General features: G+C 71.7%; 49 protein-coding genes and 2 pseudogenes (1 of these 51 running past the window's edge). 28 read left to right on the forward strand and 23 right to left on the reverse strand.

Annotated elements, in window-relative coordinates:
- Positions 1-95: 95 nt before the first annotated feature.
- A complete protein-coding gene (locus ACH4MY_RS35390; RefSeq protein WP_398008558.1) occupies positions 96-518 on the reverse strand; it encodes a MarR family winged helix-turn-helix transcriptional regulator in 423 nt (140 codons plus the stop codon).
- A 189-nt stretch (positions 519-707) separates the two neighbouring features.
- On the opposite strand from ACH4MY_RS35390, the gene eno reads away from it, so the two are divergent.
- Positions 708-2009: a phosphopyruvate hydratase gene (gene eno / locus ACH4MY_RS35395; protein WP_398008560.1), complete on the forward strand. Its 1302-nt coding sequence runs from the start codon at positions 708-710 to the stop codon at positions 2007-2009.
- Positions 2010-2093: 84 nt separating this feature from the next.
- Here eno and ACH4MY_RS35400 read toward each other — a convergent pair whose 3' ends face one another.
- The 3 genes from ACH4MY_RS35400 to ACH4MY_RS35410 form a co-directional block, all read right to left on the reverse strand.
- Complete coding sequence (locus ACH4MY_RS35400) at positions 2094-2657, reverse strand: dihydrofolate reductase family protein (protein ID WP_398008562.1); 564 nt, start codon at positions 2655-2657, stop codon at positions 2094-2096.
- Between the two features lie 155 nt (positions 2658-2812).
- Positions 2813-3499 (reverse strand): transcriptional regulator, encoded by a 687-nt coding sequence (locus ACH4MY_RS35405; protein WP_398008563.1) that lies wholly within the window; start codon positions 3497-3499, stop codon positions 2813-2815.
- A 102-nt stretch (positions 3500-3601) separates the two neighbouring features.
- Positions 3602-5773 carry a SpoIIE family protein phosphatase gene (locus ACH4MY_RS35410; RefSeq protein ID WP_398008565.1) on the reverse strand — a complete coding sequence of 724 codons (2172 nt, stop codon included), beginning with the start codon at positions 5771-5773 and terminating at the stop codon, positions 3602-3604.
- A gap of 485 nt (positions 5774-6258) precedes the next feature.
- Between ACH4MY_RS35410 and ACH4MY_RS35415 the strand changes: the two genes are divergently transcribed.
- From ACH4MY_RS35415 to ACH4MY_RS35425, 3 genes are all read left to right on the forward strand, one after another.
- Complete coding sequence (locus ACH4MY_RS35415) at positions 6259-6936, forward strand: hypothetical protein (protein WP_398008566.1); 678 nt, start codon at positions 6259-6261, stop codon at positions 6934-6936.
- 167 nt (positions 6937-7103) lie between these two features.
- Entirely contained in the window at positions 7104-7589 is a 486-nt protein-coding gene (locus tag ACH4MY_RS35420) for a VOC family protein (RefSeq protein ID WP_398008568.1), read from the forward strand.
- 61 nt (positions 7590-7650) lie between these two features.
- Positions 7651-8049, forward strand: a complete 399-nt coding sequence (locus ACH4MY_RS35425; protein ID WP_398008570.1) for a molybdopterin-binding protein — start codon at positions 7651-7653, stop codon at positions 8047-8049.
- Positions 8050-8058: 9 nt separating this feature from the next.
- Here the strand turns inward: ACH4MY_RS35425 and ACH4MY_RS35430 are convergent, their stop codons facing one another.
- Positions 8059-9588: a PucR family transcriptional regulator gene (locus ACH4MY_RS35430; protein WP_398008571.1), complete on the reverse strand. Its 1530-nt coding sequence runs from the start codon at positions 9586-9588 to the stop codon at positions 8059-8061.
- Positions 9589-9810: 222 nt separating this feature from the next.
- Here ACH4MY_RS35430 and ACH4MY_RS35435 point away from each other — a divergent pair, with 222 nt between their 5' ends.
- From ACH4MY_RS35435 to ACH4MY_RS35450, 4 genes are all read left to right on the forward strand, one after another.
- Positions 9811-10206, forward strand: a complete 396-nt coding sequence (locus ACH4MY_RS35435; protein ID WP_398008573.1) for a molybdopterin-binding protein — start codon at positions 9811-9813, stop codon at positions 10204-10206.
- A gap of 91 nt (positions 10207-10297) precedes the next feature.
- Positions 10298-11113 (forward strand): molybdate ABC transporter substrate-binding protein, encoded by an 816-nt coding sequence (gene modA / locus ACH4MY_RS35440; protein ID WP_398008575.1) that lies wholly within the window; start codon positions 10298-10300, stop codon positions 11111-11113.
- 74 nt (positions 11114-11187) lie between these two features.
- Positions 11188-13209: an ABC transporter permease gene (locus tag ACH4MY_RS35445; RefSeq protein WP_398008576.1), complete on the forward strand. Its 2022-nt coding sequence runs from the start codon at positions 11188-11190 to the stop codon at positions 13207-13209.
- A gap of 346 nt (positions 13210-13555) precedes the next feature.
- The gene (locus tag ACH4MY_RS35450; protein WP_398008578.1) at positions 13556-14707 is read left to right on the forward strand and encodes a hypothetical protein; all 1152 of its coding nucleotides are present in this window, start codon (positions 13556-13558) and stop codon (positions 14705-14707) included.
- Here the strand turns inward: ACH4MY_RS35450 and ACH4MY_RS35455 are convergent.
- The 6 genes from ACH4MY_RS35455 to ACH4MY_RS35480 form a co-directional block, all read right to left on the reverse strand.
- Complete coding sequence (locus ACH4MY_RS35455; protein WP_398008580.1) at positions 14682-16127, reverse strand: cytochrome P450; 1446 nt, start codon at positions 16125-16127, stop codon at positions 14682-14684. The genes ACH4MY_RS35450 and ACH4MY_RS35455 overlap by 26 nt on opposite strands.
- Positions 16124-16747 carry a GTP-binding protein gene (locus ACH4MY_RS35460; protein WP_398008582.1) on the reverse strand — a complete coding sequence of 208 codons (624 nt, stop codon included), beginning with the start codon at positions 16745-16747 and terminating at the stop codon, positions 16124-16126. Before ACH4MY_RS35460 ends, ACH4MY_RS35455 begins: the two co-directional genes overlap by 4 nt.
- Positions 16728-17084 carry a DUF742 domain-containing protein gene (locus ACH4MY_RS35465; RefSeq protein WP_189831111.1) on the reverse strand — a complete coding sequence of 119 codons (357 nt, stop codon included), beginning with the start codon at positions 17082-17084 and terminating at the stop codon, positions 16728-16730. The genes ACH4MY_RS35460 and ACH4MY_RS35465 overlap by 20 nt, the downstream gene beginning before the upstream one ends.
- Complete coding sequence (locus tag ACH4MY_RS35470) at positions 17081-17488, reverse strand: roadblock/LC7 domain-containing protein (protein ID WP_229901808.1); 408 nt, start codon at positions 17486-17488, stop codon at positions 17081-17083. The genes ACH4MY_RS35465 and ACH4MY_RS35470 overlap by 4 nt, the downstream gene beginning before the upstream one ends.
- A gap of 1 nt (position 17489) precedes the next feature.
- Positions 17490-18884 (reverse strand): sensor histidine kinase, encoded by a 1395-nt coding sequence (locus tag ACH4MY_RS35475; protein ID WP_398008585.1) that lies wholly within the window; start codon positions 18882-18884, stop codon positions 17490-17492.
- A 451-nt stretch (positions 18885-19335) separates the two neighbouring features.
- A complete protein-coding gene (locus ACH4MY_RS35480) occupies positions 19336-19713 on the reverse strand; it encodes a MerR family transcriptional regulator (protein ID WP_398008587.1) in 378 nt (125 codons plus the stop codon).
- Between the two features lie 250 nt (positions 19714-19963).
- Between ACH4MY_RS35480 and ACH4MY_RS35485 the strand changes: the two genes are divergently transcribed.
- The gene (locus tag ACH4MY_RS35485) at positions 19964-20935 is read left to right on the forward strand and encodes an oxidoreductase (RefSeq protein WP_398008589.1); all 972 of its coding nucleotides are present in this window, start codon (positions 19964-19966) and stop codon (positions 20933-20935) included.
- 90 nt (positions 20936-21025) lie between these two features.
- Here ACH4MY_RS35485 and ACH4MY_RS35490 read toward each other — a convergent pair whose 3' ends face one another.
- Positions 21026-22033: a HEAT repeat domain-containing protein gene (locus ACH4MY_RS35490; protein WP_398008591.1), complete on the reverse strand. Its 1008-nt coding sequence runs from the start codon at positions 22031-22033 to the stop codon at positions 21026-21028.
- A gap of 3 nt (positions 22034-22036) precedes the next feature.
- On the reverse strand, positions 22037-22708 hold the full coding sequence (locus tag ACH4MY_RS35495; protein ID WP_398008593.1) for a HEAT repeat domain-containing protein: 672 nt from the start codon (positions 22706-22708) through the stop codon (positions 22037-22039).
- A gap of 759 nt (positions 22709-23467) precedes the next feature.
- Between ACH4MY_RS35495 and ACH4MY_RS35500 the strand changes: the two genes are divergently transcribed.
- The 5 genes and pseudogenes from ACH4MY_RS35500 (at position 23468) to ACH4MY_RS35520 (ending at position 26655) form a co-directional block, all read left to right on the forward strand.
- Entirely contained in the window at positions 23468-23920 is a 453-nt protein-coding gene (locus tag ACH4MY_RS35500) for a hypothetical protein (RefSeq protein ID WP_398008595.1), read from the forward strand.
- Between the two features lie 225 nt (positions 23921-24145).
- Complete coding sequence (locus ACH4MY_RS35505; protein ID WP_398008723.1) at positions 24146-24346, forward strand: peptidoglycan-binding protein; 201 nt, start codon at positions 24146-24148, stop codon at positions 24344-24346.
- 73 nt (positions 24347-24419) lie between these two features.
- A pseudogene (locus ACH4MY_RS35510) lies at positions 24420-24950 on the forward strand (choice-of-anchor A family protein); the annotation flags it as partial.
- Positions 24910-25869: a choice-of-anchor A family protein gene (locus tag ACH4MY_RS35515; protein ID WP_398008597.1), complete on the forward strand. Its 960-nt coding sequence runs from the start codon at positions 24910-24912 to the stop codon at positions 25867-25869. The pseudogene ACH4MY_RS35510 and the gene ACH4MY_RS35515, both read left to right, overlap by 41 nt.
- A gap of 237 nt (positions 25870-26106) precedes the next feature.
- On the forward strand, positions 26107-26655 hold the full coding sequence (locus ACH4MY_RS35520; protein WP_398008599.1) for a GNAT family N-acetyltransferase: 549 nt from the start codon (positions 26107-26109) through the stop codon (positions 26653-26655).
- A gap of 66 nt (positions 26656-26721) precedes the next feature.
- On the opposite strand, the pseudogene ACH4MY_RS35525 reads toward ACH4MY_RS35520, so the two are convergent.
- A pseudogene (locus ACH4MY_RS35525) lies at positions 26722-27086 on the reverse strand (HAD family hydrolase).
- A gap of 184 nt (positions 27087-27270) precedes the next feature.
- Here ACH4MY_RS35525 and ACH4MY_RS35530 point away from each other — a divergent pair.
- From ACH4MY_RS35530 to ACH4MY_RS35575, 10 genes are all read left to right on the forward strand, one after another.
- Positions 27271-28230: an SMP-30/gluconolactonase/LRE family protein gene (locus tag ACH4MY_RS35530; RefSeq protein ID WP_398008601.1), complete on the forward strand. Its 960-nt coding sequence runs from the start codon at positions 27271-27273 to the stop codon at positions 28228-28230.
- 277 nt (positions 28231-28507) lie between these two features.
- The gene (locus ACH4MY_RS35535; protein WP_398008603.1) at positions 28508-29875 is read left to right on the forward strand and encodes a ricin-type beta-trefoil lectin domain protein; all 1368 of its coding nucleotides are present in this window, start codon (positions 28508-28510) and stop codon (positions 29873-29875) included.
- A gap of 52 nt (positions 29876-29927) precedes the next feature.
- On the forward strand, positions 29928-32228 hold the full coding sequence (locus ACH4MY_RS35540; RefSeq protein ID WP_398008605.1) for an RICIN domain-containing protein: 2301 nt from the start codon (positions 29928-29930) through the stop codon (positions 32226-32228).
- Positions 32225-33493: a ThuA domain-containing protein gene (locus tag ACH4MY_RS35545; RefSeq protein WP_398008607.1), complete on the forward strand. Its 1269-nt coding sequence runs from the start codon at positions 32225-32227 to the stop codon at positions 33491-33493. Before ACH4MY_RS35540 ends, ACH4MY_RS35545 begins: the two co-directional genes overlap by 4 nt.
- A gap of 138 nt (positions 33494-33631) precedes the next feature.
- On the forward strand, positions 33632-35221 hold the full coding sequence (locus ACH4MY_RS35550) for an MFS transporter (protein ID WP_398008609.1): 1590 nt from the start codon (positions 33632-33634) through the stop codon (positions 35219-35221).
- Positions 35222-35266: 45 nt separating this feature from the next.
- On the forward strand, positions 35267-37639 hold the full coding sequence (locus ACH4MY_RS35555) for an alpha-N-acetylglucosaminidase (RefSeq protein ID WP_398008611.1): 2373 nt from the start codon (positions 35267-35269) through the stop codon (positions 37637-37639).
- Positions 37640-37954: 315 nt separating this feature from the next.
- Entirely contained in the window at positions 37955-38581 is a 627-nt protein-coding gene (locus ACH4MY_RS35560) for a TOPRIM nucleotidyl transferase/hydrolase domain-containing protein (protein WP_398008613.1), read from the forward strand.
- A 204-nt stretch (positions 38582-38785) separates the two neighbouring features.
- Positions 38786-40147: an AMP-binding protein gene (locus ACH4MY_RS35565; protein ID WP_398008615.1), complete on the forward strand. Its 1362-nt coding sequence runs from the start codon at positions 38786-38788 to the stop codon at positions 40145-40147.
- A gap of 129 nt (positions 40148-40276) precedes the next feature.
- Complete coding sequence (locus ACH4MY_RS35570) at positions 40277-40993, forward strand: helix-turn-helix transcriptional regulator (protein WP_398008617.1); 717 nt, start codon at positions 40277-40279, stop codon at positions 40991-40993.
- A gap of 32 nt (positions 40994-41025) precedes the next feature.
- Entirely contained in the window at positions 41026-41535 is a 510-nt protein-coding gene (locus ACH4MY_RS35575; protein ID WP_398008619.1) for a DUF3291 domain-containing protein, read from the forward strand.
- Positions 41536-41806: 271 nt separating this feature from the next.
- Here the strand turns inward: ACH4MY_RS35575 and ACH4MY_RS35580 are convergent, their stop codons facing one another.
- The 6 genes from ACH4MY_RS35580 to ACH4MY_RS35605 all read right to left on the reverse strand — a co-directional run bounded on the left by ACH4MY_RS35580 (position 41807) and on the right by ACH4MY_RS35605 (position 50619).
- A complete protein-coding gene (locus ACH4MY_RS35580) occupies positions 41807-42973 on the reverse strand; it encodes an alanine--tRNA ligase-related protein (RefSeq protein WP_398008621.1) in 1167 nt (388 codons plus the stop codon).
- 394 nt (positions 42974-43367) lie between these two features.
- On the reverse strand, positions 43368-44342 hold the full coding sequence (locus ACH4MY_RS35585; RefSeq protein ID WP_398008622.1) for an NAD(P)-dependent alcohol dehydrogenase: 975 nt from the start codon (positions 44340-44342) through the stop codon (positions 43368-43370).
- A 159-nt stretch (positions 44343-44501) separates the two neighbouring features.
- Positions 44502-44894 (reverse strand): VOC family protein, encoded by a 393-nt coding sequence (locus ACH4MY_RS35590; RefSeq protein WP_398008624.1) that lies wholly within the window; start codon positions 44892-44894, stop codon positions 44502-44504.
- Positions 44891-45193, reverse strand: a complete 303-nt coding sequence (locus ACH4MY_RS35595; protein WP_398008626.1) for an ArsR/SmtB family transcription factor — start codon at positions 45191-45193, stop codon at positions 44891-44893. The genes ACH4MY_RS35590 and ACH4MY_RS35595 overlap by 4 nt, the downstream gene beginning before the upstream one ends.
- A gap of 21 nt (positions 45194-45214) precedes the next feature.
- Complete coding sequence (locus ACH4MY_RS35600) at positions 45215-48403, reverse strand: phosphocholine-specific phospholipase C (protein ID WP_398008628.1); 3189 nt, start codon at positions 48401-48403, stop codon at positions 45215-45217.
- A gap of 221 nt (positions 48404-48624) precedes the next feature.
- Complete coding sequence (locus tag ACH4MY_RS35605) at positions 48625-50619, reverse strand: choice-of-anchor A family protein (protein WP_398008629.1); 1995 nt, start codon at positions 50617-50619, stop codon at positions 48625-48627.
- An 800-nt stretch (positions 50620-51419) separates the two neighbouring features.
- Between ACH4MY_RS35605 and ACH4MY_RS35610 the strand changes: the two genes are divergently transcribed.
- Positions 51420-53204, forward strand: a complete 1785-nt coding sequence (locus ACH4MY_RS35610; protein ID WP_398008631.1) for a bifunctional metallophosphatase/5'-nucleotidase — start codon at positions 51420-51422, stop codon at positions 53202-53204.
- 17 nt (positions 53205-53221) lie between these two features.
- Here the strand turns inward: ACH4MY_RS35610 and ACH4MY_RS35615 are convergent, their stop codons facing one another.
- Entirely contained in the window at positions 53222-53839 is a 618-nt protein-coding gene (locus ACH4MY_RS35615; RefSeq protein WP_398008633.1) for a flavodoxin family protein, read from the reverse strand.
- 65 nt (positions 53840-53904) lie between these two features.
- Here ACH4MY_RS35615 and ACH4MY_RS35620 point away from each other — a divergent pair, with 65 nt between their 5' ends.
- Positions 53905-54249, forward strand: a complete 345-nt coding sequence (locus tag ACH4MY_RS35620; protein WP_398008634.1) for a MerR family transcriptional regulator — start codon at positions 53905-53907, stop codon at positions 54247-54249.
- Between the two features lie 87 nt (positions 54250-54336).
- Here the strand turns inward: ACH4MY_RS35620 and ACH4MY_RS35625 are convergent, their stop codons facing one another.
- Entirely contained in the window at positions 54337-54696 is a 360-nt protein-coding gene (locus tag ACH4MY_RS35625; protein ID WP_398008636.1) for a MerR family transcriptional regulator, read from the reverse strand.
- 59 nt (positions 54697-54755) lie between these two features.
- Between ACH4MY_RS35625 and ACH4MY_RS35630 the strand changes: the two genes are divergently transcribed.
- On the forward strand, positions 54756-55085 hold the full coding sequence (locus tag ACH4MY_RS35630) for a putative quinol monooxygenase (protein WP_398008638.1): 330 nt from the start codon (positions 54756-54758) through the stop codon (positions 55083-55085).
- Positions 55086-55198: 113 nt separating this feature from the next.
- Positions 55199-56581, forward strand: a complete 1383-nt coding sequence (locus ACH4MY_RS35635; protein ID WP_398008640.1) for a glycoside hydrolase family 26 protein — start codon at positions 55199-55201, stop codon at positions 56579-56581.
- 16 nt (positions 56582-56597) lie between these two features.
- On the opposite strand, the gene ACH4MY_RS35640 is transcribed toward ACH4MY_RS35635, so the two are convergent.
- Positions 56598-56711 carry the end of a hypothetical protein gene (locus tag ACH4MY_RS35640; RefSeq protein ID WP_398008642.1) on the reverse strand. It continues 426 nt past the right edge of the window, so 114 of the gene's 540 nt are visible here — the last part of the coding sequence; its start codon lies beyond the right edge, outside the window; its stop codon occupies positions 56598-56600.

Consider the following 56711-nt stretch of genomic DNA (forward strand, 5'->3'; position numbering starts at 1 on the left):
AACAAGGACCTCGACAATCCTCATTCTTGCTGGTCAGAGGCACTTTTCGCTTACCTGACCACCCGTCGGACAGCCCGCTTCATGAAAGCGCGAGGCTAGCGCGAGGCGAGCCGCTCCATGAGGGCGGCGCTGCGCGCCAGCACCTCGCGCTCCTCGCCGGTGAGCTCGAGCTCGATGGCCTGGGCGAGCCAGCCCACCCTTCGCCCGCGTTCCGCCTCGAGGGCGACCCGCCCCGCGGGGGAGAGTTCCACCAGGGACTTGCGGCCGTCCGTGGGATGCGCCCGGCGGACGACGAGCCCCTGTTCCATGAGCAGCCCTACGGCACGGGCCATGGACTGGGGGCGCACGCGCTGGTCCACCGCCAGATCGCTGGTGGTCATGGCGCCGTTGCGATCGAGGGTGCCGAGCACGGAGACCTGGCCGAGCGGGATCTGGTCCTCGTGCTTCACGCGCCGCGTGAGCTTGCCCATCGCGGTACGCAGTTCGGTGGCGACGGCGGCGGGTTCCGGGGTGGGCATAGGGCACTTTAACCGGTGACTTTCAGCGAAGCTGCGCAGCTCACCTGCACAGCCGAACTGTGCAGCACAACTGCACAGCTGAACTGAACAGCTGAACTGCACAGCATCGCTGTAGAGTCAGCGCTGTCGCGGCACGCGTCAGCGTTGTCGCAGCAGAGCCGCGGCATGCGTCAACGCAAAGGACCTCCCATGGTTTCCACGGCAGTCGAGTCCACCGTCATCCGGTCCGTCACCGCCCGCAGGGTCATCGACAGCCGGGGCAACCCCACCGTCGAGGCCGATGTCCTCCTCGCCGACGGAGCCCTCGGCCGCGCCGCCGTCCCCTCCGGCGCCTCCACCGGCGCGCGGGAAGCCGTGGAGCTGCGCGACGGGGACCCCGGTCGCTGGCACGGCAGGGGCGTCGACCGCGCGGTCGCCCACGTCAACGGCGACATCGCGGCGGCGGTCGTCGGGCGCGACGCCGCCGACCAGGCCGGACTCGACGCCGCGCTCGTCGCGCTCGACGGCACGGCCGACAAGTCCCGGCTCGGCGCCAACGCCGTCCTCGGCGTCTCCCTCGCCGCGGCGAAGGCCGCCGCGGCGGCCCACCGCCAGCCGCTCTACCGCTACCTCGGGGGCGCGGACGCCCGCCTTCTCCCGCTGCCGATGATGAACATCGTCAACGGCGGCGCCCACGCCGACAACCCGCTGGACTTCCAGGAGTTCATGATCGCTCCGATCGGTGCGGCGAGCTTCGCGGAAGCCGTCCGCATGGGCTCCGAGATCTTCCACACGCTCCGCCGCGACCTGCTCGCCGCCGGGCACGCCACCGGCGTCGGCGACGAGGGCGGCTTCGCGCCCGCCCTCCGTACCGCCGAGGAGGCGCTCGACTTCGTCATGGCGGCCGTCGAGCGGACCGGTTACCGGCCCGGCACGGACATCGGCCTGGTCATGGACCCGGCCTCGTCGGAGTTCTTCCGCGACGGTACGTATGTGTACGCGGGTGAGGGAGTGCGCCGTACACCCACCGAGCACGCCGACTACCTGGCCAAGCTGATCGACTCCTACCCCGTCGTCTCCATCGAGGACCCGATGGCCCAGGACGACCTGGACGGCTGGCGGGAGCTGACCGCCCGCGTCGGCGACCGCTGCCAGCTCACCGGCGACGATGTGTTCTGCACCGACGAGAACCTGCTGCGCGAGGGCATCCGCACCGGTGTCGGCAACTCGGTCCTGGTCAAGGTCAATCAGATCGGCACCCTGACCGAGGCCCTCGCCACGGTCGCCACCGCGCACCGCGCGGGCTGGACCGCCGTCATGTCGCACCGCTCCGGCGAGACCGAGGACACCACCATCGCGGACCTGGCCGTGGCGACGGGCTGCGGTCAGATCAAGACCGGTTCCCTGTCCCGGTCCGACCGAACGGCGAAGTACAACCAGCTCATCAGGATCGAGGAGGAGCTGGGCGCGTCCGCACGGTACGCGGGCGGCGCGGCGCTGAACCGTTCCTGACGAACCCCCCGCGCGCGACGGCGCATTGCCCAGGGGTGTCCTGTCGACCGGGCCGGAACCACGGCCTGATCGACAGGACGTCGCCTAGCGCGTCACGCGGTAACGGAGGTAGACGAACTTCGAGTTGAAGGTGCGGGTCTCGACGAGGTCGAGATCCACCCGCTGCTCGCGTCGGGGAAAGAACGGAATGCCACCGCCGACAAGCACCGGGTAGACCATGGCCTGGTACTCGTCGATCAGACCCGCCGCGGCCGCCTCGGCCGCGAGCGTCGCACCGCCGATCGCGATGTCGCCCTCCCCCGGCTCGGCCCGCAACCGCTCGATCTCCTCCGCCACACCGCCGGTGGCCAGCCGGGCATGGCCCTGCACCGTCGACAGCGTGGTGGAGAACACCACCTTGGGGAGCGGGTTCCAGAGCGACACCCACTCACGCGTCGAGTCGTCGAGCGACGGATCCTGGTCGACGGTCTCCCAGTACAGCATCGTCTCGTACAGCCGGCGTCCCAACAGGTGGACGCCGACCTGCCGGATCTCGTCGATCCAGAAGCGGAAGACCTCCTCGTCGGGGGCCGTCCAGTCGAATTCGCCGTCCGGCCCGACGATGTAGCCGTCGAGTGAGACGTTCATCGAATAGGTCACTCTGCGCATCGGACGTCCTCCTCGGTCGCGGGTTCGACCCTACGACCGCCGGATGCCACGGGGCTCCCCGCCGCTCACAGGATCCCCCGAATGACCCTGCCCGGCTCGTGGACGGCGACCGGCCGACCACGGGCCGGACACATGATCCGCCGGGCAGGACCGGCCTACCGGACCCGCGGCTCGGGTTCCTCGCCCCGGGCGATGCCCAGGGTGGCGAGCAGGTCCTCGTGGAGCTCCATCCAGACCGTGTGGCAGGAGTCCTCCCTGACCCGGTCGACCCACGACAGTTCGCCGCGCCGGACCCGCGCGAGCGCACCGGTGAAGCGGGCGCCGTAACCGTCGAAGCGGAGGAGGCGCGCTCCCAGCTCCTCCGACAGGGACTCGACGACCTGGCCCAGTGCGGTGAGTTCGTCGAGCACCCGGCCGTCCCACGCGGCGTCCCCGTGGTCGTTGACGGCGAGCCGCCCCGAACCGTCCGGCCGCAGCTGCCAGTCGGTGCAGGCCCGGAGGCAACGGGCGTTGTCGGTGAGGAAGGTCTCGTACCGCTCGCGTACGAAGGGTCCGAGCCCCGCTCCGGCGAGTTCGCCGGCGAGCCGCCGCTCCCCCTCGGCCCGGCCGGAGTCGGTGAGTGCCCACCCCCGCGTCCCCGCGAACGCCCGCCGGATCACCCAGCCTCTCGCCTCGTGGTCGAGCAGTGCTTCCGTCACGGCCTCGGGGTCGAGCCCGTAGTGCGCCGCGGCCGCCTCGTCGTCGGCCATGCCCTTGAGCCGCACGGCGTGCAGGGCGAGAAGTTCGGGGTCCGAGACGACGGGACCGGCCGGGAAGTCCTGGAGATCGGTTGGGTTCGCCACGCGTCAGAGCATAGGTCGGGCTTCGGTCCTCGGACCGGCCGCGTACCCCGCGCCGGGTCCTCGGACCCGCCGCGTACCCCGCGCCGCCCTGGGGGAGCGGCCTCAAGGCTTGGGCAGGGAGCGGCGCACGAGGAGGAGGGCGACGTCGTCCGCGCGGTGGGCGCCGTGCTTGACGTGCAGGGTCAGCTCGTCCGCGATCCGTTCCAGTTCCCCGGCCCGGGACACCGAGAGCCGCTCCGCCAGGTCCGCCATGGACGTGCCGATGTCGAGTCCGGGGGCCTCGACGAGGCCGTCGGTGTACAGCGCGAGCACCGAGCCGGGTTCCCAGGGCAGCTCCACGGTGTCGTACGTGACGTCCGGCGCGATCCCGAGGAGGAGCCCGGGCGGGACCTCCAGGACCTCGGCGCTGCCGTCGGCATGGCGCAGGAGCGGCGGCGGATGACCCGCGGTGGCCAGCCGGAGGCGGCTGTGGGCGAGGTCGAACTCGGCGATCAGACAGCTGGTGAAGCGGTCCGCGTCGAGGTCGTCGAGCAGCCGGTTGGTGCGCGCGAGGATGTCCCCGGGCGAGGCGGCGGCCGTCGCGTGGGCGTGGACGGCGGTCCTCACCTGCCCCATCAGCGCGGCGGCGGTCGTGTTGTGCCCCTGGACGTCGCCGATGACGGCGACGACGGTGGTGGGGGTGGCGCGGATGAGGTCGTAGAAGTCCCCGCCGATGTCCATGCCGTGACCGGCCGGCAGGTAGCGGGCGGCGACGTCGATCCCCGGCATGGGCGTCAGCCCGTGCGGCAGCAGGGCCGTCTGGAGGCTCCGCGCGAGGGAGTGCTCGGCGTCGTAGAGCCGGGCCCTGGCGAGGGCCTGGGCGATCAGTCCGGCCAGGGAGGTGAGCAGCGCCCGTTCGGTCGAAGGGAACGGACGGGGCCGTCTGTACGAGAGGATGAGCGACCCGACGGGACGGCCGGAGGCGATCAGGGGCAGGAACGCCCAGGCGTTGCGGCCCTCGTAGCGCGGCGCGTGCGGGTGGGCCTCACGGAGGTCCTCGTACGTGGGGAAGAAGGCGGGGACGCCGGTGGTGAGCACCTGGGCGTCGGTGACCGGCTCCGTGAGCTGTTTGCCGTCGAAGCGCTCGATGAACTCCTCGCTGTAGCCGCGGTGGCCGATGATGCGCAGCCGGCCCTCGTCGACGCTCATGAGGACGAGTCCCTGCGGTCCGAAGGCGGGCACGATCTGATCGGCGACGAGTTCGACGACGTCGTGCACGCCGGCCGCCTCCGTGAGGGACGCCGCCAGATGCATGAGCTGGTAGATCGCGCCCGCGCCCACGGGCTCGATGGGACTCGGGGGCGCGGAATGGCCTGCGAGGGCGGAACCGTCGCCGGGCACGGCACCCTCCTCGCTCGCGGCGCTCGCCCCCATCGGCGAGATGAGGACGCTGATGCCGGTGGCGTCCGGGTGGAGCTCGAAGAGCAGCGACGGCTCCGGCCCTCGCTCGACGACGAACGATGTCGGCCGGCGGGTGACGACCGCGGCGCGGTACCGGTCCTCGAAGGCGGGGTCGTTGAGCCAGAGCAGTGCTTCCCACGGCCGTCTGCCGAGGAGAGCGGCCACGCCGGCGTTCACCAGCTCGGCGGCGGCGGTGTTGATGAAGGTGAGGCGCCCGTCGAGGTCCAGGGCGCAGCACCCCACGGGCAGGCGTTCCGTGAGGTCGAGGGCGGCCGCGGCGAGGGCCGGGTCGGCCTCGGAGGGGCGCTTCGGGTGCACGACGAGCGGCTCGGTCGGGTGGGGCGGTGGGGGATCCTGGTCGGCGGCCCGCCGCAGCAGCCCTGCCGACAGGAGGCAGTGGGCGTCCAGCGACTCCCGTTCGCGCGCGTCGAGCCGCGGTGGGTGCGAGACCGGGAAGAGCAGGACGACACCGCCCCAGACGGTCGTGGCGTCGGCGATGGGGGCGGCCGCCAGCAGGAAGTCGTACGGCAGGACCATCCCGATCTTCGGGTAGAGGTGGGCGATCTCCTCGCGGCCGCCGAGCCATACGGACTTCCGCTCCCTGATGGCGTCGGCCACCGGGATCGGGGCGTCGACCGGGATCCGGACCCACGGGGAGACGATCCCCCGCGTCAGACCCGAGATGAGCACGAGCCGCAGCATCCGGTCCCCGGGCACGAGCAGATAGACGAGTCCCGCCGAGGCCGCGGTGTCACGCATGAGGCCGGTGAGGACGGCGGCCATCCGGCCGTCGGCGAAGACGTCCTCGGTCTCCGTGCCAGGTGGCCCGCCCATGGGGCTCACCGGCCTTCCGCGACGGGGACACGGCGCGGACGGGGGCGCGGGGCGAAGGACCGGGCGCGGCACGAGTGCGGGCACGAGACGAAGCGGCAGGCGCGGCGCGATTGCCGGCGCGAGGCGAAGCGGCAGGCGCGGCACGGGTCCGGGCGCGGAGTGCGGCGGACGGCGCGGCACGGGCCACGCCGTGAGCCCGGGCGTGCGTCGGGGCGCGGGGCGGCGAGCCGTCCGCGGCACGGGTCCGGGCGCCGGGCGGGGTACGGCGCGTGGGCCCACGTGCCGGGGCCCGGCGGCCCGGTACGAGGTCGGCGGCGCCACACGTCACGCATATTCGGACGATACGTCGGCCGCCCCGCGACCGCGCGGGCAAGCCCGGCGGGGCCGCGGGACACCGGCTCCCGTGGACCGTCCTGCCCTGGGCTATCGTGCGGCGTCGCCCACGGCGTCGGCCGCGAGAGCCCGTCGAAACCAGGAGAAAGTGCATGTCAGATCACATACACAGCACCACGGACGCCACCGGCGCGGGCCACCCGCCCGCTGCGGCCCGCCGGTCCCCCCGACCGCTCACGGGCGTGTACCGCACGGCCGCCCTGGTGCTGTACGTCTGGGCGGCGGCGGCTGCCGTCGCCGGGGTCTCCTTCCTCCTCCCGGGTGCGGATTGGGTGGCCATCTCCGTCGGAGTCCTGCTGTGCCTGCTCTTCGGGATACTGCTGCACCTCCTGCACCGGGGTGTGTGGCTGCTGCTGCTCGCCGCCGTACCGGCGCTCTTCGTCCTGGTCGGCGCGGTCCAGTACGCCCCGGAACTGGCCCTGGAGCGGTACGGGGTCCACGAGCGCGTCGTGGTCGCCGCCGACAGCGCCGCCGCCACCGGCGGCAAGAACCACGAGCTGACCCTGCGCGGCTCCGACGGCCGGGAGCTGGCGGAGAAGCTGGTGTACCGGGGCAGCGGAGCCCCGGAGGTCGGCGAGCGTCTCGACGTCGTCCGTGACACCCGCGGCGAGGTGCCCATGGAGCAGGCGGACCAGGTCGACGCGGCGGGCCGACGGGGCCAGCTGATCGGCGGCCTCGCCGTCTTGACCGTGCTGGTGCTGCTCGGCGGCTGGCGGGGCCATGTCTCCCGCCGCCGTGAACCGGCGCGCAACGGCGGCGCCCGCCCCTGAGCGGGTACCGGCCCGCCCGCCGGATCGTCGCGACGGCGGGCTGCCGCTCTTCGGGGCATCCCGGCGCCGGCGGCCGCGCGGCTGCGGCAGATGAAACGGGGGCCGGGATATCAGTGGGCGCAGGCGGCGGTCGACGGCGGCCGTCCTTGCCCGGAAGGCGGAAGACCATGACCGTACAGCCCGTTCCCGAGGGGTACCCGCGCGTCACGCCGTACCTCTGTGTCGACGGGGCCGCGGCCGGGATCGACTTCTACGTGTCGGTGCTCGGCGCGGAGGAGCGCATGAGGATGCCGGCTCCCGGCGGCGGGATCGGCCACGCCGAGCTCGCCCTCGGGAACTCGATCATCATGCTCGCGGACGAGTTCCCGGAGCTGGGCTTCCGGTCCCCCGGGGCGATCGGCGGCACGCCCATCACCCTGCATGTGTACGTGGCGGACGTCGACGCCGTCTTCGCCAAGGCCCTCGCTCAGGGGGCGAAGGAGCTGTCGCCGGTCAAGGACGAGTTCTACGGCGACCGTACGGGTCAGTTCGAGGACCCCTTCGGGTACCGGTGGAGCGTCGCCTCGCACGTCGAGGACGTGTCGGAGGGGGAGATGGCGAAGCGGGCCGAGGAGGCGATGCGGTCCATGAACACGGAGGCGGAGAGCGCCTGATCCGCCCGTCCGGCCTGTGGGGCGCCGCCATGGGTGCCCGTCACTGGCCTAGAGTGCGGCTGTGCCGTCGTACAGCATTGGGCAGGCCGCACGGCTGCTCGGAGTCAGTTCGGAGACCGTTCGCCGGTGGGCGGACGGCGGTCGGCTGCGCATGGACCGGGACGGCTCGGGCAACCGCGTGATCGACGGGGTCGGTCTCGCGCGCTTCGCGCAGGAGCGGGGAGCCGGTCTGCTCGCGGTGCCGGAGGACGACGTGCCGACCTCGGTCCGCAACTCGTTCGTGGGGATCGTGACGGCGGTACGGGTCGACGACGTGGTGGCGCAGGTGGAGGTCCAGGCGGGCCCGCACCGCCTCGTGTCGCTCGTGACCCGGGAGGCGGTGGAGGACCTGGGGCTCGATGTCGGGGTCACCGTCACCGCCCGGGTGAAGTCGACCAACGTCCACATCGACCTCGGCTGACCGCGGCCGTCAGCGGCACAGCAGCGCGGCCCGCAGGTCCAGCCGGTGGTCGAGCCGGGACAGGTCCCGGTCGGTGAGGGTCTCGATGCGCTGGACGCGGTAGTGGACCGTGTTCACGTGCAGGTGGAGCGCCTCGGCGGTCCTCGCCCAGGAGCAGTTCTGCGCCAGGAAGACCTCCAGCGTCTCCAGGAGCACGGCGTGCGAGCCGCGGCCGTCCCGCAGGAGCGCGCCGAGGACCGTGTCGCGGTAGACGGTGCGGACGTCGGACGGGATGCCCGCCAGGAGGGTCTCCAGTCCGACGAGGTCGTCCAGGCCCGTCACGAGCGCCGCCGCCGGAGCCGTCCTGCGGGCAGCGGCGAGTGCGTAGCGCGCCTGGGTGAGGGCGGTGCCGAGCTCGGCGGGGGTGCCGACCGGTCCCCCGACTCCGGCGTGCAGGGCGGTCTCCGGCCGGCAGGCGTGCAGCAGCGGCCACACCTCGCCGAGCCGCGCCCGTACGCCGGTCTCCGCGCCGTCCTCGTGCGCCAGTACCGCCATCGCCTCGCCGCCCGGGCGCTCGGCGACGGCGAACGCGACGGACGGCAGATGGCTCAGGGCCTCCGTGAGGGCGGCCACGCCGTCGGTCCGTTCGCCGGCCGGCTCCAGTGAGGCGACGACCACGGTGTAGGGCCCTGTCCCGGGCAGTCCGCCCGAACCCAGCGCGCTCTCCAGGCCGTTGACCTCGCCGTACGCCGCGCCGACCCGCTCCATGAGCGCCTCGTACGCCTGCCTGCGCTCCTTCCTGCGCCGGTCCCGGCGGCGGCGGTGCCGGCCGACGAGTTCGGCTATCTCGTGCAGCACCCGGGGCGGCACCTCGCTCTCGCCGGGAAGGTGCAGATGCCAGGCGTCGAAGGCGGTGTCGTCGGCGTCGACCCGCACGGTCGTGCCGTGCGGACCGCGGAGCATCTCCGCCGCGCGCCGCGCGGGGAGTTCGGCGGCGGTGGCGGTGCGGGCGATCGTACGGCCGCTCCCGGTCAGCAAGTGGCAGGCGGGCGTGCCGAGATGAGCGAAGGCGCGGTCGAGCAGCTCCTCGGCGGACGCTCCGCCCTCCAGCGCCCGGTCGATGTCGACGCGTACGTTCTCCGGGAGGGCGTAGTGGTCCGTGGGGCGCCGGCTGAGCTCGCCCCACTGGCGCACGTACACGGCCTCGGTGATCGCCCGGAAGCTCGTGTGGGCCGGCACGGCGAGCAGGGCGATGCGATGGTTCCGGCAGGCGTCCGCCAGTTCCGCCGGCACCTCGCCGTGGGTCTCCTCACCCGCCAGGAGGGCCACGGCACCGGCGTCCCGCAGCGCCAAGACGAAACGGTCGGTCTTGGCGGGATCGCCGTCCCGGCTCCACCAGACCAGCCCGCTCAGCACGACCTCTCCCTGCTGAAGGAACCGGGCGGGGTCCTCCAGGTCGGTCGCCGTCACACCGCCGATCTCCTGCCCGAGCAGCGCGTCGTCGCCCCAGACGAGGGAGAGATCGAGACGGTCCAGGCGGAGAAGATGATCGACCTGCATGCGGTACTCCTAGCGGCTCACGGGGCGGTCCCGCATCTCATATTCCCGAGGCGAATACGAGTCGGACCATCGTAGATGCCAGGGGATATCCGCAGTATGCCTCCTGTCCGATCAGCGGAGTCAGACCTCTCTCGTCTCTTCCTCCAACACCCCTCTCATTCGCCATGGAGACTCACACGGGTTTGTTGCAGATAGGAGCCGAGTCCGCCTACGGTGTCGCACATGCAGCCCTACACCATCGGCCAGGCCGCACGTCTGCTGGGCGTCAGCCCCGACACCGCGCGGCGCTGGGCGGACGCGGGCAGGATCGCGACCCACCGCGACGAGAGCGGCCGACGTCTGATCGACGGCAAGTCGCTCGCCTCGTTCTCCGCCGAGATCGCCCAGGGCGGCAGCGGTGACGACGACGCGTCGTACACCTCGGCCCGGAACGCGTTCCCCGGCATCGTCACCGCGATCAAGCTCGGTGACATCGCCGCCCAGGTCACGATCCAGGCCGGGCCGCACCGCCTCGTCTCGCTCCTCACCCGCGAGGCCGTGGAGGAACTGGGTCTTGAAGTCGGCATGCAGGCCACCGCCCGCGTGAAGTCGACCAGCGTGCACATCGACCGCACCTGACCCCTCACGCAGCACCGGGTGGCCCCGGCCGTCGGCGCGGCCGCCACCCCGCCACGCATCCCCCTTTCGCCCCCAAGGAGTTCAGACCCTCATGTCCCTCGCTCTCACGCCCGCCAGACGCCGTACCGCCGCCGCAGCCCTGACCGCGGCCCTGCTCGTCCCGCTCGCCGCCTGCGGCAGCGACGACACCGAGAAGGAGACCGCCGGGTCCACGGCCTCCGGCTCCGCGACCGGCGCGCCCGCCGCCCGGCTGACGGTGCTCGCGGCCGCGTCGCTGACCGACGTCTTCAAGACGGCCGGGGCCGCGTACGAGAAGTCCCACCCCGGCACGAAGATCACCTTCTCCTTCGCCGGTTCCCAGGAGCTCGTGGCGCAGGTCGCCCAGGGCTCCCCCGCCGACGCCCTGATCACCGCCGACACCAAGAGCATGGCCAAGGTGAAGGCCGACACGGGCACTCCGACGATCATCGCCAAGAACCGGCTCGTCATCGCCACCGGCGAGGGCAACCCGTTCAAGGTCGACGAGCTCAAGGACCTCGCGGACACCAAGCTCAAGGTCGTCCTCGCCGCCCCGGAGGTCCCGGCCGGCAAGTACAGCAAGAAGGTCCTCGACGCCCAGAAGATCACGGTGAGGGCGGTCTCCCAGGAGCCCAACGTCCGCGCCGTCCTCAGCAAGGTCGAGCTGGGCGAGGCCGATGCCGGGCTCGTCTACAAGACGGACGCCGAGAGCGCCAAGGACAAGGTCGACGCCGTCGAGATCCCCGACGCGCAGAACGCCATCGCCGAGTACCCGGCCGCGACGGTCAAGGACTCCAAGAACGCCGAGGCCGCGGCCGCGTTCGTCGCCTGGCTGTCCTCGCCCGAGGCGCAGAAGATCCTCCAGGACGCGGGCTTCCAGAAGCCGTAGCCTCATCAGATCGAGGGGCTGCCCGTCACGGGGGAACGGGCGGCCCCTTCTTCACTACGTCCACAGGATCTTCGATGAAACGATCAGGCGCCCGTACGCGGGGAGACCTCACGACCGGGACCCGCGCACCCCGGGTCCGTACGCCCGGAGCCCGTCCGCCCGTCGCCCTGGCGGTTCCCGCGCTCCTGGCCGTGGCGTTTCTGACCCTTCCTCTGATCGGCATCCTGGTACGGACGGAGTGGGGCGAACTCGCGGACCACCTGACCTCCCCCGGAACGGTCGAGGCGCTGCGGCTCTCCCTCCTCGTCTCCTTCTGGGCGCTCGGCCTCTCGCTGCTCCTCGGCGTGCCGCTCGCCTGGCTCCTCGCCCGGGTCTCCTTCCCCGGCAAGGCGATCGTCCGCTCCCTCGTCCTGCTCCCGATGGTGCTGCCGCCCACCGTGGGCGGTGTCGCCCTGCTCCTGGCCTTCGGCCGGCGCGGCCTGCTGGGCCCCTGGCTGGAGGGCACCTTCGGCATCACCCTCCCGTTCCACACCTCCGGGGCCGTCGTCGCGGCCACCTTCGTCGCCATGCCCTTCCTCGTCATCAGTCTGGAGGGCGCGCTCGGAGGACTGCGGCCGCGGTACGAGGAGACGGCGGCCTCCCTCGGCGCCTCGCCGGTACGGGTCTTCTTCACCGTCACGCTGCCGATGGTCGCGCCCGGTCTGATCGCCGGCGCGGCCCTCACCTGGGCGCGGGCGCTGGGCGAGTTCGGCGCCACCATCACCTTCGCCGGCAACCTCCCCGGCACCACCCAGACCCTCCCCCTCCAGGTCTATCTGCTGCTCCAGGACGAGCCCGAGGCCGCCACCTCGGTCTCCCTGCTGCTGCTCGCCATCGCCATGGCCGTACTGATCGCCCTGCGCGGCCGGTGGACGGGGACGCCCTCGGACCGCCGTACCCGAACCCCCGCCCCGGACACCGGCCCCGAGGATCCGGCACCGCTCCGGCGGACCGCTCCCGCGGCGGCCGGCGAGGCGAGGGCCGGGCAGGCGGCTGAGCAGACGGCCGGGCAGGAGGCCGAACGCTGGGCGCTGCACGCCGAGGTCACCGGCTTCACCCGGCTCACCCTCGACGCGGAACCGGGCACCACCATCGCCGTCGTCGGCCCCAACGGCGCCGGGAAGACGACCCTGCTTCGCGCCCTCCTCGGCCTCACACCGCGCGCCCACGCCGCCCTCCGGCTCGGTGACACCGACGTCACGGCCCTCCCGCCGCACCGCCGCCATGTCGCCTGGGTCCCGCAGGACGGCGCGCTCTTCCCGCACATGAGCGCCCTCGCGAACACCGCCTACGGCCTCCGGGTCCAAGGCGTCCGCCGGTCCGAGGCCCGCCGCGCGGCGCAGCAGTGGCTCGACCGGCTCGGCGTCGGCCACCTCGGCCACCGCCGCCCCGCCCAGCTCTCCGGCGGCCAGGCCCAACGGGTCGCCCTCGCCCGGGCCCTGGCCGCGCGGCCCCGGCTCCTCGTCCTCGACGAGCCGCTCGCCGCCCTCGACCAGACCACCCGCTCCCATGTCCGCCACACCCTGCGCACCCACCTCTCCGGCTTCGCCGGCGTCTGCCTGATCGTCACCCACGACCCGGTCGAGGCCGTCTCCCTCGCCGACCGTGTGCTCGTCCTCGACGAAGGACACGCCCTCCAGGACGCCTCGCCCGCCGAGGTCACCCGGCACCCCCGCTCCCCCTGGGTCGCCCGGATGCTCGGCCGCAACGCCTGGTCCGGCACCGCCACCGCCGACGGCCTGGCACTCACCCGGGGCGGCCGCCTCATCACGGCCGACCCCCTGCCGCCCGGCACCGAGGCCCTCGCGGTCATCGCGCCCGAGGCCGTCTCGCTCCACCGCGAGAAGCCCGGCGGCAGCCCCCGTAACGTCTGGTCCGGGACCGTACGGGAGATCAGCGCGAGCGGCAGCAGGCTGCGGGTCCTGGTCTCCTCGGAGCAGGTGCCCGATCTCGTCGCCGAGGTCACCCCGCAGGCGGCGGCCGAACTCGGCCTGGCCGACGGCGTACCGGTCTGGACGAGCGTGAAGGCCACCGAGGCGACGGTCGTGCCCCTGTAGTCGGTCCCTTCGCCGAATCGGTTCGACGGAGGGGTTCGCCAGACGGGTCCGCCGGGCGGGTACGACGGACGAGTTCGCCGGACGATTTCGGCCACGGATTCGCCGCACGGACGCGGCGGACTTACGGAATCTGCCGCAGAGGGACCGTTCCCTTCCGCATGAAGCGGATCTGATGGATGGTCAGAAACGATTGAGGGATTGCCAATCGTCCGGGGCGGGCAGGTTTGGAGGGTCGCGGGGCGGGCATCGTGTCCGGCCTCATGGGAGTGGCGACTTTCACCACGTGCGGGAGCGCATCGCCCACCGAGTCACTTAACCGGCCGAAGAGAGAAGGAGGTTGGTCCCCATGACCGTGCGTGCCGTCGAACTGCCCCAGCTGTGGATGCCCCATCCGCCTCGGGTGAATCCGTATCTGTCGACTCTGCGCCAGGAGAGCGAGACCTGGGCGCGCGAGATGGGCATGCTGGGCGGCGACCAAGGACCGTCGGCCCCACGCCCGATCTGGACCCGGTCCCAGTTCCATGCCATGACCGTCGACCAGCTGACCGCCTGGGCCCTGCCGGACGCGTCCCTCGCCGATCTGCGGCTCAACCACCGGTTCAACATCTGGGCGCTGGCCTGGGACGACTACTTCGCCGCCGCGTTCAAGCAGACCGGCGACCTCCCCGCCGCGCTGGCCTTCACCGCCCGGCTGCACACCTTCCTGCGGCCCGAACCCGGCGCCCGGCTGCCGGAGCCGGTGAACGCCGTCGAGCGGGGGATCGCCGATCTCCAGCAGCATCTCTTCCCTCCACGACTGGCCCACTGGCGGCACGAGTTCCACCGGGCCCTGGCGCGCTACATCGACGCCGGCGTCGAGGAACTGGCCAACAGCCTCGCCGGCCGCATCCCCCACCTGATCGACTACGCCCCGTTCCGGCGGGAGAGCTTCGCCGCCCACACCGCCCCGTACTCCGTCGAGCTGGCCACCGGCGCGCGAATACCCGCGCGGATCCGGCACAGCCGGACCGTCCGCGCGCTCCTCGACGCCTTCATGGACTTCATGGGGCTGGCCAACGACATCGCCTCCTACGAACGGGAGGTCCACGAGGAACACGACGTCAACAACCTCGTCGTCGTCCTCGGCACGTCCCTGGGCATCACCTTCCACGACGCCGTACCGGCCGCCCTGAACCTGGTGAACACCCGGATGCGCGACTTCGAGCACCTCCGGCAGAGCGAACTGCCCCAGCTCGCACGGCGATCCGGTCTCGACCACGAGGAGCGGGCCGAACTGGAGCGGTGGCTGCAGGGAGCCTGCGGCTTCCTGTCCGGCCTTCACGCCTGGTACACCGGAGCACCCCGCTACGCCGCCGTGGACGTCTCGGTCCCGGAGCAGCGCCGACGACCAGGCGCCGAGGGGGGTGCCGACAGACCCTCGTCGGCACCCCCCTCGGCCGTGGCGCTCGGCGCCGACGCCCTGCCCTGGCGCCCTACCGCCTCCGCAGGAGGCGGCTGACGCGCTTCCACCACGAGGCCGGGGGTTCGGGCCGGCGCTGCGGCTCGGCGGCGTTCCCCGGCCACAGGGGCGCCGACGGCAGCCCGCCGCTGGGAGCGGGCGGGGCCGGCAGCGGGGCCGGGGCGTCCTGGGCCTGCGGCGAGCGGGAGGCGAAGCTCACGGGCAGCGCCGTCAGATGCCGGGCCCAGGTGGAGGAACGCCAGCTGAGCCGGTCCTCCGGCACCGCCAGGGCGATGTCGGGAAGGCGGGTGAGCAGGATGTCGATGCCGGTGTCGGCGATGATGCGGCCGATGTCCTGCCCGGGACATTCATGGGTACCGGCGCTGAAGGACAGGTGCGCCCGGTTGTGGTGCACGGGGGTCGAGGGGTCCGGACGGACCGCCTGGTCGACGTTTCCGGCGGCCAGGCCGAGGAGGAGCATGTCCCCCGCCCTGATCCTCTGTCCACCGAGGGTGGTGTCGTCGTTGGCCCAGCGCCCCGGGCACACCATCAGCGGCGGCTCGTCCCAGAGGACCTGCTCAACGGCCTCGGGCAGGGTCATCTGGCCGCCGGCCAGCGACCCGCGGAACCGGGGGTCGGTGACCACCATGCGCAGGACGTTGGACATCAGGTTGGCGGTCGTCTCGTAGCCCGCGAGCAGGATGAGGCGCAGGTGGTGCTTCACCTCCTCGTCGGTGAGCTCGGCGGGATGGGCCATCAGCGCGGACGCGATGTCCTGCCCCGGGCGTGCCCTCTTGTCGACGACGAGCTGTTCGAGGCACTCCAGCACGTAGGCGTTGCTCGCGAGCGACGTCTCGGTGGCCTTGAAGAGGTCACGGGCGGCGTGCACGAGCTTGGGACCGGACTCGTCCGGCATGCCCAGCAGGTGGGTGAGCGTGAGCATCGGCAGGTGCTCGGTGAACTGGCCCACCAGCTCCGCCTCGCCGCGCTCGCAGAAGGTGTCGACCAGCTCGTGGGCGAAGCGGGTGATGTGGCGACGGATTCCACGGTGGTCGAACTGGCTGAGGCCGGCCGTGACGGCGCCACGCAGGCGCTGGTGCTCCTCGCCGTCCGCGCACACGCAGTCGGGGCGCCAGCCGATCATCGGCACGAGCGGCGAGGTGGCGGGGTCGATCTCCCCGCTCCTCCAGCCGTGCCAGACGCGGGGGTCGCGGGAGAACTGCGTCGGGCGGCTGGCCACGTCACGGTTCTCCAGGTACCCCAGGACGAGCCAGGCGCGTACGTCGCCGTCGAGGAGAACGGGCGCCACCGGACCGTGGGCGGCGCGCAGCTCCTCGTACAGCCCCATGGGGTCCGTCTCGGCGGCGGGGCCGTAGAGCCGGGTCGCACCGCCGGGTCCCGTGCCGATGTGGGCCGGGCAGCCCGGGGGCGGGGTCGTCCCGGGGTGCGCGGTGGCGTGTTCAGCGGGTGGAACGGTCATGCGGTCTCCTGGGCGGCGGCGAGGGTGCACAGGTAGACCATCAGCGACAGCAGGGCGTCACGGCAGGACGCCCGGTCACGTGCGTCACAGGCGATGATGGGCACGGATTCGCTGAGGGCCAGAGCAGTGCGCAGTTCTGACAGGGGATGCTGCGGGGCCTCCGGGAAGGCGTTGACGGCCACGATGAACGGGACGCGGCGGTCTTCGAGGCGGGTGATGACCTCGAAACAGACTTCGATCCTGCGGGTGTCGACGAGGACCACGGCGCCGAGCGCGCCTTCGAAGATGCCGTTCCACAGGAACCAGAAGCGCTCCTGCCCCGGCGTCCCGAACAGATAGAGGATCAGCTCCTGGTTGACGCTGATCCGTCCGAAGTCCATCGCGACGGTCGTGGTGTTCTTGCCTTCGGCGCCGGGGTTGTGGTCGATCCCGACCCCGGCCTGGGTCATGGTCTCCTCGGTGGTCAGGGGCGGGATCTCGCTCACCGCGCCGACCATGGTCGTCTTGCCGACTCCGAAGCCGCCGACGATCACGACCTTGACTCCCCTGGCGCCGTGCGGCAGCAGCATGTCGGTGCCGCGCGGGCCGGCGTCGAGGGCGTCAGAGCTTGCGTAATCCATGGATCACCGCCTCCAGTAAGCCGCGTTCGGGGAATGCCGCGACGGGCACGGGCGCGATGGCCTCGACCCGTTCGTCGTCGACGAGTTGGGACAGGAGCACGGTGACGACGCTGAACGGCAGACTGAGATACGCCGACACCTCGGCCACCGACAGCGGGTACGTGCACATGGAGAGGATGGCCGCCTGCTCGGGCTGCATCGCGGGCTCGGGTTCGGACCGCGTCGCGATGAGGGTGACCAGGTTGAAGGCCTTGGCCGAGGAATCCGGGCCACCGGTGATGACATAGAGCGGAACGGGGGTGCCTTCACTCCAGGGGTCCTGGTTCTCCGATGTCACATCGCCTGCCCGACGTCATCGCGGGGCGGGCTGGTCATGTGCTGACCGATCCGGACCACCAGGGTCCGCATCCGGTCGCCGAGCAGTCCGGCATCCACCTGGTCGTCGGCGAGCACCGCGAGATAGGCCCCGGGGCCGGCCGCCATCAGGGAGAAGTAGCCGCCGTCGGCCTCGATCCCGACCATCCGCGTCGAGCCGTCCCCCTGCGGGAAGCGCTGCGCGATGGCCCTGGCCAGGCTCTGGATTCCGGAGCAGGCCGCGGCGATCGCGTCCGCGGTGTCGGGCTCCGTGTTCGCCTGCCCGATGCACAGGCCGTCGGACGACAGGACGACCACGTGTCGCACGTACGGGACGCCGCCCACGAGCTCCTTGAGCATCCAGTCCATGTTCGGCAGTGGCTGCATGTTACTCGACCTCATCTGACGGCTCGCTGTATGGAGTGGAAGGTTCGGCGCCCGATCTCTTGTCGCCGTTGAAGGCCTCCCACATCAGCCCCGGCTGGCGGGGCGTGCGGGATGCTCCCCGGGAGGAGATCGGAGTGACGGGGGTGGGAGTCGCCTGGACGACCGGTGTCGGGACGGGCGACTCCCGTCGCCGCTGCGGGAGTCCGTTGACGGTCTTCCTGACCTCGCCGGTGTTCTGCGGGGCGTCGCCCGGCGGCGTCGGCCTGGGCAGGATCGGGCCTCCCCTGCGCTTGCGGGCGGGTGGCTGGGCCCTCACGACGGACTGCGGCACCGTGGTGATGAGCTGCCGGGGGACGAGCACGACGGCCCGTACGCCTCCGTAGGCGGAGGTGCGCAGATCGACCTCGCAGCCGTGCTCGCGGGCGAGCCGGCTGACCACGGGCAGACCGAGCTGGGTGACCTCGCCCAGGCCGGCCAGATGGATGCCCGACGAGGCCTGTGCCATGACGCGCTCGATGCGCTGCCGGACCTCCTCGGTGAGTCCGACCCCGCGGTCCTCGATCTCGATGGCGATGCCGGAGGGCACCTCGCTCGCGGTCACCTCGACCGGGGTGTGCGGCGGCGAGAAGGTCGTGGCGTTGTCGAGCAGTTCGGCGAGCAGATGGATCAGCGGTTCGGCACCCGGGCCGACCACGGCCACCTCGGTCACCGACTGCAGCTTCACCCGGGGGAAGTCCACGATGCGCGACATGGCGCCGCGCAGCACGTCGTAGAGCGGGATCGCCTTGGACCACTGCCGTCCGGGGCGGGCGTCGCCCAGGACCGCGATGCTCGCCGCGAGGCGGCCGATGAGGGCGTTGCGGTGGTCGATGTCCTGCAGACCGCGGGAGATCACGAGATCCGTGCCGTGGACGATCTGCATGGTGTGGAGGTCCTTGGCGAGCTGGTGCACGATCGCCTGGACCCGGCGCGCCACCGCCACAAGTGCCCGCTGGGAGGAGTCCCGTGTGTTCTCCTCGGCCTCCACCGCTTCCAGGAGCGTCTGCAGGGCACCCTGGAGCGCCTCGGTGAACTCGCCGTCGAGGTGATCCCCGTACGAGACGGACTGCAGGATCTCCGAGGCGGGATCGCCCTTCTGCAGCCGGGCGACGGCCGCGGGAAGGAGCTCTTCGGCGAGCCAGACGGTGGTGGCCCGCTGATCGGCCAGCCGCCCGATGAGCGCGGCCTCGCGCTGTGCGTAGTACTCCTGCGCCTCGGCCCTCACCTGCGCGGAGTGGGCCGCGTCCGCCGATCGAAGCCGACGCGCGGTCACCGCGGAGGTGACGGCCGTCAGGACGACCGCGACGAAGGCGCACGAGGCGACCGGTGTCCGTATCTGTGCAGGGGTGAAGAGCAACGCTATCGCGGCGGCTCCGGCCAGAACTCCCGGAGGGAGGAGCCATGCCCGGGCGACCGCAGGTGGCCGGGCTCTCGAAAATGAACCTGCACGAACCATCAGGGGTCCCTAAACAGTCTGGAATGAGCGGACTGAGATGATGCGACGCGCCGACAGGAACGAATCGGCCTACCTTCGGGCGAGTGCCACGTTCCGTCCGCGCGCACCACAGCGTTCATGACTCGCTGTGATCGCAGCGCAACACATCGGGGAGCATAGTCAGTTCGGGTTCGCCATGTGACTTTGCTGGAAGGCCAGCCTCCACCGATCACTCTTGGCCCATAAGACGACCAATTGCTGCACAGAAAATGCCATCAACCGATCGCATCCTGGCGCCTGTTCGCCATGACGCGTGACCCTCGAACGGGCGCACAACCGTCGCTCCGGCGGCCCGCTCAGGCCCCTCGGCATCTCAGGCCGTCGGGTCCCAGAGTCCGCCCGCCCGGCCCCGGTCGAGGTGCTCGGCGTAGACGCCGACCTTCCACGCGATGAGGGAACGGCACTCCTCCAGCGCCTGGATCTGCGCGTCGACGCGCCGCCGGTGCCCGTCGAGGAGCCCCAGACGCTCCGCCTCGTTGCCCGGCCCCTGCCGCACCAGCTCGGCGAACCGCTTGAGGTCGGACAGGGGCATCCCGGACTCGCGCAGCTTGACGCAGATCAGCAGCCAGTCGACATCGATCGCGGTGTAGCGCCGTCGGCCGCCGGAGGTCCGGCCGACCGGTCCGACCAACAGGCCCTCACGCTCGTAGAAACGCAGTGCGTGCACGCTGAGCCCGGTCCGCTCGGACACCTCGCCGATGCTCAGCGGGTCTGCGGAGGGATCGGCGGGGGCCGGGAGCTGGGACAGGGGCTGAGGCGGGGGCGGGATCACGGGCGGGGCCGGAGTCGGGGCCGAAGTCGAGGTCGGTGCCGAAGCCGGGGCCGAAGTCGGAGTCGGAGTCGGAGTCGGGGCCGAAGTCGAGGTCGGGGTTTCGGTAGTCGCCATGTCGGTCAATCTAGGACTTGATCTAGACCTCACTCCAGATCGTAGCGTCGACGCCATGACCAGCACTCATCAGCAGCCGCTCGGCTCGCCCTTCTCCGCCGCCGGCACCGCCGAGGACGTCATGGCCGGCCTCGACCTCTCCGGCACGAACGCCGTCGTCACCGGGGGCTACTCCGGACTCGGCCTGGAGACCACCCGGGCCCTGACGGCCGCCGGGGCCCGGGTCCTCGTCCCGGCACGCCGCCCCGACGTCGCCCGCACCGCGCTGGCCGACGTGCGGGGCTGTGACGTCGTCCCCATGGACCTGGCGGATCTCGGCAGCGTGCGCGCCGCCGCCGCACGGATCCGCGACTCCCTCACCAGGCTCGACCTGTTCATGGCCGTCGCCGGAGTCATGGCCACCCCCGAGCGGCACGTCGGCCCGGGCTGGGAGAGCCAGCTCGCGGCCAATCACTTCGGACACTTCACCCTCGCCTGCGAGCTCGCCCCGCTCCTGGCCGCCGCCGGCGGCGCGCGGGTCGTCGTCAACAGCTCTTCCGGACACACCCTCACCGACTTCCGCTGGCACGACCCGCACTTCCGTACCGGCTACGACAAATGGCTGGCGTACGGCCAGGCGAAGACGGCCAACAGCCTCTTCGCCGTACGGTTCGACGCCCTGGGGCGTGAGGACGGCATCCGGGCCTTCGCCCTCCATCCGGGCAAGATCATCACCGGTCTGCAGCGGGAGATGCCACTCCGCGAACAGATCGACCGCGGATGGGTGGACGCGTACGGCAACGTGATCGGCGCCGACTTCAAGACTCCCTCCCAGGGCGCAGCCACCGGCCTGTGGGCCGCCACGTCCCCGCTCCTCGCCGACCGGGGCGGGCTCTACCTCGAACACTGCGACATCGCCGGCGTCTCCGCCCCCGAGGCACCGATGGACGACGGGGGCGTCCGCGCGTACGCCATCGACCCCGAGGCGGCCGTACGGCTCTGGGACCTGTCCGTCGCCGCGACCGGAGCCACCCCGATGTCCCGCTGAACCCGGCTCCATACCTGGCCCCGCGCACCGGACCCCGCAGACGCCAGGCCATGCACACGCCGGGCCGCGCGGGGCACAGGGGGAGATCCGTCAGCGCCCGTCGCCGCGCAGCGTGAGCACGTACGCCGCGGTGAGCGCGACGGCGCGGTCCTCGTCGTGAGACAGCTCCACGAGGGCGCGTGACGCCGTGCTCCCCGGGATGTCCGCGAGCACCTGCGTCAGCCGTCGCCGGGCGGACGGGCCCACCGCGCCGCCGGCGAGGCGGTCGACGAGCGCGGTGGCGATCCGGTCCGCCGACTCGGGACGACTCGCCAGCGCGGTCAACGCGTCGGCGGCGTCGCCGTCATGCGCCTCCTCGACGACCATGTCGACGAGCGTCGGAACGGCGTCGGCCACTCCGCGCGCCCCGAGCGCCGGCGCCGCGCACCGGCGGACCTCGACGTCGGCGTGGCCGAGTGCCTCCCGCAGCAGCGCGGTCGCCTCGCCGTTCGGCAACTCGGCGACGGTCTGGACGGCACGCCTGCGCACCTCGGCCACCGGAGAGCCGAGGCCCTCAGCAAGCAGCTCCCATCCGCCGCCGCCCGCCTGCGCCAAGGCCCATCGCAGGGCTCCGGCGACGATCGGGTCCGGCTCGCTCAACGCCGCCTCGACCAGCGCCTCCACCGGAACCCGCGCGCCTTCGGCCGAGGCCAGGGCCGCGCGCTGACGCTTCCCCGCGCTCTCCGACCCCAGGGCCTGGAGGAGGGACACGATCTGGAGGACGTCCTGCCAGCCGGCCGGTTCCGCGGCCCCGATCCGGCGCAGCCGTGTGAGCAGCGCCGTCTCGGCCGCGATGCGTTCCCGCGTCTGGCGGATGAGGTCGTCGACGAGCTCGGAGGGCGCGAAGCCGGGATCATCCAGCGCGGACCCGACTTCACGCAGCGACAGCCCCAACGACCGAAGACTCTCGATGTGGAAGATGCGCCGGATGTCCTCGTCGGAGTACTCCCGATAGCCGGCGTCGGTCCGGCCCGTCGGCCGGACCAGGCCGAGCGACTCGTAATGCCTGAGCATGCGGGCGCTGACCCCGGACCGCCGTGCCACATCACCGATCAACACGGCCTAGTTCTCCTCCCGGCCCGCCGGGCCGAGCACGGAGACACGCTTCGCCTCCTCGATCGCGAACTCGAATCCGGTGTCCGGATCGCGCAACAGCCGTTCGGTGGCGGCGGCGTGCAGACGTACATCGGGGTCGAGCTCCTTCGTCGCCGCGCGCAGGGTCGGCACGACGACCTCGCCGAGCGCGATCAGCGCCCGGCTGAGACTCAGCCGCGTCTCACGTCCGCCGCGTCCGAGCTGCGTCGCCAGGGCACGGGCCAACTCGGGCTTCTCCTCTTCGGGTACGAGCACGACCGCGGCCCGCCAGGCGCTCCGCGCCACCTCGTCGTCGGCGTCGGACAGCAGCGCCCTCGTGATCACCGGCCAGGCCTGCCGGTCCCCGATCTTGGACAGGGTGTGCAGGGCCTGGCTCCGCGCCTGCGCCCGCTCCGAGCGGACTTGGCCGAGAAGCTCCGGGACCGTCACGGACGGCGGGTGGCGGGTGAGCGCCCATGTGAGCATTTCGCGTACGGAGAACTCGGGCTCGATCGCGCAGCGCTCGACGAGCGTGTCGACGAAGCGCACGTCCGGATTCGTGCCGACCGCCAGCGCCGCCCGCAGTCGTACCGACGAGCGGTCGTCCTCCAGGCCCTGGCGGGCTCGCGTCAGATCCGTGTCCTGTTTCGGCATGGTCATCGGGACCACCTCCCTGGCGGTAGTGAAGACCTTGCCACCGTGTCAAGGTCAAGCGGCCGGGCCACGCCGAGGGATCACCGCCTCGGCGAGCGGGCCACGCCAAGGATTCACGGCCACGTCAGCGGCCGTCGCCCGCAGCGGGCTCCACCTCGTCGCCCGCCGGGGACACGGAGTCGCCACTCTCCAAGGGCGTGAACTCGACCCCGGTCCCCCGGCAGTCCAGGCAGTCCATGCCGAGACTGCATTCCTCGCACCGCCGGCTGTTCTGGAAGTCCAGCCCTTCGCACGAACGACACGAGCCCCAGCCCTCACACACGCCGCACAGTCGTCGGCCGGGCGGCAACGAGTCCGGGGTGGCGACGCGCGGAGGGCGGATCCAGCGGGCGTGGATCCAACGGCTCCACCGACGGTGAACCGGCCATCGGTCCGCTCCTCGACGCGCGGTGCCACACCCGGGGCGACGCGGGCCGCGACGGCCCCGAGCTCTTGACGCAGCCGGTCCGCCGCACGTTCGAACGTTTCGCGCGCGCCCTCGATGTCCTCGGTCATGGCCACCCGCCCCGTCACACACCTTCGCGATGTGAGGTGCGTCACGCGTTAAAAGTCCTTTGAGGAACAAGGTCGCGAAACTTCCCATTTGATTCGCATTGCCCGTGGTTGACGCTTGCTTTGAACGGCAGTCAATATCTCCACGGCTTCGCCACACCTCCCTCGGCCTCAGCCACACCTCCCTCGGCTTCGCCTCATCTGGAGCACTCCATGCGCAACAGGACTGCCCTGACCACAGCAGTCACTTCCGTCGCCGCAGCCACGTCCCTCGCCCATGAACCCGCACACATGGAGGACCGGGGCCATCGTGTCTTCGGGAAGGTCGCCGAGCCGGACGGCGGCGGTGCGGGGGCACGCGGGCAGGATGTCGAGCTCTTCGATGCCACAGCCGGCCTCCCGAGGGTCACGCCCCGGATCGCGACACCCGGCGACGGGGCACGACGGTCCCGGCGCTCCCGCGCGACACCCCCGGCATGGCGGTCGATGCCGCTCCCCCTGATGGTCGCGGGCGCGCTCTCCGCAGGACTCGGTGCCGCGCTGACGGTCTGGCTCGCCGCCGAACCCGGCGCCGGGCCGCAGTCGGTCCCGTCCCTCGCGCTCCCCGTCGTCGCGACGTCCGACCGTCCGCCGGCCCGGAACGCGGTCGGCGCGCCGGCCACCTAGGCGGCCGCCACACCGTCGACCGCTCGCGCGACCCCCTCGGCCGACCCGTCCCGCACCGCCGCACCGCCGCCCACACCCACGCCGTCGGCCACCACCACGGTCACGGTCACCCCCTCCCCGACCCACCCGTCCGTCTCCACCCCCTCCCCCGACACCACGTCGACGTACCCGTCGTCGGCGCACCGCCCCCACCGGACCTCACGGCCCGAGCCGCGCGACCTCGCACTGGGGAGCACCGGCCCCGAGGTCGCCGACCTCCAGCGCCGGCTCCAACAGCTCTCCCTCTATCTCGGCTCGGCCGACGGCGTCTTCACCAAGCCCGTGGAGGAGGCACTGAGCCGCTACCAGGTCGCGCGGAACATCCCGGAGAAGCCCGGGGTCTACGGCCCTCTCACCCGCGCCCTCCTCGGGTCCGAGACCGACTGAGTCCGACCGAGCCACACCCCCGACCGCCTGCACCCCCACCGTCCCCCAGGAAAGAAATGGAAGGTCCACGTAGATGAGCGACACCGCACACACCGGCACGCGACGGAGCAGCGCCGCGGCCCTGAGCCTCGGCCTCGGCCTCGCGCTCGGCCTCGCGCTCGGCCTCACGGCTTCGGGCAGCGCCCTTGGCGCCACGCCCCTCGCCCCGCAGGCACCGCTCGCCCCGGCCACGGGCCGGTCCACGTCGTGCCCGGCTCCCGGCGAGGAGCCCCGGATCGGTCACGAACCGCGGTTCACCGATGCCAACGTGGCGCTCTTCGCCGGCGGCGACTACTCCGCCGACGGTGCGACCGCCGAGGCCGAGGGCCTGCTCGTCATCGCCGGGGACGCCACCTTCGCCAAGGCGTCCGGCGGTGTGTTCAACGTCGGCCGGGTCGGCGCCGGCTCCGGGATCCTCCCCGCGTGGGGCTCCGTCATGCTCGCCGTGGGCGGGGACCTCACGATCGCCCGTGGCACGACGCTCGACGTCGGCCACGGCCTCACGTCCGGCCCGGGCTACGGCGGTGCCGTGCGCGCCGGAGGCGGGATCGACGAGAAGGGGACACTGGAGACGAACGGCGGGGGCCGCTCGTCGGGCGTGGGAGCGCGCGGCACTCGCGCCGTACGACACGTTCGCCGGCACCGTCCGCGGCGAGTCGGCGTCCCTCGGTTCACTGAAGCCCACCGGGACGACGGAGCGCCGGGGCGACACCGTCACCTTCGAGGGCGGTAGCGGCGGGGCCGGCGGTCCGCAGGTGTTCGAGATCTCCGCCAAGGAGCTCGACGGTGCGTCGTCCTTCGACTTCCGGTCGATTCCCGAGCGATCCGCCGTCGTGGTGAACGTGACGGGCAGCCAGGCGGTCGGCATCTCCCCCCTGTCCGTCGGGTTCAACGGCGACCGCGTCGACGTGTACGACTCCGCTCACTTCGGTGAGGCGGCGTCGCGGATCCTCTACAACTTCGAGGCGTCCCCGTCACTCACCCTGGGCGGTGGAGGGAACTTCATGGGCTCGATCCTCACGCCCAAGGCGTCGGCGGACCTGACGGCCAGCACGAACGGCCGCGTCTACGTCGGCGGCGACCTGCGGACCCACGGCGCGGGCAACGAAACCCACAACTACCCCTGGACCGGCTCCTCGACGTTCACCTGCAAGCCCTCGCCCGACGGCCCGAGCACCACGCCCACGCCTCCCGGGCCGCTGCCCTCCACTCCGACTCCTTCCGCCTCGCGGCCGACCGAGGAGCCTCCCGCCGCGACGGAGACGACCGCACCCGCCCCGTCCACTCCTCCCACGGAGGGCGGCTCCGCCCCGGCCACGCCCGGTACCCCGAGCCCGTCGCCGTCTGTCACCGGCCACGGAGACGGCTCGCTCGCGACCACGGGCGCGCACTTCACCCCGTACGCGATCGGCGCCGCGATCCTGGCCGCGATCGGCGCCGCGATCCTCGTCGTCACCCGCCGCCGCGCGAGCGCCCGGCGCTAGGGTTCTCGCCCGTCGCACCATTTCACCGGCCCGCGCCGCCGTGTCGGTCCGCATCCCTACGGGTTGCTTCTGGTCCCACCCCGCTCGTCACGTTCTGAGCGGGGTGGGGCAGAGGGCTCCGGTCCTCACCCATGACCGCTCGGGCCGCGTCGGGAAGGGCCTGTTCCCGCCCCGCTCCATGTCCGTCACGGCGCGGACGGGGCTCGACCGGCTCCTCCCTGGCCATACCGTTGGCCCATGCCGAACACGCCTTCGCGGGTCGAACTACGCCCGCTCACCCTCTCCGACCAGAACGAGTTCTGCGCGCTCGTGCGGGCCAGCTCCGAGCTGCACCGGCCCTTCATGCAACTTCCTTCGACAGATGAGGAGTTCCAGGCCTGGATGCGGCGCTTCGAGGACGGCACCAACCGGGGCTTTCTGATCCGCGTCCGGGAGACCGGCGCAGCCGCCGGCATGGTCAACATCAACTCGGTCATCCGGGGCCGCTACCAGGGCGCGTCCCTCGGCTATGCGGCCTTCGCCCCGTCCGCGGGGCGCGGCTATATGACCGAAGGACTCACCGCCATCCTGCGGCACGCCTTCACCGACCTCCGGCTGCACCGGCTGGAGGCCAACATCCAGCCGGCGAACAAGGCGTCCCTGGCCGTGGTCCAGCGGCTGGGCTTCCGCTACGAGGGCCTGTCGCCCGCCTACCTCTACATCGACGGGGGCTGGCGGGACCACGAACGCTGGGCCATCACCGCCCCCACCCCCTGGACGCCCGACCCGTCCCTTCCCGAGGTCTGAGCCGCTCTGCGCCCCACCCGCCCCGCACCCGCCTCCGCTCCGGCGCCGCCGGAACAGGAACGCACATCATTGGTCGAACCAACCCAAGAGGCCCGGCAGTTCGCGCATGTCGTGGAAGACGACGGTGTCGGGGCCCACCAACCGTTCGGCGGGGGTGAGTCCGCCCGCGTAGCCGAAGGCGCGCATCCCGGCCGCGCGGGCCGCCTGGACGCCGGGGCGGCTGTCCTCGACCACCGCACAGGCGGCGGGGTCGACGCCCATCCGCCGTGCCGCGTATTGGAGCGCCCGATGAACCGGTCCACGACGTCGTCGTGGGTCAACGGCCAGCCGAGTTCGGCCCCCAGGTCGACCTGGAGGCGCACGGCGATGCGTTCGCTGTCGACCAGCACCCCGTCGCAGTCGAATATCACGAGCTCTATCGGCTTGATGATCTCGGCAGCATAGGGGCCCGCCGCCCCCTGCGCGGCGACGGCTCCGAGGCGTTCGGCCGGTCCGGTGCACTGTGATCCACCACTCTTCGTTCGAATCGATCTTGCGATGACCGTATGTCATCCGGCAATCTTCCGTGTGTACCGAAGGACATTCGGTAGCCCGCCTTCACGGGAAGGACCCGCAATGACCAGCGAACGCCCCGCTCTGTACGAGATGTTCGACGACCGATTCCGTACCGGTCGATGCATGAACGGCGACGACGGCCTGGAAGTCATCCACACCGGCTGCCGCTGGGCCGAGGGGCCGATCTACCTGCCCGCCTGGCGGCAGCTGATCTGGAGCGACATCCCCAACGACCGGATGCTGCGCTGGGACGAGGAGACCGGTGCGGTCAGCGTCTTCCGCCGTTCCGCCGGTCACACCAACGGCAACACCCTCGACGGCCAGGGCCGACTCGTGACCTGTGAGCAGGGCAACCGCCGGGTGACGCGCACCGAACACGACGGCACGATCACGGTGCTGGCCGATCACTGGCAGGGCAAGCGTCTGAACAGCCCGAACGACGCCGCGGTCAAGTCCGACGGCTCCATCTGGTTCTCCGACCCGGACTTCGGCATCACCAGCGACTACGAGGGCCATCGCGCGCAGAGCGAGATCGGCTCCAACAACGTCTACCGCATCGATCCCGGCAGCGGCGAAGTGCGGCTGGTCGCCGACGGCTTCGGGGCGCCGAACGGGCTCGTCTTCTCGTCCGACGAGCGGCAGCTCTTCGTCTCCGACACCCGGGCCGGCTTCATCCGGGTCTTCGACGTACGCGAGGACGGCACCCTGTCGGACGGCAAGGTCTTCGCCGAGGGCGGGGCGCGGGGCGCGGCCCGTTTCGACAATCTCCGCTTCGACGACGACGGCCGGCTCTGGGCGGCCGCGATGGGCGACGGGGTGCACTGTTACGACCCCGACGGCACGCTGATCGGCCGGCTCGTCGTGCCCGAGGCGGTCGCCAACATCACCTGGGGCGGCGTCAAGCGCAACCGTCTCTTCATCGCCGCCGAGACCAGTGTCTACTCGGTGGTCATGGCCGTCACGGGCACCCACCCGACCGGCCCCGGGCGCAGGCGCTGGCCGGCCCCCGGGTCCCGGTGAACGTCGTGAGGTGACGTCGGCGGGGCCTTCCGCGCCGCCCTGTCGTCAACACTTCACGCCAACTCCCAACGAATCCCAACTCGGGTGCCCCTCAAGGCGATTGCGCGTTCAAGGCCTGAATGCGCGAACTCTTGACGTGTCTGGTTCAGACCTTTACTTTCGCTGATCAGAAAGTCGAATGGCGTTCACATCGCTGAACGAACCGGTCGATCCACGGAGGGCGTCGGCGCTTCGCCGCGCCCTCCGAAGAGCCTCCCCCACCCGAGAGGACCCCCACATGCACCGGATCCGTCTCCCCCTCACCATCGCCGCACTCGCCCTCGCCGCTGGCGGTCTCACCGTCGCCACGAACGCCCCCGCCGAGGCCGCCGCCGGCCGGATCACCGGCATCGGCGGCAAGTGCGTCGACGTGGCGGGGGCCAGTACCGCGAACGGCACCCCCGTACAGCTCTACGACTGCAACAGCACCGCCGCCCAGAACTGGGACGTGGGCAGCGACGGCAGCATCAAGGCCCTCGGCAAGTGCCTGGACGTGACCTCCGCAGGAACCGCGAACGGTTCGACGGTGCAGCTCTGGGACTGCAACGGCTCCGCCGCCCAGCGCTGGACGGTGACCGCGGCCCGCGACATCGTCAACCCGCAGGCCGACAAGTGTCTGGACGCCACGGGCAACAGCTCCGCCAACGGCACCCGGCTGCAGCTCTGGACGTGCACCGGTGCGGCCAACCAGAAGTGGACGGCGCCGCCGGCCGGCGGGACCGGCCCGGCCCCCGGCGGGAACATGGCCGTCGCGCCGTACCTCTACAACGGCTGGGGCAGCCCGCCGAGCCCGACGACGGTCATGAACGCCACCGGCGTGAAGTGGTTCACGCTCGCGTTCGTCCTCAGCAACGGCTACTGCAACCCCCAGTGGGACGGCGGCCGTCCCCTCGTCGGCGGCGTCGACCAGCAGACGGTCAACACGGTCCGGGCGGCCGGGGGCGACGTCATCCCGTCCTTCGGCGGGTGGAGCGGCAACAAGCTGGAGAGCTCGTGCTCCAGCGCGGGCGAGCTCGCCGCCGCCTACCAGAAGGTCATCGACGCGTACGGGCTCAAGGCCATCGACATCGACATCGAGGCCGCCGCCTACGACAGCCCCACCGTCCAGCAGCGCACGATCGACGCCCTGAGGACCGTGAAGGCCGGCAACCCCGGCCTGAAGGTGTACGTCACCTTCGGCACCGGCCAGAACGGCCCCGACACCGGCCTCATCAACCGCGCCGCCGCGGCCGGCCTCACGGTCGACAGCTGGACCATCATGCCGTTCGACTTCGGCGGCAACGGACAGAACATGGGCACCCTGACCGTCCGCGCTGCCGAGGGACTCAAGACCGCGGTGAAGAACGCGTACGGCTACAGCGACGACCAGGCCTACCGCCACACCGGCATCTCCTCGATGAACGGCGTGACCGACGTGGGCGAGACCATCACCCAGGCCGACTTCCGCACCATCCTCGCCTACGCGCAGCAGCGGCACCTGGCCCGGCTGACCTTCTGGTCCGTCAACCGTGACCGGCCCTGCACCGGCGGCGGCGCCGACACCTGCTCCGACATCGGGCAGCAGCCCTGGGAGTTCACCCGGATCCTCGCCGCCTACACCGGCTGATCCGCGTCCCGGGCACGTTCGGAACGCCTCCCCACCCCCACCAAGGAGTCCCATGCCCACCACCCGACGGAGCGCCGGACCCCGGCGCCCCGCCCGCGCCCGCCCACGGCCCCATCGCCTCGGAGCGGTCCTGGCCGCCGGCGCGGTCGCCTGCTCGGCGCTGGTCGCCCTCTCCCCCGGCTCCGCGGCCGCGAGCCCGACGGCGGCCACCACCGGTCCGGTCACCGGATCCGCCACAGGACGCGCCGCCGGACTCGCCGCGGCCGAGGTGCCCACCGGCCTCGTCACCGTCGTCAACTCCGGCAGCGGCAAGTGCCTCGACGCCCGCGCCGCCGCGACCGTCAACGGCACCGCCGTCCAGCAGTACGCCTGCAACGGCACCACCGCCCAGCAGTGGAACCTCATACCGACCACCGACGGCCACGTCCGGATCGGCACCCGCACCGACCCCGCCCAGGTCGTCGACGTCAGCGACGTCTCCACCGCCGACAACGCCGCCGTCCACCTGTGGACGTACGGCGGCGGGCTCAACCAGCAGTGGCAGGCCGTCGACGACGGGGCCGGAGCCTTCCGGCTCGTCAACCGCAACAGCGGGAAGTGCCTCGACGTGCCCGCCGCCTCCGCCTCCGACGGCGTGCAGCTCGTCCAGTACACCTGCAACGGCACGGCCGCCCAGCGCTTCCAGGTGACGCCCGTCAGCACCGCGCCCGGTGACGTCGACCTCGGGCCGAACGTCGTCGTCCTCGACCCGTCGATGCCCTCGGCGACGGTCCAGGGCCGGCTGAACACGATCTTCCAGCGCCAGGAGACCAATCAGTTCGGGGCGGACCGCTACGCCGTCCTGTTCAAGCCGGGCACGTACAACAACGATGTCAACGTCGGCTTCTACACCCAGGTCCTGGGCCTCGGCCAGTCGCCCGACGCCGTGACGATCAACGGTGCCGTGCACGTGGAGGCCGACTGGTTCCCGCCGCAGAACGCCACCCAGAACTTCTGGCGCGGCGCGGAGAACCTCTCCGTCAACCCCACCGGCGGCACCGACCGCTGGGCCGTCTCGCAGGCCTCGGCGTACCGCCGGATGCATGTGCGCGGCAATCTGGAGCTGAGCGACGGAGGCTGGTCCAGCGGCGGCTTCATGGCCGACACCAAGATCGACGGCCAGGTCCGCTCCGGCACCCAGCAGCAGTGGCTGACCCGCAACTCCCAGCTCGGTTCCTGGACGGGGTCGAACTGGAACATGGTCTTCGTCGGCAGCCAGGGCGTCCCCGGCACGACCTTCCCCAACCCGCCCCACACGACCGTGGACCGGACCCCCGTCGTACGGGAGAAGCCCTTCCTCACCGTGGACGCCGCCGGCGCGTACAAGGTGGTCGTCCCCGCCCCGCGCAACGACTCCACGGCCACCACCTGGGCGGCCGGCGGCACCCCCGCCGGGACCCAGCTCGGCATGGACCGCTTCCACGTCGTCAAGCCGGGAGCGACCGCGGCCCAGATCAACGCCGCCCTCGCGGCGGGCAAGGACCTGCTCGTCACCCCCGGGGTGTACCACCTGAACCAGACCCTGCGGGTCACCCGCCCGGACACCGTGATCCTCGGCCTCGGCCTCGCCACCTTCGTCCCCGACAACGGCGTCACCGCCATGACCGTCGCCGACGTCGACGGAGTGAAGATCGCGGGCGTCCTCTTCGACGCCGGTACCGTCACCTCGCAGACCCTGCTGGAGCTCGGCCCCGCCGGCTCGTCCGCGTCCCACGCGACGAACCCGACCTCGCTCCACGACGTGTACTTCCGGGTCGGCGGCGCGGCCGTCGGCAAGGCCACGACCAGCCTCGTCGTCAACAGCGACCATGTCATCGGCGACCACCTGTGGGTCTGGCGCGCGGACCACGGAAGCGGCGTCGGCTGGACCACCAACACCGCCGACACCGGGCTGATCGTCAACGGCGACGACGTCACCATGTACGGCCTGTTCGTCGAGCACTACCAGAAGCACCAGACGATCTGGAACGGCAACCGGGGACGCACGTACTTCTACCAGAACGAGATGCCGTACGACCCGCCCAACCAGGCCGCCTGGATGAACGGCGCCACCCAGGGCTACGCCGCCTACAAGGTGGCCGACACCGTCACCAGCCACCAGGCCTACGGGTTCGGCAGCTACTGCTACTTCAACGTCGCCGCGGGTGTCACCGCGGAGCACGCCATCGAGGCCCCGAACCGTCCCGACGTCCGCTTCCGCAGCATGGTCACCGTCTCCCTCGGGGGCACCGGAACGATCCGGCACGTCGTCAACGACCGCGGCGGCCCGTCCAACTCCTCCACCAACGTCGCGAACCTGGTGAGCTACCCATGAGACGACTCCTGACCCGACTCCTCGGCCTCATGGCACTGGTCCTCGGCCTCGGCGTCGTCGCCCCCGCCCAGGCGGCCCCGGCCGCACCGGACTTCCGTGTGCTCGCCTTCTACAACGGCACCTGGGACGCGGCCCACATCGACTTCGTCAAGGAAGCCAACGACTGGTTCCCGCGCACCGCGGCCGCCCACAACTTCACCTACACCGCGACCACCGACTGGAACCTGCTCGCCAACGGCGGCGTGGACGCGTACGACGTCGTCCTCTTCCTCGACGACGCCCCTCAGGGCGCCGCGCAACGCGCCGGATTCGAGCGGTACATGCGGAACGGCGGGGCGTGGCTCGGCTTCCACGTCTCGGCGTTCACCACCGACGCCTCCAGCTGGAGCTGGTACTACAACCAGTTCCTGGGCAGCGGGAACTTCCGCTCCAACACCTGGGGCCCGACCACCGCGCTCGTACGCACCGAGAACGCGGCCCACCCCGTGGCGGCCGGGCTGCCCGCGACCTGGACCTCCGCCGTCAGCGAGTGGTACAGCTGGTCGAACAACCTGCGGTCCAACCCGTCCATCAAGGTCCTCGCCTCGGTCGACCCGGCCGGTTTCCCGCTGGGCACCGACCCGAACCAGACCTGGTACAGCGGCGACTACCCCCTCGTGTGGACCAACACGCAGTACCGCATGCTGTACGCCAACTTCGGTCACAACGCCATGAACTACAGCACCAACACCCGGCTCTCCTCCACCTTCGCCGGCGCCACCCAGAACCGTCTCCTCATCGACGGCCTCAAGTGGCTGGCCGGCACCGGCACCACCACCCCGCCGGGCCCCTTCCCGGGGGACTCCTGGTACGCCCTGGCCGACGGGGCCAACGGCCTGTGCGTCGACGTCAGGGCGGCGGGCACGGCCAACGGCACGCCCGTCCAGCAGTACACCTGCAACGGCACCCAGGCCCAGCAGTTCCGCTTCACCCCGACGACCGACGGCTACACCCGCATCGGCGTCCGCACCGCTCCCCAGCAGGTCGTCGACGTCACCGACCGGTCGACCGCCGACGGCGCGGCACTGCAGCTCTGGTCCTCCTCGGGCGGCACGAACCAGCAGTGGCTGCCGGTGGCCGAGGCCTCCGGCCGGTACCACTTCGTCGCCCGCCACAGCGGCAAATGCCTCACCACCACGGGTACCGCCACGGTCGGCGTCGCCCTCGTCCAACGCTCCTGCGACGGATCGCCGTCCCAGAGCTTCCGCCCCACCGCGGTGCCCTAGGCACCGTCCCAGAGCCGCCGTACGGGTGCGGTGCCCCCCGGAGGCACCACCCCCGCACGGTTCATCGTTCCGGCGCCGCCGCCCCCCGGGCGGCGGCCTCGGCATGCACACCCGGCGGCCCGGGACGATCATCCGTACATGGCAGGTACTCCCCCACACCCCGCGCCGGCCGAGGCCGCCACCGGCGAGGCGCCCCGTCAGAAGCTGGCGCTCGCGGCGATGCTCTTCGCGGTGTCGATGACCTTCATCGACCAGACCATCGTGTCGATCGCCGCCCCGAGCATCACCGCGGAGCTCGGCCTCTCCGCCTCCGGCATGCAGTGGGTCGTCAACGCCTACCTGCTCTCCCTCGCCGCGTTCTTCGCGCTCGGCGGCCGGCTCTCCGATCTCTTCGGGCACCGCCTCGTCATGCTGATCGGCACCCTGGTCTTCGTCCTCTCGTCGGTGCTGTGCGGCTGTGTGCCGTCCGGCGACCTCGCCCAGACCTGGCTGATCGTCTTCCGCGCCATCCAGGGCCTCGGCGCGGCCCTGATGTTCCCCGCGGCGCTGGCCGTCGTCATCGCCGTCTTCCCCGTCGACCGGCGCGGCCGGGCCCTCGCGCTCTTCTTCGGGCTCTCCGGCGCCCTCACCGCCGTGGGGCCCCTGCTCGGCGGCTGGCTGACCGCGTGGACCTGGCGCGCGATCTTCTGGGTCAACGTGCCGGTGGCCGTCGTCGCCATCGTGCTCGCCGTGCTCGCCCGGATCCCCGAGAGCCGCCGTCCGGAGCGGCTCGACGTCGTCGGGGCCGTGCTCGTCGCCGTCGGGATGGGGCTGAGCGTGCTGGGCTTCCAGCAGGCCGCTTCCTGGGGCTGGGGCAGCGTCGCGACCTGGGCCTGTGTCATCGGCGGCCTGCTCGTCCTGGTGATCTTCTTCGGCTACGAGCGGCGCACCACACACCCGCTGATCGACTTCGACGTCTTCCGGGACCGGGCCTTCACCGTCGACAGTCTCGTGCTGTTCTTCGCGATGCTCGCCTTCGTGCCGGTCTTCTTCTTCTCGTCCGTGTACGCCCAGGTGTCGCTCAGCGCCTCCCCGAACCAGGCCGCTCTGTTCCTGCTGTACTTCTTCATCGGCTTCGGCCTCGCCTCCCAGTGGGGCGGCAGGATCCTCGACAAGCGCGGCGCCCGCCCGGCCATGAAGCTCGGCTGCGCGCTCGGCGCGGTCGGGTTCTTCCTCTGGGCCCAGAAGATGACCGATCTGTCGATGCACGACCAGTGGCCGTACGCGGCCATGGCGGGCGCCGGCATCGGCTTCCTCCTCGCGCCGGCCTCCACCGACGCCGTCAACCGGGCGATCGGCGCCTCGTACGGCGAGGTCACGGGGATCACCCAGACGGTCCGCAACTACGCGGCCGCCATCGGCATGGCCGTCTTCAGCACCCTGCTGGCCCATGTCTCCACGGACCGCATCACCGCCACGCTCCGGGACCGCGGCCTGCCGCCGGCCGAGGCATCGGCCACCGCGGAGAAGGTCGCCGAGGCGGTCACCGGTCACCCGGACGGCCAGGGTCCGAGCGGTGACGGGCCGGTGGCGAAGGCCCTGCGGGGGGCCGGGGACGCGATCCGGACGGACTTCGCCGAGGCCAACCAATGGGTGTTCTACGGCATGGCGATCGCCCTCGCCGTGGCATTCCTGTGCGCGCTCGCCCACCCCGGGACACGGGTCACCGAGCGCACCCCGAACAGCTGACCTCGTCCTTCGCAGCGCTGATCTCTTCCCCGAGCAGGGAGCCACATGGGCCGCCGCCCGACCCTTCGACGCCGCACCGTCCGCACACCCCGCCGGCGTACCGCCCCCGTCGCCCGCCGTCGCAGCGCCCTGGTCACCCGCTGGCGTACGGCCCTCGCCGCCACCGTGCTCACCGCCGTGACGGCGGCCGCGCCCGGGGTGTCACCGCTGCCGGGCACCACCGCCGCCGCGGCCGCGCCGCCACCCGCCGCGTTCACTCCTTCGGCCGCCCTCGGCCCGTCGGCGGCTCTCGCCCCGTCGACGGCCGTCGCCGCGTCGACGGTGTTCGACCCGGCGCCGGCCCGGGCCGGCCTGAAGCGTCTGCTGGCCTCCCACGCGGCGCAGTTCACGCTGGTCCCGGTCGAGAAGCCCGCCTCGGGCGACTACTTCTCCGTCGGGGGCGGGCCCGGGGCGATCCTGGTACGGGGCACCTCGCCGGCCACTCTCCTCACCGGGGTCGGCTGGTACCTGAAGCAGGTCGCCGGGGTCGACATCGGATGGCCGGGCGACAGCATCGGCCGGCTGCCCGCCACGCTCCCCCCGGTCCCCGGGATCCTCACCCGGTCCGCGGCCGTGCCCCACCGCTACGCCCTGAACGACACCGACGAGGGGTACTCGGGCGCCTATCGGGACTTCACCGCCTACCGGCACCAGATCGACCTGATGGCGCTGCACGGGGTGAACGAGGTCTTCGTCCCGACCGGGGCCGAGTACCCGTACTACCGGGCGCTCCAGCAGTTCGGCTACGGAGCGGCGGAGCTGCGCGACTGGATCCCGGGCCCGGCCCATCAGGGCTGGTGGCTGCTGCAGAACCTGTCGCACTTCGCCGGGCCGGTCTCCGAGCGGCTGATCGAGGCACGGGCGGCCCTGGGCGGCCGGATCGCGGACCACCTCCGTTCGATGGGGATGACACCCGTGCTGCCGGGCTTCTTCGGCACGGTGCCACCGGACTTCACCGCACGGAACCCCGACGCGGTCACCGTCCCGCAGGGGAGATGGGTGGGCTTCGACCGGCCCGACTGGCTGGATCCCACCGGGCCGGTCTTCCCCCGGCTCGCGGACGCCTACTACCGGTTCCAGCGGGAGCGGTTCGGGGACAGCGACATGTTCAAGATGGACCTGCTGCACGAGGGCGGGGCGCCGGGGACCGTCGACGTCACCGCCGCCGCGGGAGCCGTCCAGCGCGCCCTGGAGGCCGCGCGTCCCGGTGCCACCTGGGTCATGCTCGGCTGGCAGCTCAACCCGACCCCGGCGCTCCTGAACGGCGTCGACCGCCGCCGGGTGCTGATCGTCGACGGTCTCTCCGACCGCTACGACGGCCTCGACCGCGAGACGCAGTGGGGCGGCGCCCCGTACGCCTTCGGCACGATCCCCAACTTCGGCGGCCACACCAGCCTCGGCGCCAACACCGGTGCGTGGGTGAGCCGCTTCCACACCTGGCTCGCCGAGCAGGACAGCGCGCTGAGCGGAATCGCCTACCTCCCCGAGGGCACCGGCGGGAACCCCGCCGCCTTCGACCTCTTCACCGAACTCGCCTGGCAGCCGGGCCCGATCGACCAGGCGAGCTGGTTCGCCGGGTACGCCGCACGGCGCTACGGCGGTACGGACCAGCACGCGGCGGCGGCCTGGGAGCTGCTGCGCCGCGGCCCGTACAGCACCCACTCGGGTACGTGGAGCGAGCCGCAGGACAGTCTCTTCGCGGCCCGGCCGAGCCTGACGGCGGCCACCGCCGCGCGGTGGAGCCCGAAGGCGATGCGGTACGAGGCCGCCACGGTCGAGCAGGCGCTCGCGGAACTGCTGCGGGTGGCCCCGGAGCTGCGGGCCACGGACGCGTACCGCTTCGACCTCGTGGACGTGGCCCGGCAGGCGCTCACGAACCGTGCCCGGGTCCTGCTGCCCCGTATCAGGACCGCCTACGAGGGCGGGAACCTCGAGGGCTTCCGGGCGCTGGTACGGGAGTGGGGCGCCGCGGAGGAGCTGCTCGGGCGGCTGGTCTCCTCCGACCGGAGGTTCCTCGTCGGCCCGTGGCTCGCCGAGGCGCGCGCCTGGGGCGCCCTCCCGGAGGAGCGCGACCGGCTGGAGTACGACGCCCGCTCGATCCTCACCACATGGGCCGACCGGGGACCGAGCGAGTCGGGCGGCCTGCACGACTACGCCAACCGTGAATGGTCCGGTCTGCTCCAGGACGTGTACGCGCCGCGCTGGGCCGCCTACTTCGCGAGTCTCGACAGCGCGCTGGTGAACGGCACGGCGCCGGTGGCCGTGGACTGGTTCGCGAGGGACGAGGCATGGGCACACGACCGCCACCCCTACCCGACGACACCGACGGGCGACCCGGTCGCCCTCGCGGCGGAGGTGGGGGCGGCGCTGGCGGGCTAGACGGGGCAGCTCGGGCGGGGTGCGGGCGGCCGAGAGGAGGGATGCGGGCGGCCCGGGAGGACGGGGTGCGGGCGCCCGGGCGGCGTCGTCCCTTCCGTCGCACTCCCCCGCCAGCCGCGTCAGGTGGACCCCGACTGCCGCTGCCCGTCTCCTCCCTCCCCCGTAAATCGCTTGTCCGGGTTCCGCCGCGAGGGGAGCATGGATCATGGCGGGCGCGCTCCGGGTGGTGGTGTCCGACCGTCCACCGCGGCCCCTGCGAGGACCGCGGTGGTCAGCAATGCTGTTCACCGCCCGCCCCTCCCGGGAGACGCCCTCATGCCTGCGGATGACACAAGACGCTTCGTTCGGGCGGCAGTCGCGTGGGCGGCCGGTGATGCGCACGCCGCTCCGGCGGCACGGGAGCTGGCCCGCGGGCTGAGCACGGTCGTCCTCGTCGAAGGCGTCAGCGACGTGGCCGCCGTCGACGCGCTCGCCGCACGCCGGGGCCGGGACCTCGCCGCGGAGGGCGTCGCCGTCGTGCCCCTGGGCGGCGCGACGAGCATCGGGAAGTTCGTCGCCCTCTTCGGCCCGCAGGGCCTCGGGCTCCGGCTGGCGGGTCTCGTCGACATCCGCGAGGAGCCCCACTTCCGGCGCAGCCTGGAGCAGGCGGGGCTCGGCTTCGGAACCTTCCATGTCTGCGAGGCGGACCTCGAGGACGAGCTGATCCGCGCGCTCGGCACCGACGCGGTCCAGCGGGTCGTCGACGAGCAGGGCGAGCTCCGCGCGTTCCGCACCTTCCAGAAGCAGCCGGCCCAGCGGGAACGCACCGTGGAGCAGCAGCTGCGGCGCTTCCTGGGCACGCACAGCGGCCGGAAGGCGCAGTACGCACGCGCGCTCGTGGAGGACCTCGAACCCGCACGCGTACCGCGCCCTCTGGAGCGGCTCCTCGCGGACGCCTGCTGACAGCACGGTTCGACGCCTTCTCGTTCGTCCGGCCGTCTCCGCTGGTCAGCGGCGTTCGTTGGAGCTTCTTCCGAGGGGGTTCCGCGGCCGTGGTCCGGAAAGCGCATTGCACACGGGGCAGTTGACGGAATTGACTGCCGGGGCCGCGTCGGGACACCGACTCGCGGCACCGACCAGGTCGAACCCGCCGCTGTAAGGACCCGAATGAACCCCGTTCTCGACGGCTGTACACCCTGGCCCGAAGAGTTCGTCGACCGCTACTGGGCGGCCGGGCACTGGCGCGGCAACACGCTCGACAACCTGCTGCGCGGCTGGGCCCTGCAGTACGGACCGCGGACCGCGCTCGTGCACGGCGGCACCCGCGTCACGTACGCGGCCCTGAACCGGCGCGTGGACCGCATGGCCGCCGGGTTCCGGCTGCTCGCCCTCCGGCCCGGACAGCGCGTCGTCGTCCAGTTGCCGAACGTCCCCGAGTTCGTCGTCACCGTTTTCGCCCTGATGCGCGCCGGCGCGGTCCCCGTGTTCTGCCCGGTCGCGTACCGCGCGTCCGAGGTGTCCCACCTCGTACAGGTCACCCGGGCCGTCGGTTACGTCGGCCCCTCGACGTACCGGGGCTTCGACCACACCGCGATGGCGGCGGACATCGCCGCCCGCGAGCCCTTCCTGCGGAGGGTGTTCACCGTCGAGGCGCCGGACGCCTCGTCCCCGTACGGCGGCGGGTACACGACCGACGCGTCGGGCTGCCACTACTTCCCGCTGAGCTCGGTCGACGCCCCTCCCGTGCCGGCGCTGCCGCAGAGCGCCGACCAGGTGGCGTTCCTGCTGCTCTCCGGCGCCGCCGCCACGAGCGCCCTCCTCGTTCCGCGCACCCACAACGACTACGACTACCAGGCGCGGGCCGCCGCCGAGGCGGTGTCGCTCACCGAGGACGACGTGTACCTCGCCGCGCTGCCCCCCGAGTCCCCTCTGACCTGGGGCTGTCCCGGAGTCATCGGCACCCTCTCCGTCGGCGGCACCGTCGTCCTGGTCGAGGACCCGAGCCCCGCCGCGTGCTTCCCCCTCGTCGAACGGGAGCGCGTCAGCGTCACGTCGCTCCCGCCGGCGGTCGCCCGGCAGTGGCTCGACGCGCGCGCCACGATCCGGTCCGACCTGAGCAGTCTGCGACTGATGCAGATCGGTGGCTCGCTCCCGCCCCGGGCGAACGCCGTCGAGCGGCAGGGGCCCGCCGCGGACTGGCACCTGCAGCAGGTCTTCGAGATGGCCGAGGGGCTGCTCACGCTCACTCCGCCCGCCGAACAGGACGAGCCCGCGCTCACCACCCACGGCCGCCCGCTCTCGCCCGACGACGAGCTCCGTGTCGTGGGCGCCGACGGCGCGGACGTGGCCGACGGGGAGCCCGGCGAACTCCTCGTCCGCGGTCCCTACACCCTGCGCGGCTACTACCGGGCAGCCGAGTACAACGCGCGCTCCTTCACGCTCGACGGCCACTTCCGCACGGGCGCCCTCGCACGGCGCACCCCGGACGGGAGTCTGGTGGTGACCGGCCGCCTCCAGGACGTCCCGTAGGGGTGCCGTACGGGTCCCGTACGAGTCCCGTGGGAGTCCCGTGGGAGTCCCGTACAGGTCCTCGTAAGGGGTCCGGCCCCGAAGCCCCGAGCTTCTATGTCCAATCTGCGTTGTTCCTAGAATGGCCGGATGGAGCACATCGAAGCGATCGCCATGCTGCAGGATCCGGTGCGGCGCCGCCTGTACGAGTACGTGGCCGCCCAGGGCCGCGAGGTCGGCCGCAACGAGGCCGCCGAGGCCACCGGGGTGACACGCACACTCGCCGCACACCATCTGGACAGGCTGACCGAGGCCGGGCTGCTGGAGAGCGGCAGCCGTCGCCTGACGGGCCGCTCGGGGCCGGGGGCGGGCCGTCCCGCCAAGGTGTACACGCGGACGAAGGCCGAGCGGTCGGTGTCGCTGCCCGCCCGCGACTACCGCACCGCGGCCGAGCTGCTCGCCGAGGCCGCCGAGCAGGCCGGGCTCGACGCCGGCCTCTGCGCGGCCGCCCGCCGGCGGGGCGAGTCCCTGCGCGGCTCGGCCGCGCCCTGCGGAGACCTCGAAGAGGCCATGAAGGTGCTGGCCGCCCGCGGCTACGAACCGCACCTGGAGCCGGATCCGGACTCGGGGGCGGAATCGGACTCGGACTCGGAAGGGACGGCCGGGGTGGCCGCCACGCCCGTCGTCCGTATGCGCAACTGCCCCTTCCACGCCGTCGCCGAACGCTTCCCGCCGCTCGTCTGCGGAATGAATCTCGCGCTCCTGGAGGGACTGCTCGGCACGGACGGTCCCGTACGGGCCCACATGGACGCCCGGCCCGGGGAGTGTTGTGTGGTGGTCGAGGCTTCTAAAAACAATAGTGATTGACATAGAAAACGAGGCCGTGCTGGGATGAGCCCATGACCGCATCCCCGCATCCCGCCGCCCACCTCGCCCAGCTCAACGTCGCGACGCTCCGCCACCCCTTGGACGACCCGCGCATCGCGCCCTTCGTCGAGATGCTCGACCCGGTCAACGGCGCCGCCGACGGCGCACCCGGCTTCGTGTGGCGACTGATCGAGGAAGGCGAGGCCGACGCGACCGGCCTGCGCCCGGCGGGCGAGAACGTCATCGTCAACCTGTCGGTGTGGGAGAACCAGGAGGCCCTCTGGGACTTCGCCTACCGGAGCGGGCACCTGGAAGTGATGCGGCGGCGGCGCGCATGGTTCGAGCGGCACGTCGAGGCGCACCTGGTGCTCTGGTGGATCCCCGCAGGTCACCTCCCGACCGTCGGCGAGTCCCTGGAACGGCTGACGGACCTTCGGGCACACGGGCCGTCCCCGCGCGCCTTCACCTTCGCGTCGTCGTACAGCGCCGCCGAGGCCGCCGAGCACCTTCGGACGGCGGCGCCGTCGACGCGTCCCGCGTAGGCAGCACCGCCACCTCGGCGTTCCGTCCGCCGACCGGCGACGGGGAGATCGACCCGGAGGACCTCGACACCCGGCTCTTCGTCCTCGACGTCTCGCCGAATGCCTGCGCGAACAGGCCGAACTCCGGAGAACCCCTCGGCGCGCGCGGTGAATCTGGGGCTCGCCCACTTCGAGCGGTATCGCATGACCCACCGGGCGGGACCTGCGCCTCGCCGCAGTCGAACTGATCGGCGCCCGGGTGACGCGGCTGCGACGGGCGGAGCGCCGGTCGTCACTCCTGTCGCAGTGTCATGACCAGGTCGCGCGGCAGACCGTGGGTGTCGTGGAGGTAGTGGAGGTCCTCCTCGTCCAGGGGGCGTTGGAAGCGGGGGCCGGCCAGGATCCGGCGGCCGCGGGCGAGGAGTCGCCCGAACCTCTCCTCCTCGTCGAGCAACAGCCGCCGTACGTCGCCCGGGTCCACGTCCTGCCGGAAGTGGCTCAGGGTGTGCTCGACGAGCTCGGACGGAAGGTCTCCGAGAGTGCGCTTCGGATCGTCCCGCCACAGCACGGTCAGCACCCTGCGGAGCAGGCGTCGCAGCACGTATCCCTGCCCGGTGCTGCCGGGGCGCACCCCGTCGCCGATCACCACGACGGCCGAGCGCAGATGGTCGTAGACCAGACGCGGCGACGGTTCCTCCAGCGGCCACAGCGTGGGTACGAGTCGGCGCCAGGGATCGAAGACATCGCACTCGAACACGGACGACTTCCCCTGGAGCAGGCAGGCCAGTCGCTCCAGGCCCAGACCGGTGTCGATGTTCCGCTGGGGAAGCGGCCGGAGGGAACCGTCGTCGAGCCGGCGGTGGCGCATCATCACGTGGTTCCACACCTCCACCCATCGGTCGTCCTGGGTGGGCGTCGAACGGGGCGGCGAGTCCCCGCTCCAGAGGAAGACCTCGGAGTCGGGGCCGCACGGGCCGGTCGGGCCGTTGGACCACCAGTTGTCCTCGACGGTGAGCTCCACGGGCACTCCGCGGCCCTGCCAGAATTCCAGGGAGGCGGTGTCCTGTCCCGACCGGTCGTCTCCCCCGTACACCGTGGCGTGGAGGAGGCCCGGATCGACCCCCAGCCCCTCGGTGAGCAGCTCGTGTCCCCAGGCGAGGCTCTGGGGGCCCTCGTAGTCGCCCAGCGACCAGGTGCCGAGCATCTCGAACACGGTCAGATGGGTGGAGTCGCCGACCTCGTCCAGGTCCGTCGTGCGCAGACAGCGCTGTACGTTGACGAGGCGTCGGCCCAGTGGATGGGGGCGCCCCTCCAGGTACGGGGTGAGCGGATGCATGCCGGAGGTCGTGAACAGCACCGGGTCGCCGGGCGGCGGCAGGAGCGTCGAGCCGGTGATGCGGCGATGACCGCGCTCCTCGAAATAGTCGAGGAAGGTCCGGACGATGTCTTCGGTCTTCATGGGATGACTCCTTCGCGTCACGGCAAGGGAGGCACCGGAGAACGGGCCGGAGCGGTCGTCGACCGGGCAGAGGAGCCACAGAACCACCGGCGGGCCGTTTCCGGTCGCCGGTGGGAAGAGGAAGGTCAGACGGCGGCAACCGGCGAGCTGGTCGCTCGCGCGGTCGCGGTGAGGCTTCGGCCGGTGACGTTCATACGCTCGACGATAACGCGCGTCCCTCCGGAGAGCACCCGATATTTCGCGAGGGGGTGTGCGTCGGCGGAGCGTGGTGTCGGCCGTCGCGGCGGCTGTCGGCGAAGACGGACGGCAGTCGTCTGTCCGGCGTCTTCACTGCCGGGCAGAGGCCGCCGGACGGTCGGCGCCGTCGGACCGTCGGCGCCACTGGACCTCGTCGTCAGACCGTGAGGACGACCTTGGCCCGTGCGTGGTCCACCTCCATGTAGCGGATCGCCTCGGCCGCTTCGCTCAGCGGGTAGGTACGGTCGACGGCGGGGGTGACCGCGCCGGACTCGACGAGGTCGCAGAGTGCCGCGAGGGTCTCGCCGTCCAGAACCGCCGTGAGGACGAGCACGCGCCGGCCGACGAAACGGGAGACGGCCTGGCCCTTGAGGAGCAGGCCCATCGGTCCGAACAGGCTGCCGCCCTCGGACACTCCTCCGCCCGACAGCACCAGGGTCCCCGTCGCCGTCAGGGCCCGTCTGCACTCGGCGAGGGAGCGGTTGCCGACCAGGTCGAGCACGGTGTCGAAGGGCGTGGTGCTCCGGGTGAAGTCCTCCCGCGCGTAATCGATGACGTGGTCCGCGCCCAGTGACCGGACGAGGTCCGCGTTTCTCGCGCTGCACACGGCGGTGACCTCGGCCCCGAGCGCCTTGGCCATCTGCACGGCGAACGTGCCCACGCCGCCCGACGCGCCGTTGACCAGCACACGATGGCCCGGCCTCGTGCCGGCCAGGTCCCGCAGGGCCTTCAGGGCGGTGCCGCCGGCCAGCGGCACCGCGGCCGCCTGCTCGAACGTCAGGTTGCGCGGTTTTACGGCGATCTTGTCGGCCGCCGCGGACACGTACTCGGCGAAGGCGCCGTCCGCCTCGCCGTACACCTCGTCGCCGACGGCGAACCGGCTCACGGAACCGCCCACCGCGGTCACCTCACCCGCGAAGTCCGTCCCCCGGATCCTCGCCTTCGGTCTCCTCAGACCGAAGGCCAGACGTGCGACGTACGGATCGCCCCGCATCACGTGCCAGTCACGGGCGTTGACCGACGCGGCGCGGACCCGTACGAGCACGTCGTGCTCTCCCACCTGCGGACGGTCGGCCTCGTCGAGCCGCAGCACCTCGGACGAGCCGTACCGGTCCTGGACGATCGCCTTCATCAAGCCTCCGTACGGATACGCGAGATGGCGATGTGCCGCCCCCGTCACGACGGTAGGGGAAGGGAGCCGGGACGCACATCGGGGAGAGCCCCTAGGGTGCCCCCGACCTTCACACCCGCCCGCCGCCCCCGGTCCCGGCTCCGGCCCCGGCCCCGGCCCCTATGCCGGCTCGGTCGCGATCTGGATCAGGTTGCCGCACGTGTCGTCGAAGACGGCGGTGGTGACGGGGCCCATGTCCATGGGCTCCTGGAGGAAGCGGACGCCCAGGCCGTGCAGGCGCGCGTACTCCGCGCGCACGTCGTCGACGGCGAACTGGGCGAGGGGGATGCCGTCCTGGACGAGCGCGTCACGGTAGGTCTTGACGGCCGGATGTCCGGCGGGCTCCAGGAGGAGCTCGGTGCCGCCGGGCTCCTCGGCCGAGACGACGGTCAGCCAGCGGTCCTGCTCCCCGAGCGGGACGTCGTGCTTCTTCGCGAAGCCCAGGATCTCGGTGTAGAAGTGCAGGGCCTTGGCCTGGTCGTCGACGAAGACGCTGGTCAGATGGATCTTCATGGGGTGTTCTCCTCCGGTCGGGATGCGTCGGGCACGAGCCAGCGCTCGGCTATCTGCCGCAGCGGGGCCGTGTTCAGGTCGTGGAACTTGTACCGGCCCTCCCGTCTGGTCTCGACGAGTCCGGCGGCCTCCAGCACGGCGAGGTGCTGGGAGACCGCCTGACGCGAGATGCCGAGCTGATGCTTCATGCTCAGTCGCGAGCAGATCTCGAACAGTGTCTGTCCGGATTTCTCCGTGAGCTCGTCGAGGATGGTCCGGCGGGTGGGGTCGGCCAGGGCTTTGAAGAGGTCGTCGGCCACGACCCCAGGATAGGCAAGGTTTCACTTGCCTATCAAGTCGAGGCCTGCCCCACCCCGGGCCGCCTGGACAGGCCAGCCCAGGCGGATGTGGTCCACCGCCCAGAACCAGTTGTTTCCGGCGTCGTACATCCGGAAGCGCAGGGTCACCGTGCGGGCCCCCGCCGGGACCGTGAACTCCTTGGTGACCGCCGTGTTCTCCGCGTCCGGCGAGCCGGGGCCGTACTGCAGCAGGACCCTCTCCTCGCCGGAGTCGAAGACCGCGCGGACCTCGGCCTTCTGGTCGCCCTCCTGCCGGTAGTGCGAGTCGAAGTCCACCCGGAGGGTCGTACGGCCGGCCGGGACCGGGACGGCGGGTGAGACCAGGGTCGAGTCGAAGCGGCCCTTGCTCGCGGGCGCACCGGTGTCGTCCCAGTCGTCCGGGTCGGCGACCGCGACGACGCCCAGACCCCGGGTGAAGTTCGGGCGGTTCTGGGCGCCGGCCGACCAGGCGCGGCGGGTGTGGAAGGTCCAGCCCTGGAACATCGGCGTGCCCTGGGGCATCGAGGCCGCGTCGACGACCGACCAGCCCTCCGGTGCCGTCGCCGTCCAGCCGAGCACCTGGCCGCGCTTGACCAGCTTCCCGGCAAGCGACTGGAAGTCCTCCGCGAGCAGATGACCGCTCATGGTCGGGGCGATCCGTGCCTGGATCTCGCCGTCGGCGAGGCGCAGCCCGTCCGCCGCCCGGCCGCGGGCGACCGCGAGCAGCCGGGCGGAGCCGTAGGCGGGAGCGTCGGAGGGAGCGGTGACGTCCCAGCTCGCGGTGGCCGTGGAGCCGGCGGTCAGGGTCCGCGGCGGAGTGTCCGCGACCGGCTTCGCCGTCCACCCGGACGGCGGTGTGAAGGCGATGGCGACGTCGTGGAGCTCCACGGGTCCCCGGTTGGTGACGGTCGCGGTGAAGCGGGCCGTGGTGCCGCCCGCGACGACCGGCTCGTCACCGGCGGCGGTGGCGACCTCGACGGTCAGGGCGTCGGGCAGCCCCATCGCCGGATCGGTGACGCCGCGCGTCCGGCCCCGGTCGTGGTCGTGGCCGCGGTCGCGGTCGCGGTGACGGCCCTGGTTCCGCTCGGCGAAGCGGCCGGCGAAGCGGCGCAGGAACCCGGGGTCGTCGGCGGCGCTCACGGCGATGTCGTACCAGCGCTCGGCCGGCACCCGCAGCTTCACGGTGCGGTCGTCGCGCGCGCCGACCCGGACCTCGCGGACGCCGCCGCCGTACGCCAGATCGCCGACGAGCACGGTGCGGGAGCGGCGGCCACGGTTCTCGATCTCGATCTCCAGGTACGCGCGGTCGCCCTCGCGCTCCTCCTTGAGCCGGGCCTCCAGCGCGTCGTCCGTGTCGCCGCGCAGATGCCAGAGCGAGCCGTTGGGGCCGTGGATCCGGAGGTCGTAGCCCTCTCCCTGGAGGGCGCGGGCGCCGGTGAGCCGCTCGCCCGCGCCGACCGTGTAGAAGTCGGGGGTGCTGCCGGGCTCCGCGTACACCTGGAAGACGGCGGCCTGTCGGCCTCGGTTGCGGAGGTCCAGTGAGACCCGGCCGTCCCGGACCTCGGAACGCAGCGACAGGGCGTACGGCACGGGGCGCGCCGGGCGGGTGCCGCGCTGCTGGCGCGGGAAGAACTGCGGCGAGGGGACGGCGATCGACGGCTTCCCGGCCGCCGCGTCGGCCTTCGCGCGGTTGCCGCCGGTGTCGGGCAGCTCGGGCCAGACGATGTCCTCGCCGGAGAAGTCGAAGACCGACGTCAGATCACCGGCGACGGACCGGCGCCACGGGCTGATGTTGGGCTCGCGCACCCCGAAGCGGCGCTCCAGGAAACGGATCACGGAGGTGTGGTCGAGCACGGTGGAGTCGACGACGCCCCCGCGGGTCCACGGCGACACGACGAGCATCGGTACGCGGAGGCCGAGACCCATGGCGTGCGGTCCCGAGACCAGGGTCTCCCCGGCGGGCAGCGTGTCCGACCAGGTGAGGCCGCCGTCGGTGGCACGTACCCGGTAGCGGCCGTCCTGGGAGACGACCCGCATCGCCGTGGCCCCGTCGGCCTGCCGCACCCGGACGACGACCTCGCCGTCCACGGACATCGTGGCTCTGCCCCGGTCGGCGGAGAGCGGCGGCACGGGCGGCATGGCGTGGTCGAAGAAGCCGCCGTGCTCGTCGTAGTTGAGGATGAACACGGTCTTGGCCCACACCTCGGGATGGTCCGCGAGCGCCTCGATCAGTCGCGCGGTGAGGTGCTCGCCGTACGGCGGGGGCCAGCTGGCGTGCTCGGAGAGCGCCTCCGGTGCGACGATCCAGGACACCTGCGGCAGCCGGTCGGCTGCCACGTCGGCGCGGAACGCCTCGACGAGCGCGTCGCCCATCTTGTGCCCGTCGCCCTGGTCGGCCGCGGCGCCGACCATCGCCATGCCCTTGTCGTGGAGCGGCTCGCCCTGCTTGGCCTGCTGGAACGGGCGGAACCAGGCGAGGGCGTTGTCGTCGTAGTTGTCGCGGGCCTGGTACGTCCTCCAGCTGACCCCGGCCTTCTCCAGACGCTCGGCGTAGGTGGTCCAGGTGTAGCCGCCCGGTATGGAGCTGTTGTTGTGGACGACGGTGTCGTTGACCGTTCCACCGCTGGTGCCGGTCATGAAGTGGTCGCGGTTGGTGTTGGTGTTGCACTGCACCGACGCGTGGTACTGGTCGCAGACGGTGAACGTGGTCGCCAGCGCGTTGTAGAACGGCATGTCGGTGGGCTCGTAGAAGCCGTGGCCGAGCCAGCCGCCGGTACGGCCGGTGACATAGCCGTCGGCACGTCCGTCGTTCCAGAGCGGGAAGGAGTCGATGAAGCCGAAGGCGGGGGCGCCGTTCCGGTAGGCGTTGGTGTGGGCCGCGTTCATCGCGAAGGGCACGAGATGGCCCTCGGCGCGGGAGGGGTCCGGCTGGTGGAACACCGACTTGCCGTTGGTCCCGCGGACGGCGGTACGGTCCCCGAGACCGCGGACGCCGGCCAGGGTCCCGAAGTAGTGGTCGAAGGAACGGTTCTCCTGCATCAGGACGACGACATGCTCGATGTCCTCCAGCCGGCCGGGGCGAGCGGGCGCGGCGAGGGCCTCGCGCACGCTCAGGGGCAGCGAGGCGAGCACGGCGGCACCGGCGGCACCGCCGAGGAGCGCGCGGCGGGAGACGTCGGGGGAGGAAAGCACGGGGGACTCCTTGGTCTTTCGGCCTTGTGAGCTTCCGGCCTTCCGGCCTTCGGCCCATCGGCCTTTCACATCCGGATCTGTTGGGTCCAGACCCGTTATGTGTAGGAGATCTTGGAGTCACCCACCCGGGCGGCCGGTGAACGCAAGACGAACAACCCCGCCGAACCGGCACAGAGCCGCGCCCACCGTCACATCGGACGGTGGGCGCGGCTCGTCATCGCTCAGACGGTACCGGTGCGGCTCTTGGCGCTCTTGGCGCTGCTGCCGCTCTTGGTGCTCTTGCTGCTCTTGCTGCTCTTGCTGCTCTTGCCGCTCTTGCCGCTCCGGTCGTCGGGGCACGAGCCGTACCCCTCGTCGCCGTACCCCTCGTCGCCATAGCCGTCATCGCCATAGCCCTCGTCGCCGTAGCCCCCGGGCTCGCAGGGGTCTTCGGCACGGCTGTTGTCCAGCCGGGCCACGACGACCTTCTGGTCACCGTCGACGACGTAGGGGCCCGTGACCGGATCGGCGGGCAGGACGTAGCCCTCCGGGACGGCGGTCTCCCTCAGGTAGTAGGAGCCGTTCTCCAGCGTGCCGAAGGAGCAGAGGCCCGCCGCGTTCGTGGTGCACGGTGTCCCGACCCGGGTGTCGGGGTCGGGGTCGCCCGTCTGCAGGCCGGTCCGCCCGTTGGTCTCCTCCCACAGCTCGAAGGTCGCACCCCGCAGCGGCAGGCCGCTGTCCGCGTCGGACTTGAGGAGCTTGACCGAGCCGGTGCCGGGCGGGACCGGTGTGCGGCTGTTGGTCGCGGTGACGGACACCCCTGCCGCCGCGTTCGCCTCCGTCAGCACCAACGGCCCGAAGACGGCCGGTGAGGGAAGGTCGTAACCGTCAGGAGCATCCGTCTCCTGCCAGTAATACGTCCCCGTCTCCACCGTCCGCTCGCACACACCGTCCGCACCCGTCGTACAAGCGGCACCCACCTGCGTATCCGGGGTCATCCCACCCGTCTGCAGACCCGTCGTACCGTTCGTCTCCTCCCACAGACGGAACGTCGCACCCGACAACGCCGCACCCGACTCCGCATCCGTCTTCACCACCCGCACCTCACCGGTGACCGTGTTGGTCCCGTCGCAGTTCGGAAGGTCGCCGTTGAAGGGGTAGGCGTGGAACTCCTGGCCGCCGCCGCCCGATGCGGCGGTGGTGTGGGTCAGGGAACCCGTCGTGAAGAAACGGCCGTTGATACCGGGCAGGGTGACCGTCGTGCTCGACGTCTGGTTGCCGATGAGGAAGCTTCCCTGGAACTGTCCCGTGCCGGCGAGATTCACCGTGGTGGCGTCGGGGAAGTTCCACAGCAGTCGCTCGCGGTACGAGTTCAGCGGGTCGGTCTCGTCGTCGATGCCACCGCTGTACGTGTTGATCGTCCGGTCGGCACCGAGGACGTTGACGAGGATCGTCGCGGTGTCGGGGATGCCGGCGAAGACAACCCCCTGTTGGCCGTCGTTCGCCGTCTCCATGTCGAAGTCGACGTTGAACACCTGGAGTTGTGAGGTCCCGTCACCGGTGAAGAGCGTCTGGCCGCCCTGGTTCTCCGCCGTACCGGTGGGCGTCCGCGGCTCGCCGTCGACGCGGGCGTAGCAGCGGCTCGCGACGGTGAGACGGTCGCGCAGCCCGGTGTACGGCACCACGGCGTTCGCGTCCTCCACGAGGGTGCCGGTCACCGTTCCCGAGACGGCGCCCGCGTGACGGACGATCCCCTGTTCGTTCAGGAGGCCGCCGGTGGTGTCGAGGGTCTGGCCCGCGGCGACGGTCACGCCTCCCCCGGTGGTGAGGAAGTCCGATCCGTCGGGCGGAGGGACCCGGGATCCCACACCGACGATGCCGAGGTTGTAATTGCCCCCGGCGGCCGCGTCCTTGTTCTGGTCGAAGTCGTCCAGGACGACGACCCGCCCCTCGGCCTCGGCAGCCCGGCCGCGGACGAGGAAGTCGTCCCCCACGAAGATGTTGATCGCCGCGTCGCGGCCGGCGATGGCGCCGTTGTCGATCTCGGGGAAGGGGACGGGACAGTCCCCGGGGACACAGGGGCCGAGCCCTCCGGGCAGCGGGGCTGCGAGCGCGACGGACGCCGTCGGGCCGAGCATGAGCGCGGGGACCGCGACAAGGGACACGGCGCACGCGAGCCCGGCGGAACCGGCGCGTCCCCATGGACGCACGGGTCGCCGGTGACTGAGTGTTCTCATGGCGCGAGTCTCGGTTCCCGCTGATCAACGCACCATGCGCGATGCCCGGCGTTGATCCGGTCGGGGACGGCACTCACCGGTTGGCGTGAAAGGCGCCTGCCAGATGGAGCAGGGCAATGGGATGCCGCCGGTGACACGGCCGGGCTCCCGGACCTGACCCCAGACCCGCTCCCAGCCCCATGCCGGTGCCGGTGCTGGTGCCGGTGCCGGTGAGCCGGGGGCGGCCCGTACGGTTCCAGGGCACTGCCGCAGCACCGCCGGGGCAGCCGTGATCCGGCGACGTCACTCCCCCGCGCATACGGACCCGCCGCTCAGGGTCGACACGCCGGCCACGATCCCGGTCCTCCCGGGCCGTCCGTCCGTCGAGGACGCGGGCGAGTCCGGTCGGCCTGCGGCCCGCCCGGCCGCAGTCCTCCGCAAGGAGACGCGGCGGCGCCGAGCGACCGCGCGGCAGAACCGGACGAACGGGCGTGAAGGCCGGCCCCTCCGCACCACTCGCACCCGGAGCCCAGCCCGTGCACGCCCATCGCACCCGGAACCGGGCCCGAGCCCACCGCTCGCACGTGAAGGCCGGCTCAGGCGTGCCTGACGAACCCGCCCGTCGGCAGCGGCCGTCTTCGGCTGTGGGACCACGGCAGTTGGGGTGAAGGCCAACCCGCGTTCCAGTCGCCCGCCCGCCGGGCCACGCTTCGCTGAAGCGGTCATTCCCCATGCCTTGGAGCGCAGTACGACGTTCATGGCCATGACACCGACGGGGGCTGAGATGAGTGTGCTCGTCCCACTCCGAAGGAGTCATCGCCTTGAGAAACTTCCTTCGCCGGATCGGCGTCATCGCCGCGGGCACCGCCCTTCTCGGCGGCGCACTGTCCGTCTCACCGGCAGCCGCAGACGACACTGTCGATGTCCAACTCCTCAGCATCACCGACTTCCACGGCTATCTGCAGCCGCCCACCGCAGGGCAGGGCGGATCCATCCCCACCGGGCGCGGCACCTCGGTCACCGTCGGCGGCGCCGCCTATCTCGCCACCCATCTCCAGCGGTTACGGGCCGGCCACCCCCACTCCGTCACCTTCGCCACAGGTGACAGCTTCGCCGGCTGGCCCTTCGAAGTGGACGCCTTCCAGGACGAGCCGACGGTCGAGGTCCTGAACAAGCTGGGCGTGCGTTTCTCGGCCATGGGCAACCACGAACTCGACGTGTCCCCGGAGTTCCTGGTCCAGCACATGGAGGAGGGCCGCTGCTTCGGCACGGTCGACGTGGACAGCTGTTTCACGGACTCCACGGGCCGACGCTTCCGCGGCGCGAACTTCGACTTCCAGTCGGGCAACATCGTCCACGCGCAGACCGGCCGTCCCGTCGTGGATCCGTACCGCGTCGAGTGGTTCCGCTCCGCCGGCGGCAAGCGAATACCGGTCGGTTTCATCAGCACGACCGTGGAGGGTGCCGTCACCAACTCGACGTCATTCCAGCCTCAACTGCGCGCCCTCGACCAGGCGCGGACGATCGAGCGCTACACCAAGGAGCTCAAGCGCCGGGGCGTCGAGGCCATCGTGCTCAACGTGCACGAGGGCGGTTCGCCTACGGACACCGCGACCGCGGGCTACAACGCCTGCGACTCCGTCTTCGGTCCGGTCTTCGAGCTGGCGAAGAAGGTGCCGGCCGAGATCGACGCGATCGTCACCGGCGACTGGCACTGGCGCTTCAACTGCATGGTGCCGGACCCGGCCGGCGTACCCCGCCCCATCGTGGAGGCCGGCAACCACGGATCTGTGATCAATGAGATCAACCTGTCCCTCGACACGGCGACCGGTGAGGTCCTCAGGGACCGCACCCGATCCCTGAACCACGCGGTGACGCGCGACGTGGCACCGGACCGGGACGTCCAGAAGATCGTCGACTACTGGGCCGCGCGCGGAGCGGAGCGGTTCGCCGAGCCGCTCGCCCGGCAGACGGGCTCCTTCACCCGTACGCCGAACGCCGCGGGGGAGAGCACGGCCGCCGACCTGTACGCCGACGCGCAGTACTGGAACGCCAACCGCACACGCCAGGGGCGGGCCGATCTGGCGCTGATCTCCGCGCGGCCCGCGAAGGGCAGCAACGCCGTACGCGGTGACCTGCCGTTCGCGAAGGGAAGCCACGCCGCCGACGCGGACGGACGCATCCTGTTCGGCGAGTCCTGGAACGCCTACGGCTACGGCAACCCGGTCCTCACCGTCGGCGTGAAGGGACGCCGGCTCGACGCGATCCTCGAACAGCAGTGGCAGACGCAGACCGACGGGACGGTGAAGTCCGCGCCCCTCGCCGTGTCCCGCAACGTCTCGTACCGCTACGACCCGGCACGGCCCGTCGGCGACCGGGTCTCCCCCGGTGACGTCGTCATCAACGGCCGGCCCCTCGACCCCGCCCGTACCTACCGGGTGGCCGCACTCGCGTACACGGTCATCGGAGCCGACGGATACGGCGCCTTCGCCGGCTACACCGCGCCCGTCCGCAACGGACCCGACCACGAGAGTTTCGTCGCCTACCTCAAGGCCCACAAGACGATCTCTCCGGCACCCCTCGACCGCGTCCGCGTCAAGAGCTGACGGCGGCGGGCACAGCGCTACCCGATCTCCGCGAGCTCCTCGGACGGGAACAGAGCCTGCGGCGTCTCCCCCTCGAAGTACGTCTTCGCCCGGGCCGTCGCCCGCGCGTCGCCGCGTACCTGCCCCGGCCGGGATCCATTGCCGAGCAGGACCCCGCCGAAGCGCATCCGCAGGTAGGCCGCCGTGTGGTTGAGGGTGGTCACCATTCCGTCGGCGACGGCCTCGTCGTCATCCGACATGGCCGTCACCGCCCACAGTGTCCGGCCGGCCATCCTCTTCTTGAAGTCCAGGTCCGGAACTCCGAGCCAGCCCGACCAGTAGTCGAGGTAGCGCTTGGTCTGGGCGGAGAGGGTGTACCAGTAGAGCGGCGAGGCGATCACGATGTCGGTGGCCTCCAGCGTGGCCTCCCGAAGCATCAGCTCACTCTCGGAGACCTGCCAGTCGCCGTCCTCGTGGCGTCCGTCCTGGAAGTCCGGCAGGGTCAGCCGGTTCAGGTCGACCCAGCGCTGCGGTACGTCGGCGGGCAGCGCCTCGGCGGCGGCCCTGGCGAGTATCTCGGTGTTGCCGTCGGAGCGGGAGCTGCCCAGCACGAACAGGAACGATCGGTCCGCGGTAAGCGGGGAATGATTGGTCATGACCGGACGCTAAGGCTTGACACTGATGTCAAGGTCAAACCCGGACGGGTGGAAGGCGGGCACGCATGCTGATCGGGGAGCTGTCCCGGCGCACCGGAGTGAGCACCCGGCTCCTGCGCTACTACGAGGCGCAGGGGCTGTTGGAGGCCCGGCGCGGACCGAACGGCTATCGCTCGTACGACGAGGACGCCGTGGCCACCGTCCGCCAGGTGCGGGCCCTTCTGGCCGGCGGACTGTCCACGGAGGTGATCCGGGTCGTCCTGCCCTGCACGGGCAGTGACGGTACGCAGCTGGACTGGTGCGCCGACATCCGGGAGCTGATGCACCGCGAACTGGCCGCCACCGACGCCCGCATCGACGACCTCCACCGCCGACGCACCACCCTGGCGTCCTACTTGAACGGCTCGTGACCTCAGGCCCTCCCGAGGTCCCGGCTTCTGGTGAGGAGGCCACCCGTACCCGGCGGCCGCCGAGTTCCACCGCCGTGGTGGTGGCGCCTACGCGAGTGCCGGCGCGTCGGTCCGGGCGGCGGAGATGAGGCCGACCAGCGAGGTGCGGGTTTCCGACAGTGCGGAGATCCGGTCGTCCAGACCTCTGAGGTGTTCCTGGAGGGTCTCCAGCCGGCACTCCGCGACCGTACCGTCCTGGCGGACGCAGGGCAGGAGATCGCGGATGACCCGGGTCGGGAGGCCGGCGTCCAGCAGGGCGCGGATGCGGCGGACCGCGGCGGTGGCGTCGTCGTCGTAGCGGCGGTGGCCGCTGTCGAGACGGTGGGACGTCAGGAGGCCCTGCTCCTCGTAGTAGCGCAGGAGCCGGACGGAGGTGTCCGTCGCGACGGCGAGCTCGCCGATCTTCATGTGGCGCTCCTCACAACCTCTTGAATCTCACATTGATGTGAGATCTTAGCGTGGGGGCCATGACGAACACGGATCGACCCCTCTCCCTCTACGGATTCCTTCGCCCCCGGCCGGAGCGCGCGGACGAGGTCCGGCGCATCCTCTCCTCCCTCGTGGAACCCACCCGGCAGGAGCCCGGCAATCTGCAATACCACCTCCACGAGCACGAGGACGGCCGCTTCTTCCTGTACGAGGTCTGGCGCTCCCAGGAAGACCTGGACCTGCACAACGCGACGCCCCCTCTGAGGGCCTTCCTGGACAACCTGCCGACCTTCCTGGAGGGAGCCCCGGAGGGCTACTTCGACACCATGCTCAGCCCCTATCCCGAGGCGGAACCGTCTTCCGTCTGAGGTCTCGCGGTACGTCGGCCGGCAGGGCACCCTCCACGCTCCGCGCCCCGTCCGGCGTCGACCCTCCGGATAGCATCGATGTTCGACGTTTTTCTGTTCTGGGGGACCGAATCATGCGCAGGCGTACGTTCGTCACCGCTCTCGGCGCCGCTGTCGCGGGCGGCGCTCTGCCGGTCGTCACCGCGGGGAGCGCGGCCGCCGCACCGCTCATCACGCCCACGCTGACCGGGAGGGACCCGGCCGCCTCGCTCAACGCCCGGGCCGTGTACGCGCATCTGGTGCGGCTGGAGAACAACGCGCGCTCCGGGAACCGCCCGATGACGGTGATCGGCCAGCACATCGAGGGCCAGCAGGAGCTGTTCAACGCCTCCTACGGCGACGCGGGCGGCACCACGCACGTCGGCTACTACTACAAGAAGGCCCGGGACATCACCGGCAAGCTCCCCGGCTTCCTGGAGATCGACCTCGGGCCGGGGTACGGCGCGGCGGACGGCTGGGGGGCGTACGAGGACCGCTCGTACAACCGGCCGCTCGGGCTGCCCACGGGGCGGCGTCAGTGGCAGTACGTGGACGATGTCGTCGACGTCGCGACGGGCGTGTGGAAGGGGCTGCCGCGGGCGGCGGACGGCACGTACAACCCGGCGGGCGTCATGGTCCGTTCCGACGGCGGGAGCGCGGTCCTCGCGAACGGCGGGGCGGCGGCCGGGATCGTCGGGGTGAGCTTCCACCAGCCCTACCCCGGATCGCCGTTGAAGGACTGGAGCCGGGTGCTGACCCAGGTGCGGGGGCAGCACCCGGGCGGCAGCGACGGGAATCCGGTCGCCACGCTCACGACCGACCAGGCGTGGTTCGACCGGGTGGTCGACTGGGAGTCGGACACTCCCGAGTACCGGGCCCTACTGGAGGATCTCGGCTTCCTGGCCGCCTCGTTGTCGCACTTCGCGGCGTACGACATTCCCGTACTGCTGCGGCCGTACCACGAGATGAACGGCGGCTGGTTCTGGTGGGGAGGCCGGACCCCGGCGAGCTACAAGAAGCTGTGGCGGATCACGTACGACTTCCTCGTGAGGACGAAGGGCCTGCACAACCTGATCTTCGTCTGGTCGCCGAACGCCTGGAACCCGCAGGGCGACGACGTGCCGTGGGACTACTACCCGGGGGCCGATGTGGTCGATGTCGTCGGCGTCGACGACTACGCCCCCTCCTCCTCCGCCTCGGACCTCACCCACACGTACTACACGGGGCTCGTCGACTACGCGAAGCCGCGGATGCTGGCCGAGACGTGGAACATGCCGATCACGGCCTCGGGCCGGAACGCGCTGACCCGCAGCCCGTGGGTGATCTGGAACATCTGGGGGTCCGGCATGACCAGGACGGACATCAACACCCACGCCGACGTGAAGGCGACCTACTACGCGGCCGACCAGGTGCACACAGGCGGTTCGGGGTCCGGTTTCGGCCAGAACTTCGACTGGGGGTCGCTCCACGCGCACTGAGCGGAAGGGACGGGCCTCAGTTCTCCCGGTCCGCGCTGGAGAGGGCATCCGTGATCAGGCGGGTGGCGAAGTCACGGTCGTCGGTGATGCGGTTGATGTGCTCCGCGAGCAGGAAGGCCGTGGCCTCCAG

This window comes from Streptomyces sp. NPDC017246, from assembly GCF_044331325.1.
In the GTDB taxonomy this organism is placed as follows: Bacteria; Actinomycetota; Actinomycetes; order Streptomycetales; family Streptomycetaceae; genus Streptomyces.

What these genes read in the sequence shown, in the direction of transcription:
- ACH4MY_RS35520 (WP_398008599.1), top strand. Translation starts at nt 26,107, where the DNA reads ATGCCGAACACGCCTTCGCGGGTCGAACTACGCCCGCTCACCCTCTCC.
- ACH4MY_RS35455 (WP_398008580.1), bottom strand. Translation starts at nt 16,127, where the DNA reads ATGACCGTTCCACCCGCTGAACACGCCACCGCGCACCCCGGGACGACC.
- ACH4MY_RS35485 (WP_398008589.1), top strand. Translation starts at nt 19,964, where the DNA reads ATGACCAGCACTCATCAGCAGCCGCTCGGCTCGCCCTTCTCCGCCGCC.
- ACH4MY_RS35450 (WP_398008578.1), top strand. Translation starts at nt 13,556, where the DNA reads ATGACCGTGCGTGCCGTCGAACTGCCCCAGCTGTGGATGCCCCATCCG.
- ACH4MY_RS35540 (WP_398008605.1), top strand. Translation starts at nt 29,928, where the DNA reads ATGCCCACCACCCGACGGAGCGCCGGACCCCGGCGCCCCGCCCGCGCC.
- ACH4MY_RS35625 (WP_398008636.1), bottom strand. Translation starts at nt 54,696, where the DNA reads ATGAAGATCGGCGAGCTCGCCGTCGCGACGGACACCTCCGTCCGGCTC.
- ACH4MY_RS35530 (WP_398008601.1), top strand. Translation starts at nt 27,271, where the DNA reads ATGACCAGCGAACGCCCCGCTCTGTACGAGATGTTCGACGACCGATTC.
- ACH4MY_RS35580 (WP_398008621.1), bottom strand. Translation starts at nt 42,973, where the DNA reads ATGAAGACCGAAGACATCGTCCGGACCTTCCTCGACTATTTCGAGGAG.
- ACH4MY_RS35570 (WP_398008617.1), top strand. Translation starts at nt 40,277, where the DNA reads ATGGAGCACATCGAAGCGATCGCCATGCTGCAGGATCCGGTGCGGCGC.
- ACH4MY_RS35555 (WP_398008611.1), top strand. Translation starts at nt 35,267, where the DNA reads ATGGGCCGCCGCCCGACCCTTCGACGCCGCACCGTCCGCACACCCCGC.
- ACH4MY_RS35630 (WP_398008638.1), top strand. Translation starts at nt 54,756, where the DNA reads ATGACGAACACGGATCGACCCCTCTCCCTCTACGGATTCCTTCGCCCC.
- ACH4MY_RS35535 (WP_398008603.1), top strand. Translation starts at nt 28,508, where the DNA reads ATGCACCGGATCCGTCTCCCCCTCACCATCGCCGCACTCGCCCTCGCC.
- ACH4MY_RS35470 (WP_229901808.1), bottom strand. Translation starts at nt 17,488, where the DNA reads ATGCAGCCACTGCCGAACATGGACTGGATGCTCAAGGAGCTCGTGGGC.
- ACH4MY_RS35635 (WP_398008640.1), top strand. Translation starts at nt 55,199, where the DNA reads ATGCGCAGGCGTACGTTCGTCACCGCTCTCGGCGCCGCTGTCGCGGGC.
- ACH4MY_RS35460 (WP_398008582.1), bottom strand. Translation starts at nt 16,747, where the DNA reads ATGGATTACGCAAGCTCTGACGCCCTCGACGCCGGCCCGCGCGGCACC.
- modA (WP_398008575.1), top strand. Translation starts at nt 10,298, where the DNA reads ATGTCCCTCGCTCTCACGCCCGCCAGACGCCGTACCGCCGCCGCAGCC.
- ACH4MY_RS35415 (WP_398008566.1), top strand. Translation starts at nt 6,259, where the DNA reads ATGTCAGATCACATACACAGCACCACGGACGCCACCGGCGCGGGCCAC.
- ACH4MY_RS35590 (WP_398008624.1), bottom strand. Translation starts at nt 44,894, where the DNA reads ATGAAGATCCATCTGACCAGCGTCTTCGTCGACGACCAGGCCAAGGCC.
- ACH4MY_RS35545 (WP_398008607.1), top strand. Translation starts at nt 32,225, where the DNA reads ATGAGACGACTCCTGACCCGACTCCTCGGCCTCATGGCACTGGTCCTC.
- ACH4MY_RS35620 (WP_398008634.1), top strand. Translation starts at nt 53,905, where the DNA reads ATGCTGATCGGGGAGCTGTCCCGGCGCACCGGAGTGAGCACCCGGCTC.
- ACH4MY_RS35500 (WP_398008595.1), top strand. Translation starts at nt 23,468, where the DNA reads ATGCGCAACAGGACTGCCCTGACCACAGCAGTCACTTCCGTCGCCGCA.
- ACH4MY_RS35410 (WP_398008565.1), bottom strand. Translation starts at nt 5,773, where the DNA reads ATGGGCGGGCCACCTGGCACGGAGACCGAGGACGTCTTCGCCGACGGC.
- ACH4MY_RS35495 (WP_398008593.1), bottom strand. Translation starts at nt 22,708, where the DNA reads ATGACCATGCCGAAACAGGACACGGATCTGACGCGAGCCCGCCAGGGC.
- ACH4MY_RS35550 (WP_398008609.1), top strand. Translation starts at nt 33,632, where the DNA reads ATGGCAGGTACTCCCCCACACCCCGCGCCGGCCGAGGCCGCCACCGGC.
- ACH4MY_RS35390 (WP_398008558.1), bottom strand. Translation starts at nt 518, where the DNA reads ATGCCCACCCCGGAACCCGCCGCCGTCGCCACCGAACTGCGTACCGCG.
- ACH4MY_RS35435 (WP_398008573.1), top strand. Translation starts at nt 9,811, where the DNA reads ATGCAGCCCTACACCATCGGCCAGGCCGCACGTCTGCTGGGCGTCAGC.
- eno (WP_398008560.1), top strand. Translation starts at nt 708, where the DNA reads ATGGTTTCCACGGCAGTCGAGTCCACCGTCATCCGGTCCGTCACCGCC.
- ACH4MY_RS35560 (WP_398008613.1), top strand. Translation starts at nt 37,955, where the DNA reads ATGCCTGCGGATGACACAAGACGCTTCGTTCGGGCGGCAGTCGCGTGG.
- ACH4MY_RS35430 (WP_398008571.1), bottom strand. Translation starts at nt 9,588, where the DNA reads ATGCAGGTCGATCATCTTCTCCGCCTGGACCGTCTCGATCTCTCCCTC.
- ACH4MY_RS35605 (WP_398008629.1), bottom strand. Translation starts at nt 50,619, where the DNA reads ATGAGAACACTCAGTCACCGGCGACCCGTGCGTCCATGGGGACGCGCC.
- ACH4MY_RS35565 (WP_398008615.1), top strand. Translation starts at nt 38,786, where the DNA reads ATGAACCCCGTTCTCGACGGCTGTACACCCTGGCCCGAAGAGTTCGTC.
- ACH4MY_RS35585 (WP_398008622.1), bottom strand. Translation starts at nt 44,342, where the DNA reads ATGAAGGCGATCGTCCAGGACCGGTACGGCTCGTCCGAGGTGCTGCGG.
- ACH4MY_RS35420 (WP_398008568.1), top strand. Translation starts at nt 7,104, where the DNA reads ATGACCGTACAGCCCGTTCCCGAGGGGTACCCGCGCGTCACGCCGTAC.
- ACH4MY_RS35615 (WP_398008633.1), bottom strand. Translation starts at nt 53,839, where the DNA reads ATGACCAATCATTCCCCGCTTACCGCGGACCGATCGTTCCTGTTCGTG.
- ACH4MY_RS35575 (WP_398008619.1), top strand. Translation starts at nt 41,026, where the DNA reads ATGACCGCATCCCCGCATCCCGCCGCCCACCTCGCCCAGCTCAACGTC.
- ACH4MY_RS35400 (WP_398008562.1), bottom strand. Translation starts at nt 2,657, where the DNA reads ATGCGCAGAGTGACCTATTCGATGAACGTCTCACTCGACGGCTACATC.
- ACH4MY_RS35445 (WP_398008576.1), top strand. Translation starts at nt 11,188, where the DNA reads ATGAAACGATCAGGCGCCCGTACGCGGGGAGACCTCACGACCGGGACC.